This window comes from Azonexus hydrophilus, assembly GCF_905120355.1.
Lineage (GTDB): Bacteria > Pseudomonadota > Gammaproteobacteria > Burkholderiales > Rhodocyclaceae > Azonexus.
This window is the reverse complement of the sequence record NZ_CAJHOB010000019.1, coordinates 1-48,596: the sequence shown is the minus strand read 5'-3', so window position 1 is coordinate 48,596 and position 48,596 is coordinate 1. Positions and strand designations below refer to the sequence as shown.

Below are 48,596 nucleotides of genomic sequence, written 5' to 3'. Positions count from 1 at the left end.
CGGTGCCGGCGGGTGTAGGCAGCTTCACGGTGAGCTACCCGACGATCGACGACACCGCTATTGAAGGGAATGAAACCCTGATTTTGACCGTTGGTGGTGTGAGCGGTACGGGCACGATCATCGACAACGATTTCAATACGCCGCCGACCATTACCGATGCGACTGCTGTTGTTTCCGAAGAGGGGCTGGCGCATGGCCTGCCTGATAACAATGGAGTTTCCGATAGCACCAATCAGAAACAGGTGGTTGGGAAGTTGGCAGTTGCCGATGCGCAAGGTGATCAGCTGGTCGTGACCCTGACGGCGCCGGTTGCAGCGTTGACCTCTGGGGGACAGGCGGTCACATGGTCTGGCAATGGTAGCCAGACCTTGATCGGTACGGTGGGGAATGAGGAGGCGATTCGCGTCACGATTGATCACGAGGGTAACTATCAGGTCACGCTCAGCAAGCCGCTGGATCATCCCGTCAAGAACGCAGAGGATGTGCTCGACTTCGACATCGGGGTGCAGGTCAGCGATGGTCAGAGCCTGACGCAGGGCAAGCTGACGGTCGTCGTGGAAGACGACATGCCCCTGCGGGTCGATAGCGTCAGCAACATCGTGGTCGACGTACCGCAGATCATGATTGGTGGTTTGCAGGCTGGTTGGGTCAATCCGGTGTTCGAGTCCGGCACGGGGCAGGTTGTACAGAGCAATACCGACAGCGATGCATACACAGACAAGCTGATGTGGGGTACCTCTGCCAGTGGGAATGGGCAGTCGGGTTACAGCTTGGTGGATAACGCAGCGTTCTCAGGCAATGGCATGGTGGTGACGCCGGGCAGTGTGTTCAAACTGGCCGAATTCACCCATCACAACTGGCCGATCAATGCCAACTCGTCCACTCTGGACAAGGTCACCATGGAAATGAAAATGACCGTGGTGATTGACGGGGTGGTGACGCCGATTACCTTCCAGGTACAGCTGGACCACACCGAAACGCCCAATACCAACGGTTCGCAGGATCCGGCATCGCGCGATATCGTGACCTTGCCGACCCAGGATGTCACGGTGCAGATCAATGGGCAGCACTATGTCTTCAGACTGGAGGGCTTCAAGGACAAGAGCGGCAATATCGTCAATGCCATCTATACCGACGAAGAGGCAAATAACGTCTTCGATATTTATGGCAGCGTGCGCTCCACCGATTCCCTGCCCAGCATCACCGGCACCGTGCCGATTGAGGCCGGTGCAGACGGTCTGGGTTCTTTCGCCTGGGGCGATCTCAGTAGCCAGTACGGCACCATGGTTGCGAAGGCGGATGGTAGCTACGAATTTGTGCTTAACCGCGAAACGCGCGATAGCCTGCAGCCAGGCCAGGTGATCAAGCAAACCTTCACCTACACGGTGACCGACAAGGATGGTGATACGGTGCACAACACCCTGACCATCGATATCGGTACCCCACAGGTGATCAACCCGGGCTGGACCATCACGGCGACGGTTTCTGAAGAAGGCCTGCCGGGTGGTGTGCCGGATAGCACGGGTGTGTCGGACACAACCGATGCGGCAACCACATCCGGTGCGCTGGCGATTCCGGGGATTGAGGGTGCCTTGTCGGTTACCTTGGGGACGCCAACGGTGCAATTGACTTCGGGCGGTGTGCCGGTGACCTGGTCGAGCAATGGCACGAATACCCTGATCGGTTTGGCGAACGGCGCAGAGGTCATCCGGGTCACGGTGGATAGCCAGGGCCAATACCAGGTGGTGTTGAGCAAGCCGATCGACCATCCCGTGAAGAATGTCGAAGATGTGCTCAAGTTCGATGTCAGCCTCAAGATCAGCAATGGGTCTGCTGTGAGTTACGGCACGCTGACCGTGGCGGTCGAGGACGACGCACCCAAGGCCGTGCCGGAATTACAGACGGTGCAGGTTGCGCAGCAGGACACCAACGTCATGCTGATGCTCGATGTGTCTCGCAGCATGGCCGGTACCCGCTTGCAGGTCATGAAGGAGTCGGTCATCACCATGCTCGACCAGTACGATGCGCTGGGCGATGTGATGGTGCGGGTCGTGACCTTCTCCAGTTCGGCATCGGCGTACCAGAGCAACTGGGTGTCGGTTGCCGAGGCCAAGGCCTACGTCAATGGTTTGACTGCTCCGGGGACTTCGACCAATTACGATGCTGCGCTGCAGACTGCAATGAAGGCCTTTGCGGATGCGGGGAAAATTGCGGGTGGCAAGAATGTGTCCTATTTCCTGACTGACGGCGCACCCAATGCGGGGACGGATTGGTCGGAAATCTCCGGCTACCAGACGACTGCGGGCATCCAGGCAAATGAAGAGGCCCTGTGGAAGGGCTTCCTCGAGAGCAATCAGATCAATTCTTTTGCTTATGGCATGGGAACCGGCGCAACGACAGGTCAGATGAATCCAGTCGCCTACGATGGCGTCGGCAAGGTTGATACCAGCAGCGTGGTCGTGGCCGATATTGCCGAGCTGCCACCGATCCTGCGCGATTCGGTCGGTGTCAACTTCGGCGGCAACATGCTTAACGGCACCCTGGGCAGTGGTTCAGGTATCGGCGCCGATGGCGGACGCATCGATTCGGTTGAAATCAATGGCACAGCCTATGGATTCGGTGGCACGGTGAGCGGGACGGCGCGTGGCACCTACAACGCGGCCACCAATGAGTGGACGATCAGTACCTTGCGCAATGGCAACGTCAGTGCGGGTGGCAAGATCGTCATCGATATGGATGATGGTAGCTACACCTATACCCCGCCCATTACCACTAGCCCGTTCGTCGAAAACATCGGATTCACCTTGCGCGACACTGATGGCGATACGGCGTCGTCGACACTGGCCATTAGCGTCAAGCCCGCAACCTTGCAGCTTGAGAGCACGGCCCAGACGATCACCGGCATCAATCTCGGACTGGGCGGGGAGTACTTCGGTTATAACGACAACCGTACCGGGGTGGCCGGCGATGACACGACCAAGTATTCCGGTGCCACCCGTATTCATGCGGACGACCGGAATGGTGGCAATCTGACGACGCTGAATCAGATTGAAACGATCATCGAGGGGCGCAACGGCGATGGTACGCTGATCGGGAGTGCACGTTCTTCGAGTGCTACCGCGACGGACGCGGCTTTCTCGGCCAACAAGCTGGAATTCGGTTTCAACAGCGTCGGGGGTACGAGCACACTGTTCTCCAACGATCTGGGCCAGAACCGGGTGATTCAGGCGGGCGGCACAACGATTAGCGCTCAAGCCGGTAGCGGCTCGGGTGACAACAACCTGCAGCGCTTCCTGCAAGGCACCACCGCCACCAACGCCGACAGTCTGCAAGTGACTGGTGGTCTGGGCGACACCTCCGATGCGATCATCCGCATGGTCGGCTACATCTCCATTCCGGCGGGCGGCAGCTACGACTTCCGGATCACCGCCGATGATGGCTACCGTGTGCTGATCGGTGGCGAAGAGATTGCGCGGCGCGATGCCATCCAGTCCACGACCACGCATAGCTTTAGCGGCAGGGTCATCGACGAGGGGCTGCAGAGCATCGAAGTGCTTTACTGGGACCAAGGCGGGCACGCTTCCCTGCGTATCGAGGTCAAGGCCAGCGGGGCGGCAGATTCCGCCTACAAGGTGCTCGGCGTCGATGAGTTCGCACTGTTCTCGCCGGAAGACTATGCCAAGCTTGGCCTGGAGCAACTGGCTGCACATCAGGATATCGTCGAGTCGGCGACCAATGGGGTCTACCAGATCCGCAGCGGCGCCATCCATGACGGCGATAACCAGGATGAGCAGATCATCGGTAGTGCCGGGCGTGACATCATCAATGGGGGGGGCGGAAATGACACCATTGATGGCGCGGCAGGCTCCGATACCTTGCGTGGTGGTGCGGGCGACGATCTCCTGACCGGTGGCCTGGGTTCAGACACCTTCGTCTGGGCCTTCGGTGACCAAGGCACAGCAGCTGCGCCAGCACGCGACACGATCAGCGATTTCAATATCGCACCCAAGGCGGCCGGCGGCGATGTGCTCGACCTGCGCGATCTACTGGTCGGTGAGCAGCACGCCAACGGCACCGGCAACCTGACGGACTACCTGCATTTCAGCAAGTCTGGCAGCAATACCGTGATCGACATCAAGCCGACTGGCAATGGTGATGTGCTGCAGCAGATCACCCTCTCGGGTGTTGATCTGACCGCCAACAGCACGCTGAACGATCAGGCAATCATTCAGGATCTGCTGACCAAGGGCAAGCTGATTACCGATTGATCCTCGCGATCAAGGGCAAAACGGGGTGGATGTTGATCCACCCCGTTTTTTCTGGTGACAATGATGTCAGCCGAGTGCCCGGCGCATTTTTTCCAGGTCGGGAATATCGATGTTGCGGCCATTGACGACGATCAGTCCATCCGTGACCAGTTCATGCAGGATGCGCGAGAAGTGTTCCTGGGTCAGGTTGAGGCGCGAGGCGATGACACCCTTGGTGGTGGTCAGCGACACGGTGCCCGAACGCGCTCCGGCTTCGTGCGGTGGTACTTCGCGCAGGAGGTAGCTCATGATGCGTTCCTTGCCGGAGTGCAGTGAGTTGGCCTCCATGTCGTGCATGGCCTGGTGCAGGCGCATGGCCATGCTGGCGAGCATCTTGCGGGCGAGTTTGGGGTCGTTGTCGAGTTCTTCGTACAGCGCCGTCTTGGAAATGTGCAGCATTTGCGCATCCGACAGCGCTTGGGCGAACACGATGTAGGGGGTGTCCATGAACATGATCGCTTCACCGAAGGACTGCCCGGCGGTGATGATCTCGACCACTTTTTCATTGCCCTGGGAGGACGTGAAGGCCAGCTTGATCTGACCGGAAAGGAGCAGATGAAAGCCCAGGCAGGGGTCACCCTTGTGAAACAGGATGTCGCCCTTGGCGACGCGCAATTCCCGGGTGCCGCGCGCAATGCGCTCGATTTCTTCCGGCAGCATGCTGGAGAACAGGGGCAGGCGTCCGAGTAGGGCGGGGATGTCCAGGTTGGAAAGTGCGGGCATGGCTGTCGATGGATGGTAGGTGGAGGAAGCCGGAGTGTCGCCCGGGGATGCCGGTTTTGCAAGAACGTAGCGGGGCGTGGCGTAAACGCAAACTGGCGGTCGTAACCGCCAGTCTGTCTGTGCTGCGCTGGCGTTTACACGCAGGCGCCGTCTTCGGTGGCGCCTTCGGCGACGGGTTTCTTCGCCTTGATGAACTGCTCGCGCGAAACACCCAGCCACATGACCAGCGGGGCAGCGACCAGCACCGAGGAGTAGATGCCGAAGCAGATGCCGATGGTCAGGGCGAGTGAAAAGTTATGCAGGGTTTCACCGCCGAAGATGAACATCGACAGCACCATGACCTGGGTCGAGCCGTGGGTGATGATGGTGCGGCTGATGGTGCTGGTGATGGCGTGGTCGAGCACCTGCGGGGTGGAGCTGAGGCCGCGGATCTTCTTGAAGGTTTCACGTACCCGGTCAAAGACGACCACCGATTCATTCACTGAGTAGCCGAGCACCGCCAGCACCGCCGCCAGCACCGAGAGGGAGAATTCCCACTGGAAGGCGGCAAAGAAGCCGAGAATGATGATGACGTCGTGCATGTTGGCGATGATGGCCGAGACCGCAAAGCGCCATTCGAAGCGGAAGGCAAGATAGATGATGATGCCGATGATCACCACAAACAGTGCCATGGCACCGTTTTCGGCCAGTTCGCGGCCGACCTGTGGGCCGACATATTCCACCCGCTGCAGGCTGGCGCCAGGGGCGCCGCTGGCTAGTGCCTGCATGACGCCTTCGCCCTGCTTGGCGCTGTCTTCCCCCTCGCGCAGCGGCAGGCGGATCATGACATCCTGCGAGGAGCCGAAATTCTGCACCGAGTAATCGGCAAAGCCGCTGCTGCCCAGCGTGCTGCGGATTTTCTCCAGATCGGCACTCTGCTCGTACTTGACTTCGATCAGCGTGCCGCCGGTGAATTCGACCGACAGATGCAGGCCTTTGGTGACCAGGAAAAACACCGCCAGAACGAAGGTGAGCAACGAAATGACGTTGAACACCAGCGCATGGCGCATGAAGGGGATGTCTTTTTTGATGCGGAAAAATTCCATGGCGCGAGCTCCTCGTTAGCCTTGTTTCTTGCCGCTGACGGTGGCAAGGCCTTCTTTCCAGACGGTGCCGACAGCGATTTTGGTCAGCTTTTTCTGCCGGCCGTAGATCAGGTTGATCAGGGCGCGGGAGATGACCACGGCGGAGAAGATCGAGGTCAGGATGCCCAGACAATGCACCACGGCAAAACCACGCACCGGCCCGGAACCGAAGATGAGCAGGGCCAGACCGGCAATCATGGTGGTGACGTTGGAGTCGAGAATGGTGGCAAAGGCGCGCTCGTAGCCTTCGGCAATGGCTGCTTGCGGCGGCAGGCCGGCACGTAATTCTTCGCGGATGCGCTCGTTGATCAGCACGTTGGCGTCGATGGCCATGCCCAGGGTGAGGGCGATGGCGGCGATGCCGGGCAGAGTCAGCGTGGCTTGCAGCAGCGACAGCAAGGCCACTAGCAGCAGCAGGTTGGAGGCCAGGGCGATGACCGAAATCAGGCCGACCACCTCGTAGTAGAGGATCATGAATACGGCGATGGCAACGAAGCCCCACAGGGTGGCCTGGAAGCCGCGCGAGATGTTCTCGGCGCCGAGCGACGGGCCGATGGTGCGCTCTTCGACAATTTCCATCGGTGCGGCGAGCGAGCCGGCGCGCAGCAGCAGCGCCACGTCGTTGGCTTCGGCCGTGGTCATGCGGCCGGAGATCTGCACCCGGCCGCCACCGATTTCGGTGCGGATGACCGGCGCAGTCACGACTTCACCCTTGCCTTTTTCAATCAGCAGGATGGCCATGCGCTTGCCCACGTTGTCGCGGGTGATGTCCTTGAAGATGCGGGCGCCGGCAGAATCGAGCGTCAGGTGTACGGCGGCTTCGTTGGTCTGGCTGTCGAAACCCGGCTGGGCGTCTGTGAGGCGGTCGCCGGTGAGGACAACCTGCTTCTTGACCAACAGCGGCGAGCCGCCGCGTTCGGTGTAGAGCTCGGTGCCGAAAGGCACATTGCCTGCCAATCCGGCCTCCAGGGCACCGGGGCCGTCGTCGACCATGCGGATTTCCAGGGTCGCGGTGCGGCCGAGAATGTCCTTGGCCTTGGCCGTATCCTGCACGCCGGGCAACTGGACGACGATGCGGTCGGCGCCTTGCTGCTGGATCACCGGCTCGGCGACGCCGAGTTCGTTGATCCGGTTGTGCAGGGTGTTGATGTTCTGCTTGATGGCGAACTCGCCGATGCGTTTCAGCGCTTCTGGCTTGAGGCTGGCGATCAGACGCAGATCGTCGCCCTGGCCGACTTCTGCCAGTGCCAGGTCGTCGTGGCTGCTGGCCAGGATTTTCTGGCCGGCAGCACGGGTTTCGGCGTCACGGAAACGGATCACGATCCGTTCGCCGTCGCGGCTGATCCCGGCGTGGCGCACATTCTTGTCACGTAGCAGGCTGCGCAGGTCGGCGGCGGTCGAGTCGAGACGTTTGGTGATGGCGCCCGGCATGTCGACTTGCAGGAGGAAGTGCACGCCGCCGCGCAGATCGAGGCCGAGGTACATCGGCAGGGCACGCAGCGAGGTCAGCCATTGCGGCGATGCGGAGAGCAGATTGAGCGCGATGACGTACTGCGGATCGGTGGGGTCCGGGTTGAAGGCGCGTTCCAGCACGTCCTTGGCCTTCAGTTGGGTGTCGGTATCCTTGAAGCGTGCCTTGACGCCGACCGTGTCGAGCTGGATGCCGTCATGGGTGATGCTGGCGGCCTGTAGGGCACTTTCGACCCGCGCCCGGGTGCCTTCATCGATCTTGAGCGTGACCTTGGCGCTGGAGACCTGTACCGCCGGCGATTCGCCGTAGAAATTGGGCAGGGTATAGATGAAGCCGAAGACCAGGGCAACAGCGACGAGGATGTATTTCCAGAGGGGATAACGGTTCATTGTGGGCGGGGCCAGTGAAGAACGGAGAGTGGAACGGCGCTCCGGGGCGCCGCTCGGCTATTCGTTCTCGACTTACACGCCCTTGAGCGAACCCTTGGGCAGCACGATGACGACGGAGGGCTTCTGCACCACGACTTCGACGCCTTCGGCAATTTCGACGTGCACGTAGGCTTCGCCTACCTTGGTCACACGTCCGGTGAGACCGCCGCCGGTGACGACTTCATCGCCTTTCTGCAGGGCGGCGAGCAGTGCCTTGTGTTCCTTGGCCTTCTTCATCTGCGGGCGGATCATCAGGAACCACAGCACGCCAAACATCAGGATCATCGGCAGCAGTTGCATGAAGCCGCCGCTTGCGTCGGCAGCGCCCGCAGTCTGGGCGTAGGCAAGACTAATCATCAATGTTTCTCCAGATAAAAATTTTTGAAGCGGACGATTCTATCATTGCCCGCTGCATCGGTCCGTAGCAAAGCGGCTGGTCCAGGACTGGAACTGCCCGTTTTCGATGGCGGTACGCATTTCGGCCATGAGGGTCTGATAAAAGTGCAGGTTGTGGATGGTGTTCAGCATGCCGCCAAGGATTTCACCGTTGCGGAACAGGTGGTGCAGATAGCTGCGTGTGAATTGGCGACAGGTGTAGCAGGAGCACGACGGATCGAGCGGGCCGGTGTCGGCGCGGTAGCGGGCGTTCTTGATCTTGACGTCGCCAAAGCGGGTGAAGAGATGGCCATTGCGGGCATTGCGTGTGGGCATTACGCAGTCGAACATGTCCATGCCCTGGCTGACGGCGAAGACCAGATCTTCCGGCGTGCCGACGCCCATCAGGTAGCGTGGTTTGTGTACCGGCAGGCGCGGTGCGGTATGGGCCAGTACGCGGGCCATGTCTGCCTTGGGTTCGCCGACCGACAGGCCGCCGATGGCCATGCCGTCGAAGCCGATGTCGCACAGGCCGGCAATCGATTCGTCGCGCAGGTCTTCGTACATGCCGCCCTGAACGATGCCGAATAGCGCATTGGTGTTTTCGAGCTTGTCGTGTTCGTCACGCGAGCGTCTGGCCCAGCGCATCGACAGGCGCATCGACTTGGCGGCTTCGTCGTGGCTGGCCGGGTAGGGTGTGCATTCGTCGAAGATCATGACGATGTCGGAATTGAGCGTCTTCTGGATCTGCATCGAGATTTCCGGCGACAGAAAGAGCTTGGCACCGTCGTGCGGCGAGCTGAACTTGACGCCTTCTTCGCTGATCTTGCGCAGGGCGCCGAGCGAGAAGACCTGGAAGCCGCCGGAATCGGTGAGCAGGGGTTTCTGCCACTGCATGAAGTCGTGCAGTCCGTGGTGTGCAGCGATCACTTCCAGGCCCGGGCGCAGCCAGAGATGGAAGGTGTTGCCCAGGCAGATTTGCGCCCCGATGTCGTGCAAGGCTTGTGGCGTCATGGCTTTGACCGTGCCATAGGTGCCGACCGGCATGAAGACAGGAGTTTGCACCTGTCCGTGCGCAAGTGTCACGGTGCCGCGGCGTGCCGTGCCGTCGGTGTGCAGAAGTTCAAATTGCATCGGATTTCTCGAGAAGCATGGCATCGCCATAACTGAAGAAGCGGTACCGCTCTGCCACTGCGTGGGCGTAGGCGGCGCGGATGCTGGCGTGGCCGGCAAAGGCGGAAACCAGCATCAGCAGCGTCGATTTTGGGAGGTGAAAATTGGTGAGCAGGCGGTCGACCACCTTGAAGCGGTAACCCGGCGTGATGAAGATGTCGGTGTCACCGCTGCCGGCGAGCAGTGTGCCATCGGCCTGCGCCGCTGATTCCAGTGCCCGCAGGCTGGTGGTGCCCACCGCGATGACCCGTCCGCCGCGGGCGCGGGTGGTGGCGACGGCGGCAGCGGTGGTTGTCGGAATCTCGTAACGCTCACTGTGCATGCGGTGTTCGGCGATGTTGTGCACGCGCACCGGGCGATAGGTGCCGGCGCCGACGTGCAGGGTGACGAAGGCGCTGGCAACGCCTTGCTGGGCGAGGCTTGCCAGCATGTCCTGACTGAAGTGCAGGCCAGCAGTGGGAGCAGCGACCGCCCCCGGGGCGCGGGCATACACTGTCTGGTAGCGCGTTTCGTCACCGGCATCGGCCGGGTGTTCGATGTAGGGCGGCAAGGGCAGCTGGCCCCAGGTTTCGGCGACTTCCCAGAAATTGTCCTGATCAATCAGGTCGAGTACGAACAGGTCGTTATCGCTACCGGCACGGCAGCTCATCACGACATCGAAGGCGTCGGCTAGACGCAGGCGGGTGCCGGTTTTTGGGGCTTTGCTGGCGCGGATCTGACACAGGGCCTGACGGTTGTTGAGGATGCGTTCGAGCATGACTTCGACCCGGCCCCCGCTTTCCTTGTTGCCGAAGAAGCGCGCCTTGATGACGCGGGTGTCGTTGAAAACAAGCAGGTCGCCCGCCCGGACGAGGCTTGGCAAGTCAGTGAATTGGCGGTCGTCGAGTACACAGCCAGCGGTGCCGGAGCGCACGGTGAGAAGACGGCTGCCGCCACGCTGCGGGGCAGGGTGCTGGGCAATGAGTTCGGGAGGAAGAAAGAAGTCGAAATCGTCGACGGTCAGCGACGTCATGGCTGCAAGGGCCTACGCATGGGCAGGGGTTTAAGTCCGGGAAGAGCGCCATGATACGGGAAACTGAAATTGTCTGTTGCCGCGACTGGAACTATGATGTGGTCCTGTCGTATGACATTTCATATTTATTGCCCAGGATTGTCGTGTCGTTTTTTCGCCTTCTGACGCTGTTGTGCGCGTTTCTTCTTTCCGGGCTGCCAGGGCGGCCAGTACTGGCAGCCGACTTGGGTGTGCAGACTGGGCGCACGCTCGCCGGCATCATCGGTTATGCGCGCTGGCCGGTGGAGCCGAGCTATTTCCGCCTGTGTACTGCTGGTTATTTGGCCTATCTGCCGGGGAATGGGGCCAGCCTTGCGCCGCTGCTCGATCGCAAGCTGCTGATCCGCGATGTCACCGATCTGTCTGCGGGCTGGGAAAATGGCTGTGACATCATCTACATGGGGGCGTTGCCGCTGGCGTTGCAGCGCCAGGTGATCAAGATGGCGAGCGGTCGGCCGCTCCTGAGTGTGACGGAAGGCGACCTGGAATGTACCGCGGGCAGCATGTTCTGCCTGCATGCAGCCGATGGTGAGATTGGCTTGCTGGCGAATCTCGATGCGATTTCACGCGGTAGCGTGCGCATCAGCCCGAAAGTGCTGCAACTGGTTCGCCGTCGGCAGGAAACCTCGTCGGAAAAGAGCAGCCCCGGTGCCCGGGCGCAGCCTCGCCAGGTGGCGCCATGAGTTCGCCTGCGTTACCTATGCTGCGGACGCGGCCGCTGCAGGAGGTCCTGCACGTTGCCAACATGCGGGTGGCCTTGCTGGCGGTGACGCTGGCCAGCCTCTTTCTGTTCGTTCTCGGCCTGTTCATGCTGCGCTTCTACATGCTCGACAATCTTCACTTGTCGGCCCGCTCGGTGGCTTACACCGTTGGAGCAGCCGTGGTGTTTGGTGATGCTGACGCGGCCGCCGAGGATTTGCGTTCGATTACGGCCAACCGTTCCTTGGCAGCTGCGTACGTGCTTGATCATGCCGGCAAGGTCATTGCGCATTGGGAGGAGCTGGACGATAGCTTATGGTATGTCGGTGAGCGCTTGCTTGCGGGCCTGTTCATTGATCAGCCTGCGGTGGCGGAAATACGGCATGGCGGCAGACTGGTCGGCTCGGTACGGCTGCATGGCGCCGGGCATGATCTGCTGCGCTTCATTCTGGTGGCTATTGCCTGTGGCATTTTCGCGCTCGGGACGAGCATCTGGGTCGCTTCGCGCCTGTCGCGGCGGGACAGTTCGCAAATTGTCCGTCCTTTGCGCAGATTGGCCGAGGTGACTGCACGGGCGCGGCGCGAGCATCGTTTCGATGCCCAGCTTGAACCGGCACGGATCAGTGAGGTGCAGCGCTTGTCCGAGGACGTGGCCGCGCTGTTCCGGGAGCTCACCCCCTGTGGCAGGGAAAAATGCGCGATCATGCGGAGCAGTTGGCCTATCAGGCGAACCATGATGCGCTTACCGGCTTGTGCAACCGCGCCTGTTTTGAAGCGCAGGCAACTGAAGTCATCAGTTTGCTGACGGGGCATGGGACGGGTATGGCGGCACTTTTTTTCATTGATGTCGATTATTTCAAGTCGATCAATGACACCCATGGTCATGAGGTAGGTGATGTCGTACTGCACGCCATCGCCCGGCGTTTGCGTGCCCGGGTGCGGGAAGACGATTTGCTGGCGCGCCTGGGCGGCGATGAATTTGCCGCATTGCTTTACCCCTTGGATGATCCAACGCAGGCCGAGCGGATTGCGCAGAGCATGATGGATGGCATGCGGCAGCCGATTGGTTTGCCGGAGGGTGCGACTTTGCAGGCATCGCTCAGTGTGGGCGTGGCTTTTTTGCCGGTTGCGCCGAATGACACCCTGGCGGGCTGGGTGAAGTATGCCGATCAGGCCATGTATGCCGCCAAGCGCGCAGGTCGTGGCCGGTATGTCGTGTTTTCCGGAGCAACAGAGAATGGGGGAGAAAAAGATGAGTAAGCTCAACGTACTGCTGGGCCTGGTGCTGCTGTGTCTGGCAGCCTGTCAGTCGGTGCCGGGAAAAGTGGGTAATCTCACCGAGCAGCAGGTGGCGGCCCTGAAGGAGGTGGGGTTCGTGCAGGACGCCGATGACTGGGTGTTCAGCGCTTCCGACAAACTGCTCTTCGGCAGCAACGAAGCAGAATTGACGGAAGAGGCAAAGCAGACGGTGTATCGCATCACGCACCAGTTGATGCAGGCGGGGATCACGGCAGTGCGTGTCGATGGGCATACCGATGCCACTGGTTCGCGCAGCCAGAATCAGCAGCTGTCGCAACGGCGAGCGGAAGCTGTGGCCGAGCGGATGCGGGCGGCGGGCATGAAGCCCGATCAGATCCGGGTGCGTGGTTTGGGGAGCGAGTTTCCTGTCGCGGATAATCGCAGCGAGAGCGGCAAGGCGCAAAATCGCCGGGTGGTGCTGGTCATCGGGGGCTGAAGCGCTAGCTGGCGGCTGACCGGGCGGTGTATTCCTGTTATGATTTACCGCTAATCAAAACTCGCTTTCATATTGCGAAACGGAGATGCCATGGACCCCCGACAATTGCGCGAAGCCGCTCTGCACTACCACCGTCATCCCAAGCCGGGAAAAATTGCGGTCACGCCCATCAAACAGCTGACCAATCAGTATGACCTGTCCATGGCGTACTCTCCGGGGGTGGCGTTTGCCTGCGAGGAAATCGTCAATGATCCCGCTGCGGTCAGTCAGCTGACGGCGCGCGCCAATCTCGTCGGAGTCATCACCAATGGCACGGCGGTGCTGGGCCTGGGGGCAATCGGGCCGCTGGCGGCGAAGCCGGTGATGGAAGGCAAGGGGGTCTTGTTCAAGAAATTTGCCAACATCGATGTGTTCGATCTGGAGATTGAACAGCGCGATCCGGACAAGCTGATCGAAGCCATCGCCTCGCTGGAGCCAACGTTCGGCGGTATCAATCTGGAAGACATCAAGGCGCCCGAGTGCTTCTACATCGAGCAGAAGCTGCGCGAGCGGATGAAGATTCCGGTCTTCCACGACGACCAGCATGGAACGGCAATCGTTGTCGGCGCAGCCATCCTCAACGGCCTGCACCTGATCGGCAAGGATCTGTCCAAAGTGAAGATTGTGGCTTCCGGCGCGGGGGCGGCGGCACTCGCCTGCCTTGACCTGCTGGTGCTGCTGGGAGCGCCGGTGGAAAACATCTGGGTCACCGACATTCATGGTCTGGTCTATCAAGGCCGGGTGGAAGAAATGGATGAGATCAAGGCGCGCTATGCCAAGGCCAGCGAGATGCGCAGCCTGGGCGAAGTCATCGCCGGTGCTGACGTGTTTCTCGGGTTGTCTGCCGGTGGTGTGCTGAAGCCCGAGATGGTGCAAAAGATGGCGGCGCGGCCGCTGATCATGGCACTGGCCAATCCACGGCCGGAAATCCTGCCGGAAGAAGTGAAGGCGGTGCGTGACGACGCAATTATCTGCACCGGGCGTTCCGATTACCCGAATCAGGTGAACAACGTTCTGTGCTTCCCTTATATTTTCCGTGGCGCGCTCGATGTCGGTGCAACGACGATTACCGGCGAGATGAAAATGGCCTCGGTCAAGGCGATTGCCGAACTGGCCCGCGCCGAACAGCCGGACATGGCGGCCTCCGTTTATGGTGAACGGATTTCCGGTTTTGGTCCGGAATACCTGATTCCCAAGCCATTTGATCCCCGCCTGATTGTCAAGATTGCGCCAGCCGTTGCCAAAGCAGCCATGGATTCCGGCGTGGCCACGCGCCCGATCACCGATTGGGATGCTTACCTGCAAAGCTTGAATGAATTCGTTTACCACTCCGGCCTCATCATGAAGCCGGTTTTTGCCCAGGCCCGGATGTCGCCCAAGCGCATCGTCTTTGCCGAAGGCGAGGACGAGCGGGTGTTGCGCGCGGTGCAGGTTATCCGCGACGAGGGGATCGCCCAGCCGATCCTGATCGGGCGGCATGCCGAAATAGCTCGCCGGATCGAGATGGCCGGTCTGCGCATTCGCGAAGGTGTCGATTTTGAAGTGGTGCATTCGGAAAACTGCGAGTTTTTCGATGCCCATTACGAAGAGTTCTGGACGACTTACCACCGCCTCATGGAACGCAAAGGGGTATCGCCTGATTTTGCCCGCCGTGAAGTGCGTCGCCGCAACACGCTCTATGGCTCGCTGATGGTGCGTCTCGGCTATGCGGATGGTCTGGTTTGTGGCACATTCGGGCGGCACGAAACACACCGTGAATACGTGCAGAATGTCATCGGCACCAGCGCAGCGGTGGATCATTTCTACGCAATGAATCTGCTGATGCTGCCAGGGCGCACCGTCTTCATCGGCGATACCTACATCAACTATGACCCCACCGCCGATGAGTTGGCTGACATGACCTTGATGGCGGCGGAAAAAATTCGCAATTTCGGCATCACGCCAAAAGTGGCGCTGCTTTCGCACTCCACCTTTGGGACCGCCAATACACCGACCGCAGCAAAAATGCGGGCGACGCTGGCGGCCCTCAGCGCCCGCGCGCCAGAGCTGGAAGTGGAAGGCGAGATGCATGGGGATGCGGCGTTGGACGAAGAAATTCGCCAGGCGGCCTTTCCCAATTCCCGCCTGAAAGGCCAGGCCAACCTGCTGGTGATGCCGACGCTCGACGCCGCCAATATCTCATTCAACCTTTTGAAGGTGGCTGCTGGCGATAACCTCACCGTGGGCCCCATCCTGCTCGGTGCAGCGCAGCCGGTGAACATCCTGACCCCGACGGCGACGGTCCGGCGCATCGTCAACATGACGGCCCTGACGGTGGTGGATGCCGGCTAAGTGCTGGAATTTCTGAGAAAAGACATCAATAAATGTTTCTATCGCCATGGTTTGATTGAAATATCTGCGTCAAAGAGTAAACTTCGTTAAAATTTGGCGCAGATTTCAGGAGCACACCATGCGGCGAACAATTCTGGCCTTCCTGGCCGCCTGTACCATGATGGCAAGCCCGTTGCCTGCGTTTTCCGCCAAAAATGAGGCGGCAGTAAAAAAAGGTGCGGTGAAGCCGGCTGCCAAGAAAACGGCTGGCAAAAAACAGGCGGTGAAGCCGGCGACAAAATCGGCCAAGTCCTCTTCGGGCAAGAAGAAAACAGCAAACCGGACAACAACCAAGAAAAAGGTTGCGCAAAAATCGGCCAATCCGGTGCGCCACGTCGCGGTGAGTGATGATCCGGCCCATCTGGCCATTCAGTCCTCGGCCGCGCTGGTGCTTGATCAAACGACGGGCAAGGCGCTGGTCGAAAAACAGCCGGATGCGGTGCTGCCGATTGCTTCGATTTCGAAATTGATGACGGCCATGGTCGTTCTTGATGCCGGACTCGATTTGAATGAAATCATCAGCATCAGCCACGACGATATTGATGATCTGAAGGGCACCCGTTCGCGTTTGCCGGTGGGCACGACCATGACCCGGGAAACCGCCATGCTGTTGGCCTTGATGTCGTCGGAAAATCGCGCAGCCAATGCACTGGGGCGGCATTATCCGGGTGGTTTGCCGGCTTTTGTTGCGGCCATGAATCGCAAGGCACGTTCGCTGGGCATGTTTGACAGTCGCTTTGAAGAGCCGACCGGTCTGTCGAGCAACAATGTCTCGACGGCGCACGATCTGGCGCGCATGGTGACGGCTGCTGCACGTTATCCCGAAATCCGCATGTTCTCGACCACGGCTGAAGCCAAGGTGGAACTGAATGGCCGCATTCAGAATTTCGGCAATACCAATGCCTTGGTTCGCAGCGAGAACTGGCAGATCGGCGTGTCAAAGACGGGCTATATTTCCGAAGCGGGTCGCTGTTTGGTCATGCAGGCCTGGGTTGCGGACAAGCCGGTGGTCATTGTTCTACTCGACTCGCAGGGTAAGATGACGCGGGTGGGCGACGCCAATCGCATCAAACGCTGGATGGAAAGTGCCTCGCTGACGAAGGGGGCTCGCCCCGTCTGAGCGCGGGGGCATCGACAGGTTTACGGGCTGCTGCGGCAGCCCGTTTTACTTGCTGTGGCCGCGGAAGCCCAGCGCTTGCGACACGGCATTGGCCGTGAGTTTTACCTCGGTCGCCCAGGTCGGGTCGTGGCGATCGGTTGGGGCCGAAACGGACAGGGCGGCGACGATGTTGCCTTCTTCGTCATGAATCGGCGCGGCGACGCATCTGAGGCCAAGCTCGGCTTCTTCGTCGTCGTAAGCGATGCCGTGCCGGCGTATCTTGTCCAGCGCCTTTTCCAGCGCATCAAGCTGAGTCAGGGAGTGCGGCGTCTTCCCGGGCAGGCCGGTGCGACGGGCATATTCACGGACCTTGGGCAAGCCGTCGGCGGCCAGGAATAGTTTGCCGAGCGATGTCAGATGCAGGGGGGCACGCCCGCCGACCAGGTACACCACGCGCACCAGCGAACGGCCGGAGGAGGTGCGTTCGAGGTAGACGATTTCATCTTCGTGACGGATGCCCAGATTGATCGATTCGCCGATCTTTTCGTGCAAAGTCTGCATGAAAGGGAGTGCGACATCGCGCAGGTTGATGCGCGATTTGACGATGCTGCCCAACTCCAGCAGGCGGATGCCCAGGCGGTAGGCGCCGGCATCCTGACGCTCGACGAAGCGCGCCTGACACATGGCGGCGAGGATGCGGTGGGCCGTCGAGGGGTGCAGGTCGGTGGCGCTGGCCAGTTGTTTCAGGCTGGCGGTGTCGGGTACGGCGGCGAGTGCATCGAGCAACGACATCATGCGTTCGATCACCTGGATCGAGCCGGCTGATTTGCTGCCCTTGTTCGCGCTTGCTACGGGTTTCACTGGGGTTGCCTTGGCGTGGGCTGACAAGTGGGCTGACAACAGGATTCCTTTATGCGGGGACTTTGAGTAGCATAGTCGGTTGCGCAACTTTGTGCGCTGCAATATTACCACAGGCCGAACTTGCCTCCGCTGCCTGAAAGGCTGGCTGGAAGGGCTGTCAGGCATACAGGACAAGACAATGGAACTCGCACACGACGGCCCGCTGGCCATTCCCCTCTGGATCAACGGACGTGCCTGTCTGACCGTGGGCAACCAGTTGTTTGATGTGGTCAACCCTGTTACCGGTGTGGCGCAGCATCGGGTTCCACTGTGCGGCGCCGAGGAATCAGCCCAGGCGCTTGCCGCGGCCCGAGATGCGGCGGCGATCTGGACAGGGCTGGGGCTGAGCGGCCGGCAGGACAAGCTGGCCCAGCTGGCGACCGCACTGGAAGGCTACAGCGGGCATTTTGCCAAATTGCTGATGGCAGATCGTGGTGTGGCGCAGGCAGATGCCGAAGCTGAAGTTGTGGCGGCGGTACAGGTGCTGCGCGCCGACAAGTTGGGGCAATCCGGGGTTCTTGGCCTGGTCGTTGGTGCCGAGCGGCCGCTCCTTGCTGCCGCCAAAGTGGCGCCGGCGCTGCTGGCGGGGGCGACCGTGGTCATCAAGCCCAGCCCGAAAGCACCGTCTGCTGCCTTTGCCTTGTGTGAACTGGCCAGCCGCTGCGAGTTTCCTGCCGGTGTGCTCAATGTTCTGCATGGTGATGGCCCCGCCATTGAAGGCTTGTGTACGGCGGGTGCCGATGCGCTGCTGTTCGCGGGAGAGGAAGTTTTGCGGGGGCCCGTGGCCGAATTGGCCGCTCGTCATGCGACACATTTCGTTGTTCTGAACTGAAATGGCCGCGCATGAATTCGTGGTCAGCGGTGAATACATCCAGCTTGACCAGTTATTGAAGGTGCTGGGGCTGTGTGCTTCCGGCGGGGCTGCGCATGCGGCGGTGGAAGCTGGGCTGATCCGTGTCGATGGTGTGGTGGAAACCCGCAAGCGGGCCAAGCTGCGCCCAGGTCAGCAGGTGGCATTTGCTGGCACGCAAATCATGTTGCGTGCCTGACGCGTAGACAAAAAAAGGCGGGCGACCAGCGCCCGCCCAAGCGGAGTCTGCCCTGTTTGGCGTCAGGGCAGGAGGAAAGAGGCTTTCTCCCGCAGGGTGATCTCCGGGTTCTGTTCGGAGGTAATGGTGAAATGGATCGGATTCGAGCCACGCTTGCCGGCATCGGGCGGTGCTGCCACCACGACGTTGAAGGAGGTTAGGCCGGCGGCATCAGCATCAACTTCGCTGGCGCCGGCAATGCGTGCGCCGTTCAGGCCGTCCACCGTGATCTTGTAGCGTTGCGCCTCTTCTGAAGTGTTCATGATCTGCAGCATGAATACATTTTCAATGCTGCCATCATCGGCTTCGCGGGTCAGTACGGAACGGTCACGGATGACATCGACCTTGAGCGGAATACGATGCGCCAGGAAATAGCCGGCGACCAGCGTGATCAGGATGAGGATGGCTGTATAGACCAAGATACGCGGCCGGATGATGTGTGACAGCACGCTCTTGTGATCGAGCTTGTGTTGCATCGCATTCTCGGTGGAGTAGCGGATCAGGCCACGGGGCAGACCCACCTTGTCCATGACCTGGTCGCAGACGTCGATGCAGGCGGCGCAGCCAATGCATTCGTACTGCAAGCCGTTGCGGATGTCGATGCCGGTCGGGCAGACGACGACACATTGTTCGCAGGCCACGCAGTCGCCGAGCGCGCTCGCATCGGTGTTTTTCTTGCGCACACCGCGCGGTTCGCCGCGCTCCGGGTCGTAGGTGATGATGAGGGTGTCCGGGTCGAACATGACGCTTTGGAAGCGGGCATACGGACACATGTATTTGCACACCTGTTCGCGCATGAAGCCGGCGAAGAGGAAGGTGAAGCCACCGTAGAGGAAGATCCACACGGTTTCCCAGGGGCCGAGGTTGTTGCTGAGTACGTTGTCGATCAACTCGTGCATGGGGGTGAAATAACCCACCAGAGTGAATCCCGTCCATAGCGCCAGTGCCCCCCAGAGGAGGAATTTGCTGGCGCGCAGGCGGAATTTGCGTGCGTTCATCGGGGCATTGTCGAGTTTCAGACGGGCATTGCGGTCGCCTTCGATCCAGTTTTCAATCCACATGAACAGTTGGGTGTATACCGTCTGCGGACAGGCATAGCCGCAGAACAGGCGGCCGGCGACTGCTGTGACCAGGAACAGCGCGTAGGCTGAAATGATGAGCAGGATGGCGAGGTAGATCACATCCTGTGGCCAGAAGACCAGGCCGAAGATATAGAACTTGCGCTCGACCAGGTGAAAGAGGATGGCCTGGCGGTCATTCCACATCAGCCAGGGGGTGCCATAGAAAATGAGCTGGGTGATGATGACCAGGGCGACGCGCCAGTTGTCAAAGAATCCACGCACACGCTTGGCGTGAATTTTCTTGCGCTTTTCGTAGAAAGAAACTTCTGCGGCTTGCCTGGGGTTTTTATGTTCTGCGTTCATTTCCATTCCGTTGAAGATGCATGCTGGAACCCGAGTGCACCGTCCATCCCGTCGCATGAAGCAAGCCTGCGGGGCAAACCAAGGGGGAATGCAGCGGGTTGGGTGGCGCCGCCGGCTGACTGAATCAGGGGAACTCTGTCAGCTGTGGGAGGCGTTTCCCGGGTTCCGTTGAAGTAATAACAATTAGCGTGCCAGCTTTTGTTTTTATATTTTTTCGAATTGAATCATTGGCTTGTCTTCTATTTGCAGGGGTGTTGTTGGCTTGTTTTGTGTAACGTGACAGAATTGGCGCGTTTATTTGGCTGGGGTGACAACTTTGACATCGCACTTTCTTGCGGAACTCATTTCATTTCTCGATGGATTGCCCGAGCCGCGCATCGTGATGAATGCCGATTACCGCATAATTGCTGCCAATGCGGCGTATGTGCGCGAGTTTGGCGGTGGGCGGCAAATCAGCGGCCGGGCCTGTTATGAGGTGTCGCATCGCTTCAATGTGCCGTGCGATCTGGCGGGGGAATCCTGCCCGCTCAAAATGAGCCTGGAAGCAGGGGAGCCACAGCGTGTGCTGCACCTGCACCACACGCCGACCGGGGAAGAGCACGTCATCGTCGAAACCTCACCGGTACGCGATGAAAGTGGTGCGATTGCCTATTTTGTCGAAACCATGCGCATCGTTCGTCAAGCCAGTAGCCAGGCGGCGGCGCGGGGGCTGGTGGGGCGCTCGCCGGCATTCGTGGCGATGCTGGACAAGATGATGCGGGTGGCGCCAGCGGATGCGGCGGTCTTGCTGCTCGGGGAGACCGGGACAGGCAAGGAGCTGGTGGCGACTGCCATTCACGAAGCCAGTTCGCGTGCCGATGGTCCGTTTGTCGCGGTGGACTGCGCCGGCATGACGGAAACCCTGTTTGAAGCTGAGCTGTTTGGGTATGAGAAAGGCGCTTTTACGGGGGCCAGTCACCGCAAGCAGGGGCTGGTCGAGGCGGCATCCGGTGGCACCCTGTTTCTCGATGAAATTGGCGAGTTGCCGCTGAATCTGCAAGTCAAGTTGCTGCGTCTGCTGGAAACCGGGACTTACCGGCGGGTGGGTGGAGTGGACTGGTTGCCGGTGGATTTTCGCCTGATTTCAGCAACACACCGGGATCTGGCGGCGATGGTGGAAGCCGAGACGTTCCGCCGTGATCTGTATTTCCGCATCAATACCTTCCCCATTCATACGCCAGCGCTGCATGAACGCAGCAGCGACATTCCGTTGCTGGCAAATTCGCTGCTCGGGCGGGTCGATCGCAAGAAAAATCGGGCATTCAGTCCGGCGGCGCTTGTCTGGCTGACGCAGCAGCGTTTTCGCGGCAACATCCGCGAGTTGCGGAATCTGATTGAGCGAGCTTCGCTGCTGGCGGACGGCAACAGCATTGAGCTTGAGCATCTGACGGCCATGGCCGATACCCTGCCTGCCGCAGCGCCTTGCCTGCCCGGTAACGGCTTTGCCCTGGATCGCCTCGTTTCCCTGGATGAAGTGGAAAACCGCTATCTGGCCTGGGTACGTCGGCAGCATCAGGGTGACATGGACAGCCTGGCACGCCAGCTGGGGGTCAGTACGCGAACGCTTTACCGCAAGCTGGAAAAACTCGACTGACCGGGGAGCAGTGTCTTGCGACCGGCAGGGCGCCCCCTTGGTCTGGTCGAGTCTGCCCACCGCATTCAGCCGCGCGGGTGGTGCTGGGCATGCAGGCTTTTCAGACGTTCGCGGGCGACGTGGGTGTAGATCTGGGTGGTGGAAATGTCGGCATGGCCGAGCAGCAGTTGCACGACACGCAGGTCGGCACCGTGGTTGAGCAGGTGGGTGGCGAAGGCATGGCGCAGCACATGCGGCGAAAGTGTGTCTGCCGCAATGTCGGCGGTGGCTGCATAGCGTTTGATGAGGTGCCAGAACGCATGGCGGGTCATGGCGGCGCCCCGCTGGGTGATGAACAGGTCGTCGCTCTGCCGTGCGCCAAGAATGGCGGGACGCGCTTCCGTGAGATAACGGCTGATCCAGTCGATGGCCTGTTCGCCTAGCGGCACCAGCCGTTCCTTGTTGCCTTTGCCCAGTGCGCGCAGGACGCCATCGGTGAGGCTGAGCGAGAAAAGTTGCAGGCTGACCAGTTCGGATACGCGCAGCCCGGTGGCATACAGGGTCTCCAGCATGGCGCGGTCACGCAGGCCAAGCGCCGTGGACAGGTCGGGGGCGGCAAGCAGACGCTCCACCTGACGTTCGGCCAGGGTTTTGGGCAAGCGGCTGGCGCGGGCAGGATTGACCAGTTTCAGGCTGGGGTCCAGCGCCAGGCGGCCACGGGCGACCTGCCAGCGGTAAAAGCGGCGCAGGCTAGCGAGATAGCGGGCCTGCGAACTGGCACGGGTTTCCTGCGCCAGGACGCCGATAAAGCGAGCCAGTGTTTCGTTGCGGGCATCAAGCAAGGTTTCCAGATGCTGCGTCTGCAGCCAGGCGGCCAGGCGGGAAAGGTCGGAACGGTAGCTGTCGAGCGTAGCTTTGGCTAGACCGTCTTCCAGCCATAAGGCATCGCAGAAGCGGTCGATTTCATCCTGGTCGGCGTTACGCAGGGAGGTGGCCTTCATGCGTCAGCAACCAGTGTTTGACGGCAAGCAGGAATCCACCGCGGGCATTGGCAAAGCCCCCCAGCCCGCCACCGGTGGCAATCACCCGGTGACAGGGAACCACGACCGGATAAGGGTTGGCGCCACAGGCCTGGCCTACCGCCCGGGGGGCGTTGGTCAGGGTTTTGGCCAGCTGTCCGTAAGTTGCCACCTGCCCACACGGAATGGCGGCAATCTGTGCCCACACCCGGCGCTGGAAGTGAGTGCCGGCAGGCTGCAACGGCAGCTTGAAGGTGCTGCGCGGGTCGGCAAGATAGGCCTGTAGCTGGCGCACCACTTCGGCGGCCAGTGGTGTTTCCGGGGCCTGCGACGGGCAGGGTTCAAGGAAATCGACGGCTGTGACGGCGGCCTCTGCGGCGCATACCCCCAGGCAGAAACCGGGGGCGGCGACGATGGCGTGGTACGACCCGGGCATGGTGCGCCGCTAAAACGCTGCCAGGCCGGTCTGTGCCCGGCCTAGGATGAGGGCGTGCACGTCGTGCGTCCCTTCGTAGGTATTGACGACCTCCAGATTGACGACGTGACGAATCACCCCGTAATCGTCGCAGATGCCGTTGCCTCCCAGCATGTCACGGGCGGTGCGGGCAACCTCCAGCGCCTTGCCGCAGGCGTTGCGTTTCATCAGCGAGATCAGCTCCGGGGTGGCGCTGCCATCGTCGAGCATGCGTCCCAGGCGCAGTGCGCCTTGCAGGTTGAGCGCAATTTCCGTCTGCATGTCGGCCAGTTTTTTCTGGATCAGCTGGTTGGCTGCGAGTGGCCGGTTGAATTGCTGCCGCTCCAGCGTGTATTGGCGGGCGGTATGCCAGCAGGACTCAGCGGCACCGGTCGCGCCCCAGGCAATGCCGTAGCGGGCAGAGTTGAGGCAGGTGAAGGGGCCTTTCAGGCCGGCGACTTCAAGGCGATTCTCGCTGGGGACGAATACATTCTCCATCACGATGTCGCCGCTGATCGACGCACGTAGTCCGACCTTGCCGTTGATGAGCGGGGTCGACAGCCCGGGCATGCCTTTTTCCAGGATGAAGCCGCGCAGAATGTTTTCATCATCCTTGGCCCAGACAATCAAAACATCAGCAATGGGCGCGTTGCTGATCCAGCGCTTGACGCCGGAGAGTTGCCAGCCGCCGGCGACTGCCTTGGCCCGGGCAGTGGCGCTGCCAGGGTCGGAGCCGGAGTCCGGTTCGGTGAGGCCAAAGCAGCCTATCCACTCGCCTTTGCCCAGTTTCTTCAGATATTTTTCTTTTTGTGCCGGGGTGCCGAATTCGTAAATCGGCACCATGGTCAGGGAGGATTGCACCGATACCAGGGTACGCCAGGCCGAGTCGACATACTCCACTTCGCGGGCAATCAGACCGTAGGAGACGTAGTTGAGCCCCGCGCCGCCGTACTGCGGTGGCAGTGTGGCACCGAGCAGGCCCATCTCGCCGAGCAGACGATAAATGGCCGGATCAGTCGTTTCCTCGCGAAAGGCCGTACGGGTCCGTGGTGCCAGTTCCTTTTGCGCAAATTCCCGCGCGGCATTGCGGACCTGCCGCTCTTCCGCACTGAGCTGACGTTCGAGCAGGAACGGATCGCTCCAGTCAAAATCTCCCATACTCTCTTCTCCGTTTTATCTAGCGACCGAACAGGCGTCTGAACCAGCCGGTTTTTTTGTTTTCTTCCGCCCGGGCCCTGGCGCCTGGCGCCATGCTGGCACGCACGGACTCGACATAGTCGGCGTCGTCGCGCTTGATGTGATTGACCAGCCAGCGTGCCAGGGTGGCGTGCAGTTCTTCGGCGACGTCATCGCCCAGATCCATGCGCTCCTGGTATTCCGATACTTTGCGCGCGAAGAGTTCATGGACTTTCTTGTGCGGTTTGCAGTAGGCGTACCCCGCCTCTTCCTGCAGGCTTTCTTCGAAGGCGAAATGCGACAGGGTGTAGTCGACACAGTCGTACACGATCTGTTTGACGGCTTCCTTGTCGCCCGCATTCTTGGCGACTTCGAGATGATTGATGAAATCGACGATGCGGCGATGCTGCTGGTCGATGAGGGGGATGCCCGTATCGAGATCGGCGGTCCAGCTGATTGGCATGCTCTTTTCTCCTGCAGTGTGTGTAGGGTTAGGCGCGAACGTGGCCGTCGCCGAGGACGATCCACTTCTGGCTGGTCAGTCCTTCCAGGCCGACCGGGCCGCGAGCGTGAATCTTGTCGGTGGAGATGCCAATCTCTGCACCCAGGCCATATTCAAAACCATCGGCGAAGCGGGTTGAGGCATTGATCATCACCGATGAAGAATCGACCTCGCGCAGGAAACGCATGGCGCTGGGGTGATGCTCGGTCACGATGGCTTCCGAATGGTGTGATGAATACTGGTTGATGTGGGCGATGGCCTCGTCCAGTCCGGCCACGATCTTGACGGAAATGATGGGGGCCAGATATTCGGTGAGGAAGTCTTCTTCCGTGGCCGGCACGGCATTCTCGATCAGGGCGCAGGTTTCGGCGCAGCCGCGGATTTCGACGCCTTTTTCCGTCAGCATGGCGGCGAGTGCGGGCAGTTGTTTGGCGGCGACCGGGCGGGCAACAAGCAGCGACTCGGCGGTGTTGCAGGTGCCGTAGCGCTGGGTTTTGGCGTTTTCGAGAATCTTCAGGGCCTTGGCCGGGTCGGCAGCGCTGTCGATGTAAATATGGCAGTTGCCGTCCAGGTGCTGGATCATCGGGACGCGGGCTTCGGCCAGCAGGCGTGCAATCAGGCCCTTGCCTCCGCGTGGAACGATGACGTCGACGAATTCGCGCAGGGTGATCAGCTCGCCGACGGCGGCACGGTCAGTGGTGTCGACGACCTGAACCGCTTCCGCCGGCAGATCGGCGGCGGCAAGCGATTCCTGGATCAGGCGGGCGATGGCGCGATTGCAGTGAATGGCCTCCGAGCCACCGCGCAGGATGGCGGCGTTGCCTGACTTGAGGCATAGCGCTGCGGCATCGGCGGTGACGTTGGGGCGAGCTTCGTAGATGATGCCGATCACGCCCAGCGGGACCCGCATCTTGCCCACCTGAATGCCCGAGGGGCGATATTTCATGTCGCTGATTTCGCCGATGGGGTCGGGCAGGCGCGCGACCTGTTCGACGCCTTCGGCCATTTGCTCAACGCCTTTTTCGGAGAGGGTGAGACGGTCCAGCAGGGCAGTTTCCAGGCCGTTGGCACGGGCTGCGGCCAGGTCTTCGGCATTGGCAGCGAGCAGCGTGGCGCGTTCGCGGCGGATGGCGTCAGCCAGGTGTTGCAGGGCGGCATTCTTCTCCGCGGTGCTTGCCGCGGCCAGGCGGCGTGACGCCTGGCGGGCCTGCTGGCCCAGCGTGCGCATGTAATCCTGAATAGTCATGATCGGCATCAAATTTTGCAAAAGGGCATTATAGCCAGACATCGACGGGGAACTTCGTGTGAAAACCAAACTCTTAGCCCCCATAATGACAGGGGTTTTTGTCGAGGGCGACATGAGTGAGAAAGCGGCTGGAAAAATGGCTGACAAGTTGATACTCCCCACCGAGGTCAAGGTCTGTGCGACCTGCAGCTACTGGGATGGCGAACGCCAGGTGGATGAGGAAATGAAACTGGTCGTGGTCGATTGCGAATGCGAAGGCGAGTGCCTGGTGCAGGAAGCTGCGCGCGCCGGCCTGCGCCCGGCCAAACATGCGGACGAATGTTTGTGGGAAAACCTGGAACCGGATACGTAAGTGCTGTGAGTGCTTGCTGAGGTATGACTCAGTGGCCGCTGCGTGCTGTCCCGCGCTGGGCGCAAAGGCCGGTGCCCAGGCGCTGGAAAGCTTCCCACGGATCACCACGGCCGATGCCCTTGATCAGCCGGTCGATGTCGCCAGCGCGGCGCAGCGCATTTTCCAGGGTCCGGCGCGACAGGCGCTGGACGGCCTTTTTCAGTCCCAGCTGGCGGGCGCCCCAGGCTTTTGCTTCCTTCAGCAACAGTTCGAGCGGTCGTCCGGCATCCAGTCCCTGACGCAGCGTGGCCAGCGTGCGGATTTCCTCGCTCATCGCCCATAGCACCAGGGGTGGCGCTTCACCTTCCTGGCGCAGGCCTTCCAGGGTACGGCTGAGGCGTCCGATATCGCCGGCGAGCAGCGCTTCGCGCAGACTGTCGATGCTGTAACGGGCAACGTTGAGGACGGCGTCGCGAATCTGCGTCAGGCTGAGCTTTCCGGCGGGGTACAGCAACCCCAGTTTCTGGATTTCCTGGTGTGCTGCCAGCAGATTGCCTTCCACCCGTTCGGCGATGAATTTCAGGCCGTCCAGTTCGGCGCTTTGCTGCTGGCGGCGCAGGCGCCCGGCAATCCAGTTCGGTAGCTCGGCCAGCGGTGGCGCGTTCAGTTTGAGTGCGACGCCAGCTTGCTGCAGGGCGGTGTACCAGGCCGCCTTCTCTTCCCGCCAGTCCAGTTCCGGCAAGGTGACGAGCAGCAGGTTGTCGGGTGACAGGCGCTTGCACCACTCCTGTAGTGCAGCACTGCCTTCTTTGCCCGGTTTGCCGTTGGGGATGCGCAGATCAATCAGTTTGCGGTCACCGAAGAGCGAGAGATTGCCGCCGGCAGCCAGCAGCTGCCCCCAGTCGAAGCCGGGTAGCACAGTCAGCACTTCACGTTCGCTGTAACCGGCGCAGCGGGCGCTTTGCCGGATGGCATCGGCGGCTTCCAGCACCAGGAGCGGTTCATCTCCGTGCAGGAGATAGAGCGCGGCCAAGCCGCGTTCCAGATGGGCCGGCAGTTGTTCGGCTTTGAGCAGCATCAGTCGTCGTCTTCGACGCTGGGGTCTTTCGGCTTGATGCGGCTCAGACGGCGCATGATCTGGTTGACCAGGTCGTTGGTCATGTCGCGCCAGAGCAGGTTTTCTTCCATGCTTTTGGACAGGACCTGCGAATCATCGTAGGTCATGTCGCGGTTCATGGAGATCTCCTGCGGCGCGACAATTTCCCGGCCCTGCGCATCGACCAGGCGGAAACGGTAGCGCATCTGCAGGCGGTATTCGCGTACCCGGCCGCGGGCGTCGATACTGAGAATGCTCTTGTCGCGGCTGTCGGAAAGTTGCTGGAAGGTGACCGTGGCGGTCTTGGCGTCGTCGCTCACCGTCGTGTTGGTGCTGCCGCGCAGATAACGCTCCAGCCACACCCGTACTTCCGCGGTTTCCGGCAGGGCGATGTACATCGAGGCATAGGGCAGATCGCTGCCGGCCGAGCCCCGCAGATGGAAGCCGCAGGCCGCCAGGGTGGCGGTCAGCAGGACGATGAGCAGCGAACGTACAGCCATGGCATTTTCCTCAGACGACGATATTGACCAGGCGGCCTGGTACCACGACTACTTTCTTGGCTGCCTTGCCTTCCATGAACTTGCTGGCGGCTTCACAGGCCAGGGCCAGTGCTTCGATGCTGGCCTTGTCAGCCGTGGCGGCGACCCGGATGCTGCCGCGCAGCTTGCCGTTGACCTGCACCATCAGTTCGATCTCGTCCTGCTTCAAAGCGGCGGGGTCGGGTTGCGGGAATGCTGCTTGCACCGCATCGGCGCCCGGCTTGAGGGCGCTGTAGAGGGCTTGCCCGATATGCGGCACGATGGGGAACAGCGCCAGCACGGCGCTTTCCAGCACCTCCTGGGCCAGGGCGCGGCCGGCGGCATCAGCGAGCTCGGTCTTGTCGTAGGCGTTGAGCAGTTCCATCACGGCGGCAATGGCGGTGTTGAACTGCTTGCGCCGGCCATAGTCGTCAGCCACCTTGCCCAGAGTCTGGTGCAGCTTGCGGCGCAGATCGAGTTGCCCTGCGTTCAGGCCGTCGCCGCTGGTTGAGGCTGCCGTGATGCCGGTTTGTACGTGAGTGTGCACCAGCTTCCATAGCCGGCGCAGGAAGCGGAAGGCGCCTTCGACGCCAGCATCGGACCATTCCAGCGACTGGTCCGGGGGCGAAGCGAACATGATGAACAGGCGCGCCGTATCGGCGCCGTATTGGTCGATCAGGGCCTGCGGATCGACGCCGTTGTTCTTCGACTTTGACATCTTCTCGGTGCCGCCGATGACCACCGGCTGGCCGTCGGCGCGCAAGGTGGCGCCGGTTGGGCGACCCTTCTCGTCGGTGACGACATCGACGTCGGCCGGGTTGATCCATTGCTTCTTGCCACCGTCGAGTTCGCGGTAGAAGGTCGGCGCAACGACCATGCCCTGCGTCAGCAGGTTGGCGAACGGTTCGCCGAGGTCGCCGATCAGGCCGACATCGCGCATCAGCTTGGTGAAGAAACGCGAGTACAGGAGGTGCAGGATGGCGTGCTCGATGCCGCCGATGTACTGGTCGATGCCGCCCTTGCACCAGTAGGCGACGCGCTCGTCGACCATCGCCGTGGCGTTGTCCGGGCAGGCGTAGCGCAGGAAGTACCAGGACGACTCGAAGAAGGTGTCCATGGTGTCGGTTTCACGGCGGGCATCGCCACCGCACTTCGGACACTTGCACTCGTAGAACTCGGGCATCTTGGCCAGAGGCGAACCGGCGCCGGTGATCTCGACGTTTTCCGGCAACACGACGGGCAACTGGTCATCCGGCACCGGCACGTCGCCACAGGTCTTGCAGTGGATGATCGGGATCGGGCAACCCCAGTAACGCTGCCGGCTGATGCCCCAGTCGCGCAGGCGGAACTGGGTCTTCTTTTCGCCGAGGTTTTTGGCGGCGAGGTCGGCGGCGATGGCGTCGACGGCGGCTTCGTAACCGAGGCCGTCGTACTTGCCGGAATTGACCAGCTTGCCCTTGATCTTGTCGGCGTACCACTCGGCCCATTGCTGGTTGCTGAAGCTTTCGCCGTCGACGGCGACGACCTGCTTGATCGGCAAGTTGTATTTCAGGGCAAAGGCGAAATCGCGCTCGTCGTGCGCCGGCACGGCCATCACGGCGCCGTCGCCGTAGCTCATCAGCACGTAGTTGCCGACCCAAACTTCAACTTTTTCGCCGGTCAGCGGGTGGCTGACGTAGATGCCGGTCGGCATGCCCTTCTTTTCCATCGTCGCAATGTCGGCTTCGGCAACGCCGCCCTTCTTGCATTCCTCGATGAAGGCGGCCAGTTCCGGATTGTTGGCGGCGGCGCGGGTGGCCAGCGGGTGTTCGGCGGCGACGGCGACGAAGGTGACGCCCATGATGGTGTCGGCGCGGGTGGTGAATACCCACAGCTTCTCTTCAGGATTTTCTGCGAGCGGGAAGGCGAAACGGACGCCGGTGCTCTTGCCGATCCAGTTCTTCTGCATCAGCCGCACCTGTTCCGGCCAGCCCGGGAGGTTGTCGAGCTCAGACAGCAGTTCCTCGGCATAGGCGGTGATCTTCATGTAGTACATGGGGATCTCGCGCTTCTCGATCAGTGCGCCAGAGCGCCAGCCGCGGCCGTCGATGACCTGTTCGTTGGCGAGCACGGTGTGGTCGACCGGGTCCCAGTTCACGGTGCCGAGCTTCTTGTACACCAGGCCCTTTTCGTAGAGGCGGGTGAACAGCCACTGCTCCCAGCGGTAGTACTCGGGCGTGCAGGTGGCGAATTCGCGCTGCCAGTCGATGGCAAAACCCAGCGCCTTGAGCTGGGTTTTCATGTAATCGATATTGGAATAGGTCCAGCCCGCCGGCGGCACGTTGTTCTGCAGCGCGGCGTTTTCGGCCGGCATGCCGAAGGCGTCCCAGCCCATCGGTTGCAGCACGTTGTAGCCCTGCATCTTGTGGAAGCGCGAGAGCACGTCGCCGATGGTGTAGTTGCGCACGTGGCCCATGTGCAGCTTGCCCGACGGATAGGGGAACATCGACAGGCAGTAGTACTTGGGTTTGGCGTTTTGGCCACTGAGGTCTTCGATGGCGCGGGCGGCGCCGCTGTTGTCCCAGTGCTGCTGCGCGGCGCGTTCGATATCGGCGGGGGTGTATTTTTCCTGCATGGTGGGCATGGCTGAAAGCTGCGTCAAATAAACGGCAGATTATAGCGGTTGCCCGCACCACCGGCGCCGCTTCTGCGGCATGGGCCGTTTTATGGGGTGTGCGACCAGTATTTGAGCAGGTTCGGGAGTTGCTGTTCCAGCAGTGCACGTTGGCCGGCGATCCAGGTGTGGGCCAGCGGCGAATCGTGCTTCCGGGCCCGCAGCAGTTGCCGGGCGACGACCAGATCGTTGTACTGCCCGAGTTCTTGCAGCAAGGTTTTCACGAGTGCCCGGTCTGCGGGTTTGGCCGGGGCGGAGGCTGCGGGCGTCACAGGCTCGGCGATTGGCGTGGCGAGCAGGTCGCGGCTGAACTGCAGCGCCTTCAGGCGGCGGCGCAAGCGGTGCAAGGCACGCGGAGCGTTGGCTGGTGTTTGCGCCGCCAGTGTCTGGCTTTCATGCCGCCATTCCTGCCAGCGTTGCCAGCTGAAATGGCACAGGTCGGTCGTTTCCGGCAGGTTGAGGGCATGCGTGGCGGCAGTGAAATCGAGCAGCAGCCGACCATAGGCGGCACTGTTGCAGTGCTGGCGGATTTCTTTGCGGCCGGCGGCGGCTTCCTGTTGGGCCAGTTTGCGCAGTGCGCGCAGCTCGGGATGGTGGGGGAGGGCGCGGAGCATGGGTGGTAGTGTGTCGTGCAGGAAGACATCCCAGTCCCGGGTATGCCCCAGCAGTCGCGACAGTTTTCGCCAGCGCGGTGCAAATTGCGCGCTGTAGTCGGCCGGTAGAAGGGGCGAGAAAAAAGCCAGGGCACTACGCAGGCGGCGCAGGGCAAGGCGTGACTGGTGCAGATACTCCGGATCCTTGTGCTGGAGCAGGCCGCTTTCGTTGCGCTGCAGATGTTCCACTTGTGCCAGCAGCAGCTGGCGCAGGGCGTGCCCGGGGGCGTCGGTGGTGTTCAGTTGTGGTGGCGGGGCAAGCGTCGGGGCTGCAGGAGCCGCGAGATAACACTGGTAGCCGCGCTCGGCTTTGCTTGGCAAGGCCGGTATCAGGGCTAACCGGCGTTGCAGGGTATGGCAGAGGGTGAATAAGTGCTCCATGCTGCCGGAGAGTAATTCAAGCTCGATTTCGCATATTTTTTCTGCGTTTTTTGTTCCGTGTTTATCACCAGGGGTGCCGGCGCGGATGTGGCCCAGGTCAATGGCGACCTCAATGCGCGCATCGCCTTCGTTCACGATCCAGGTCTGCCGTTCGAAATCGGTGCTGAATATCGGGCGCAGCGTCGGCCGTATCTGGTCGAGAAACTGGCGCAATTGCGGATCGCTCACCAGGGAAAAATCAAAGACCCCGGGCGTCGCGGCTTCTTCCCACTCCTGGCGGATGGAGAGTCCGCCGCTGGCGGGGGCGGATGATTTGACGGTGAGCAGGGTGCTGCCGTTTTTCTGCCGCAGGCGCACGGCGATGCGCCGCTGATGCAGAGCAAGTTCGGCATTGTCGTAATAGGTGTTGCGCAGCAGCTGCGTGCGGGCCGCATTGCGTGGCAGGCGTGGGTGGGCGTACAGCTGCGGCAGATCACGACGGGCGAAGCGCAGCTTGAGTTCGATTTCCTGGGACATGGCGGCGAAAACAGGGGTCAGTTGCGTGACACGGCAGGGCCGGTGGCACCGTCGAAGCCCAGTGCGGGCAGGGTGGCGAGCTCTTCGGCACTGTTTACGCCTTCGGCAATGACGGTCAGGCCGATGCCATGCGCGATGTTGCACAGGCCTTTGAGGAAGGCCTGGTTGCCGTTGTCACCGTGAATGTTGCGGATGAAACTGCCGTCCACCTTGAGGTAATCGAGGCCGATGTCGTGCAGACGGCCGATCTGGCTGAATTGCCGGCCGAAATGCTCGATGCCCAGGCGGCAACCGAGAGGGCGCAACGCCAGTGAAAAGGCCAGGAAAGCGTCAAAATACTGGAAGGCGCCGCTTTCTGCGACTTCCAGCCAGAGTTTGCCCGCCAGCTCGCGCCGCTGTTGCAGGAGGCTGAGCAGGCGGGGCGTGAAGTCCGGCACGATCAGGGAGGCGCCGGCCAGGTTGACTGCCACTGCCGGCAGGCCGGAGGCGAGACGATCGAGTGCCAGCTTGACGGCGGCGAGGTCGAGTTCGCTGGTCATGGACAGGCGCGAGGCGACCGGCATGAAGCTGCCGGCATTGATCCAGTCGCCGCTTTCTTCTGCCTGCAGGCGAAGCGGGCATTCGAGGTGGAGCAGGAGGCCGTTGCTGTCCGCGACGGGAAATTCGATCAGGCGCAGGCGCTGATCCTTGAGGGCGTCGGTCAGGATGCTGCGCCAGTCGGCTTGTGTGCTGGCGCTACAGTGGCTTTGCTCGGCAACGTGCTGTGCCGCCAGCGGACCCTGCAATTCGGCGGCAGCCAGGGCCGCGTCGACGCGCGCCAGCAGTTGCGGTACGGGTTCGTTGTGCTGATAGACGCTGCTGCCCAAGTGGCCGATGGCGTTTTCGGGTAGCAGCTGGGCTGCAACCAGGCTCTGCAGTGCCGCCAGCAGTTGCTGGCAGGCGGGTTGGGGATCGTTCTGGCCAGGCAACAGCAGACTGAAATCCGCGCCGTTGAGGCGCGCTGCTTCGGCGCCGGGATTTTTTTCAGCCAGTTCGCGCAGCGCTGCACCGGTGCGGCGCAAGACTTCATCGGCCGTTTCCCGCCCGGCACAGCGATTGATGCCGGCGAGGTCGGCCAGACGCAACATGATCAGACTGCCGCGGGTGGGCGCATCTTCGTCATTCAAGGCAATGGCGAGACGGTTCATGAAATAGGCGCGATTGGCCAGGCCGGTCAAGGGGTCGAGCGTAGCTTCGCGGCGGACCTGCTCAAGGCGGCTGGCTTCTTCCTCAAACATGGCCTTGACCCGCCCGACCATCACGTTCATCGCACGGGCGAGGCTTTTCAACTCGGGTGTCGCGGGTTCCTCGATGCGGATGAAACGTCGCTCGCTGATGGCCCTGGCCTGTCCGACCACTGCGTCAAGCGGGCGTTTGATGCGGCGCAGGATCTGCATGCCGAGGAAACCTGCCAGCACGCCTCCCAGGCTGAACCACATGAGCAGCCGCCAGCCGCCCTGCCATAACTCGCGATAGGCAAAACGGTTGTGACTGACCAGTTCGACCGTGCCGAACTGGGTCCAGCCGGTGGAGATCTGGGCGCTCCCGGGGCGCGAGGCAATCGGGAACAGGCGGGCAAACCAGGCTGGCACGTCGTCGCTGACGGCGGGAGATGTTTTCTTAATCAGGGTCAGACCTTCCGGATCGCGGACCTGGATGCGTGCGTACTGGCCGCTGTCGAACAACGCGGCCACTTGCAGTTCGAGGGTCACCGGGTCTTTTTCCATCTGCGACATGGAGAGCGCCAGTGAGGCGGCGTTGTCGTTGTTCTTGATCGCCAGTTGTTCTTCCAGATACTGACGGGCGGTCATCATGCTGACGGCAAAACTGCCGACAAAGGCGATCAGGGTGCTGACGATGACGGCGAGCCAGAGTTGTCGAAACAGGGACATGCGTGTTACCTCACTGGAAACCTTCGCTACGGGCGCGGATAAGTAAGTCTTGCCAACGGGACAGGTTGCTCTGGCTGCTCTGGTTGCCGGTGCCACGCCACAGCCCTGCGCTGTTGAAGCTGAATACAGGGGAAAGGTCGCTGCGCCGCGAGGCGGGCAGGATTTGTTTGTTCAAGTTGTCCAGGACCAATGGGTCGGCATTGGGTTGAGGGTAATACGCCAGGACCATATGCGCTTGTTGTTGCAGCATGCCGTCCACGCCGCGCAGCTTGGCGCGGACGTACACCAGGCGCAGCTTGTTTACCGGAACGCCGAGGGCCAGCAGGGAAAAGTATTTGGCGATGGTGAAGTCTTCGCAATCACCGCGTCCTTGCGCCATGCTTTCGAGTGGTGTGGCCCAGTAATCGCTTTGCCCCCAGACCGAGAAATCGTCATCGAAGGCCAGGCGCTGATTGAAGAAATCATTGACCCGGCGGATACGTTCACTTTCCGGGGCGCCCTGGATGCGCCCCAGCAGCAGCTGCCAGTCGTTGAAAATGGCTTCGCCCGCCCCGCTGAAGCGCGTCTGCAACTCCTGCTGCAGACGCTGAAAATCCAGACCTAGTGCGAGGTTTTGCCCCAGCCAGAAGAGCAGCGCACAAGCCGCAAGAACCAACCGGGGGGTCATTGCCGGGGCTTATCCAGCCAGAGCCGGGTTGAGGGTGTATGTGCCAGTCAGGCTAGCCTGGGCCAGGATGTGTCCGGAGAGCGCGGCCAGCACTTCCGGTCCGCCGAAACGGCCTTCGAGCGGCAGACGTTCGATATCCAGGGCGTAGAGGGTGAATACATAGTGGTGCACGATTTCATCGTTCCAGGGCGGGCAGGGGCCGTCGTAACCGTAATAATCGCCCTTCATGTCATGGTCGCCGGCGAACCAGTCGGTGTAATTATTGACGCCCTGGCGGGCGCCGTGCGGTGCTTGCGGCCCGTTCTTGCCGCGCGGGGTGACTTCGCGGCTGAATTCGCCTTCGGCGATGGCAGTGATGCTGGCGGGCAGATCGATCAGCACCCAATGGTAGAAATCGACCCGTGGTAGCGAGGCTGGCACGACGCGGTCGGGCTGGTTGACATCGTCGCCCTGGCTGGGAACGTCCCGGTCGTGGCAAATGAGCACGAAGGAGCGGGTGCCGGCAGGAGCATCCTGCCAGCGCAGTTCGGGATTGAGGTTGCGCCCCAGGCAGACATGGCGGGTCGGGTCGGGCAGGCAAAAAGCGAAATCGGCGGGAATGGTCTGGCCGTCGTTAAAGCGTGGGCAGCTCAGTTGCATTGTTGTGGTCTCCTCTCAGGTGGCGGCTTGCCGCCGGAAGTCGCGCAGGCGGAAGCCGCACAGCCATAGTGTAGCGAAATACACCGCCCCGCCAAGGCCCACCAGTGCGGAAAGATGCAAAATGCGTTGGCCCAGGCCGGTGGTCAGCCAGTACGCATCCGGGCCGCTGGCAAACCACAGTGCTGCACCCATGGCGGCAAGGGCGACGCCCAGGCGCAGATAAAAACCCAGCCAGCCGGCCTGCGGTTGGTAAATACCACTGCGGCGCAGACCACGATAGAGCAGTCCTGCGTTGAGACAGGCCGCCAGACCAATCGACAAGGCCAGGCCTGCGTGTGCGATCCAGCCGATGAAGGCGAGATTCATGAGCTGGGTGGCTGCCAGCGAAATCAAGGCAATCTTTACCGGGGTGCGAATGTTCTGACGGGCGTAAAAGCCAGGGGCCAGTACCTTGACCAGAATCAGTCCGGTCAGGCCGACGGCGTAAGCCATGAGCGCCAGGCGGGTCTGGCTGACGTCGGTGGCAGTAAATGCGCCGTGAAAGAACAGCGTGCTGATCAATGGAACCGCAAGTAGTGCCAGTGCCAGCGCTGCCGGCGCCGCCAATAGGAAACACAGACGCAAGCCCCAGTCGAGCAGGCGGGAATAATCAGCCTGATCTTCCCGGGCGAAAGCACGGGACAGGGAAGGCAGCAGGATCGTACCCAGGGCGGCGCCCAGCATGCCGGACGGGAATTCCATCAGGCGGTCGGCGTAATACAGCCAGGACACGCTGCCACTTTGCAGAAAAGAGGCAAAAACCGTGTTGATCAGCAGGCTGATCTGCGACACCGAAACCCCCAGCAAGGCGGGTAGCATCAGCGTGGCAACTCGCCGCACGCCAGGATTGGCCCAGGCTGCCCGTACATTCAGTGTGGGGCGCGGCAGCAAGGCCAGGCGTTTCAATGCCGGCAGCTGAATCAGGAGTTGCAGCACCCCGCCAATGAACACCGCCCAGGCCAAAGCCAGCACAGGAGGATCGAAATAGGGAGCAGCCAGCAGCGCCATGGCGATGAAAGACAGGTTGAGCAGCACCGGTGTGAACGCAGGCAGGGCAAAGCGGCTCCAGGTGTTGAGCACACCGCCGGCCAGTGCTACCAGCGACATGAACAGGATGTAGGGGAAGGTGATGCGGGTGAGGGTGACGGTAAGCTCAAACTTGCTGGCCTCGGCCTCGAATCCGGGCGCAGAAATCCAGACCAGCAAGGGCGCGCCGATGATGCCCAGAGCAGTGATTGCAAACAGCGCCAGCGATAGCAGGCTGGTGACATGATCGATCAGGGTGCGCGTATCCTCGATGCTGCGCTGGTTCTTGTATTCCCCCAGAATGGGTACGAATGCCTGCGAAAAAGCGCCTTCGGCAAACATCCGGCGCAGCAGGTTGGGAAGCTTGAAGGCAACAAAAAAAGCATCCGTTGCCAAGCCCGCACCAAAGGTCCGGGCAATCACGAAATCGCGGACAAACCCGAGAATGCGGGAGAGTAAGGTCATGCCACTGACCGTGGCGAGGACGCGTAATAGGTTCATGTCGATCGACTGGGCTGAAAATCCGGTGCGCTGCTTGCTTGAAGGCGAGCACAAAGTTTATAATTCTACGCTTGTTGCCCAGCTAGCCAGCCTGTGGCTGCGACAAGAAGCTGGAAACGTGCCGTTGTAGCTCAGTTGGTAGAGCAACTGATTCGTAATCGGAGCGTTGCTCTAGACAGTCTGGACTACAAGGCAAGCAATACAAGGCTTCGGGAGTGCCAGCGGCGTAGCCGCAGTGACGAACGAACACGGTTTGAACAAGTTTCGGTTTTTGCCGGCATAGCTCAGTTGGTAGAGCAGCGCATTCGTAATGCGAAGGTCGGGGGTTCGACTCCTCTTGCCGGCACCACTTGAAGTAGGAAGGGCAGCTCACGCGAGCTGCCCTTTTTGCTATGGAGGCTCGGCAGCGATGGCAGACAACGGGAACGGTAGCGCGACTCTAGACCCGCAGCTCACGGGCAACGTGGGGCTGTACTACTGCTGCTACCGCCTGTCCCTGCTCGGGTGGAATGTCATGCCGACCGCGCGCAACGCCCGCGGCGTCGACATCATCGCCTATAGCCGCGACGCCTCCCGCTTCGTCGGCGTCCAGGTCAAGGCGCTGAGCAAGCGCAACCCCGTTCCGCTCGGCACGAGCCTCGACAAAATCATGGGCGACTTCTGGGTCATCGTGAACAAGGTCGCCACGCCCACACCATCCGCTTTCATCCTTCTGCCGTCCGAGGTGCGCGAGCGCGCCCACCGGGGCGAGAAGGACGGCCGGGTGTCCTTCTGGCTGCAACCGACCGACTACGAGCAGGACCCGTTCCGCGAGGCTTGGGAGCGCATCGGCCACGGCGGCGTCTGAGAAGGTCTCGCGTCAGCGGCGATTTCTCGTCTTCTTGTCCCTCGGGAACAGTCCTCGGTCCCGCTTCTCCAGATATTCGCCAAAAAGTTCCAGCGGCGGGACACCAAGCGCTTCGGCGAATTCCACCAACTCCACGGCGTCGATCCGACGTTCACCACGCTCGCACTTGGACACGAAGGTCTGGGTGTTTTCAAGGCGCTCGGCCAATTCGACCTGCGACACGCCCACGCGCTTACGGGCCGCCTTGAGGACGGACAGCAAGAGCTGATAGTCGGTGTTGTGGGTCGATTGGGACATCGTGCAGTGACTCGAAGATCAGTGCACGCTAAAGTCCGTGTTGGATTAGTCCAAAATCGACTATTTATTGATAGGAGGATGCATGAAGCGAACAGCGATTCTTTTACTGGCGGTGGTAGTTCTGGCCTGGGTCGGGTCGAAGATGGTTCCACAATCTGAACCCACCTCAGCGGCAGCGCCATCGGCGCAGGCAGCGAAAGCACCACCGCCACCCGAGAGCCCCCTCTCCGCCGCAGAGAAGAAGGCCCAGCAGGAAAAGTGGTTCGGAGCAGAAACGATCGTGGCTGCCCAGCGGGCAGTGAGGGCCTCGCTAAAAGATCCGGATTCGGCGCAGTTCAAGGATGTCTACGCGAACTACACCGAGGAATTCCAGGTGGTCGCCTGCGGCCGGGTCAACTCCAAGAACAGCCTCGGTGGGTACACAGGCTTCAAGCGCTTCGTGTCAAATGGCAAGAGTGCCATCATCGAGGGACGAGACAACGTTGCCGACGCATGGGCTGGGGCATGCCTGTAGCACGCCTCCACGGGCTTAAACGTCCTTTCTAGCTACCCACTGCGTGTGCTCACGAGAGAAGGCATTCTCAGCGTCACCCACAAACAGCGAGAACTTCTCGGGGGTATCAGGGAGCAGGGATTGCTCCTTGATGAGGCCAATCTCGTGGGAGGCAAGCGCATAAGAGGCGGCCAACTCCGAGAACCTCTTGGCCTGCATCCAGCTCAAGACACTGGCCGCCATCGCAACGAACACGTCCGTGGGCCAAAAGGGCTGGTCCACGTAGACCATGCGCAGCACCGCGCAGACTACTGCGATAGTGTTCACACCGATCAGCGCCCAGAAGAAGTGCCGCGACATCCGTCGATTGAACGCGGCCTTCTTCGCATACCAAGTGAGCTGGTCTTTGATTCGGCAGTCCGCGTAGGTTGCTTTGCGCTCTTCCAGCGTGCGGGCGCGCATCTGCTCCATCACCGGCGTGAACTGCTGGCCATCGAGGTGTTCAGTCAGCGACTGGCACACCTCACGGTTCTGCTCGACGATCTGCTTGAGCGTCTGACGAAAGTCGTTGCGGGCGCTCGTATCATCCCCTTGGAACGGCTCTGCTCGGCAGACGTAGCGCCAGGTGATGGTCTTGATCGATTCGGCCACGGCCCTGCCTGCGTACCAGAATCGGTCAGGGCGCATGGCAAACAGGTATATCGAGCAGCCCAACGCACCCAGCAGGGCGAGAAGTTGGGCTGCTGCGACCGACCAATGGGGAATGCTGACGATCGACAGGATCGCAGCAACAACCAGCATCACGAGATGGACGCGCAACGCTCGAAAGAAGTGCTGCTGTGACTTCAGGGACAGGTCATCGGCAGATCGATAGAGTGCGGGGAAGTCTTGCTCCTGCATGCAGCCTGACCCCGTCACTTGTATCCAAGCCGCTGGTAAACCTCGTCCTTATAGTGCCAGTTGCCCTTCGCTTCCATCTTCCAGTTCGCGAGAGCATGCGCAACGATTTTCGGAGAGAACGGAACGAAGATGGCGCCGATGTCCTTGATGATGGGCGGGCACGTAGCATCGACCATCTGACGCGAGCCGTCGAGATTGATTCCGATGATCCGGCAGCCCTTTTCCCGAGCCACCTCCATCTCCCAGCGTACGTACTTGTGCTTGCTGCGAGTGTCTTGACCGATGAGGACTGCAAACGTGCCGGCCATGTCGATGCGCTCGCGACACTTGCGTTTGATGTACGCCTCGTCCTCAGAGTTGATTTCTTGCCCAAGCTGGCAATTGGCGAAGTTGAAATCGATGTGCTCGTTTTCTTTCCAAGCGAGCATCAAGCGGTAGTAGTGAATGTCGGTGCTGCTGAAGCCTACAAAGGTTCTCGGAAGTCCCATTCCCCTATCTCCCTGCGATGGATGATTAATTCGGCATATGTGGGGGACATTATCCGTATTTCAAGGCATTCTCGCTCGATGAGTTCGGCTGCACGGTCTCAACAGGCGGCCCGTGTCGCGTCCGGATGCCTCGGTCTAGGCGCTGAGCTACGCCGAGCCGAATCGGCGTCCTGGACTCACCGGGGCGATGGGCAAAGTGTTGGTATCGACGAGCGACTATCTCGGGCATTATTTGATTCGTCGGCGCCAACAGTCGGCGCTCGGCCTTCGGCGGCCCAAACAGCCGAGACCCGCCCCCGCAGACTGAGGGGAGCGCGCGGGTCCATCTCTGCGACGCACAGCAGGCAGTCCCCATGCAGCAGGTCGCTGCTTGGGGAACTCCAACTGGAGCCGCTGAGATGGCATACGAACCGAAGAAACTCACCCCCGCAGAGCTGGCCGAGCTCCACGCACTCCCCGACGAATCGCTGCTGACCGCCCAAGAGGCTGCCGCCTTCCTGCGCCTCAAGTACGGCACCCTCGCGTGGTATCGCTGCCAGGGCGGCGGCCCCGCGTTCGTCCGCGTCGGGCCGAAGCTGATCCGCTACCGCCTGGGCGACCTGCGCGAATACGCGAAGGGCCAGCCGATGGGCGAAGGCGTCCAGCGCGCGGCCATGGCGATGCTCGCAGCCCGCACCGCCAAAGCGGAGGGCTGACCATGTCCGCAAAAGAAAACGCCCGCGGGCAAGGCGGGCGCAAGGAGTCCTACAGGAGGGAGATGGAGCATGTACAAGCTCACGAGAGCAATCATGCCCCGGCCCAAGCTGGTCTTACGCCATCGTTCGAGGCAGCACGCGCCTACCGCCAAGCCCGCCTGGAGCTGATCCCGCTGAGGGCGCGCGACAAGGTGCCCGCAGACCGTCGCTGGCAGGCCCGCGAGTATGACGACGCGCAGACCCTGGAGCGCGCCCAGCGCGGCGGTCTCAACCTGGGCGTCCGCCTGCCCGCCGACGTGGTCGTGGTGGACGTCGATCCGCGCAACTTTCCCGAGGGCCACGACAGCCTGGCCGAGCTCGCGGCCGCCGTCGGCCTCGACCTCGCGTCGGCTCCCCACGTCATCACCGGCAACCTGGACCAGCCCGGCCACCACTACTACTTCCGCAAGCCCAAGGGCGCGGTCCTGCTGGACAGCGTGGAGGGCTTCGAGGGCGTGGAGTTCAAGTCGCTCGGCCGCCAGGTCGTCGCGGCCGGGTCGGTGCACCCGACGGGCGGGCGCTACGAGTGGGCGCCCGACTCGCCGCCTCTGCCCGAGATGCCCGACCTGCCGCCGAAACTCCTGGAGATGGCGCGCCGCCCCGAGCGCAACACGGCATCGGACGCGGGCGAGATAAGCCCCGAGCAGCTCGCGCGGTCGCTGGAGCACCTCGACCCGACCGAGTTCCGGGACCACGACAAGTGGCGCGAGCTGATGATGGCCTGCCACCACGCGACCGACGGCGAAGGGCGCCAGGAGTTCATCGACTGGAGCACCTCGGACCCGGCATACGCGGACCACGAGTGGCTGGTCGGTCGCCGCTGGGACTCCCTGCACTCCGACCGGGACGACGCAGTCACCATCGCCACCTTGCGCAAGCACCTGATCGAGGCGGGCGCCGACGTGGAGCCCTCGGACCCCGAGGACGACTTCGACGTGTGGGAGGAGGACGCCGAGCCCGCCCAGCCGCAACGTCGCAGGAAGTTCATCACCATGGACGAGTTGGAGGCGCTTCCGCCGCCGAAGTGGCTGATCCCCGGCGTGCTCACCGAGGGTAGTCTTGCGGCGATCTACGGCGCCCCCGAGTCGGGCAAGTCGTTCCTCGCGGTGGACATGTCCATGGCCGTCGCGGGCGGCATGAGCTGGCACGGCCGTACCGTCGAGCGGGGCGCGGTTCTCTACATCGCGGCCGAGGGTGCGCCGGGTCTGGGCAAGCGGGTTCGCGCCTGGAAGGTCGAGCACCGGGCGCAGGGGCGGGAGTTCTCGTTCTGGCTGGACAGGGACGAGCTCAACCTCGCGGCTGAGAAGGACGGCGGCGTGCGCGCCTTCGTGCGGGAGGTCGTCGAGGCGCTCGGCCCGCTCAAGCTGGTCATCATCGATACCCTGAACCAAACGGCGGCAGGCGCCGACGAGAACTCGGCGAAGGACATGGGGCGCTACATCTCCAGCATGAAGCGGCTGAGGGATGAGACGGGGGCGACCGTGGTGGTCGTGCACCACTCGGGCAAGGACCTGAGCAAGGGGATGCGCGGCAGCACCGCCCTGCTCGGAGCGATGGACACCACGATCGAGGTGGAGCGCTCGACCGACGGTCGCTCGCTGGTCGCAGCGGTCAAGAAGCAGAAGGACGCCGAGCGCGAGGTGCCGATGCGCTTCAACCTGGAGAAGGTGGCCGAATCCCTGGTCCTGCGGGCGACCGTGATGGCCGACGCGGCGGGGGAGTTTGACGGCAGGGCGGACCTGACCTTGGAGCTGGCACGCCAGATCGCCGCAGAGCGCGGGGGACGCGTCGCGCTGAAGGAGCTGGCAGAGATTCTCTGCCAGCGGGACGGCGTGTCGGACAAGACGGCGCGGCGCAGGATCGAGGACGCGGTCCCGAAGGGGCGGGACAACGCGAGGGCCTCGGGCGACGGCGGAGTCGTGTGGCAGGAGCCCGCGAACGCTAGCAACCCGAAGCTGGGAATCGACGTCAGGACGGAGGGGTGAGCGCGGCAAGTCGATTGTCACGGGGCACCGAGAATCGAGCTCGATTGTCACGCCCAGTGACAATCAGATTGTCATCGATAGTCGCGTTCGATTGTCACGGCGACAATCTAAGCAGAACAAGGACTTGGGACAAGTTCGGCCACCCGATTGTCAGCTCGATTGTCACTGGCTGGATTGATTGTCACGACGGTCGTCAGTCTATAGACGACGACCGTGACAATCGCGGTGACTATCAAGAACGACGATCGAACAAGGAGGGAAGCGGTGGCCGAAAGCGCCCGACCCTGGCCGTTATGGCCCTCGCGCGCGAGGTGGAACGGAGGCCGACCGGACCCGCTGATCGTTGATTCGCGGGTCGATGCCTCCTAACTGGTTGATCCGCAAGGCGGAACGATGGCGTCCTGCGCACGCCTGACACGACACGATCACGCCGTAAGCCATTTTTTCGGAGACCGGCGATGATCCCCAACAGCTTCACGCCCGAGCGGCGGGAGGTGTTCTTCCAGGTGCTGGAGGACACCTGCTCGCCGAAGCAGGCAGCCGCCGCGGCAGGCATCAGCCGCAATACGGCCTTCTATCACAAGGCCAACGATCACGAGTTCCGCAGCCGCTGGGATAAGGCGGTCGAGGTCGCGCTCGATGCCCTCCTGGACGAGGCGTACCGGCGCGCGGCCCTCGGGTACGACGAGCCTGTCATCCACCAGGGCCGCGTCGCGACCGTGGCCGACCCGGAGACAGGCGAGGAGCGCCCGCTAACCGTCCGCAAGCACAGCGACCGCCTGCTGGAGGTGCTGCTCAAGTTCCGCTACGGCGAACAGATGGCCGACAGGCTCAAGGTCAAGGTCGAGGACACGGGCCTGGACGCCGACGCGCTGCTCAGGATGCCGAGCGAGGAGCGCAAGGCGCTGACCGAGCTCCTGGCGAAGTACAAGAGCAACCGCCGCGAGGAGGACGACGATGAGTGAGAAGCTGACCGTGGCCGAGGCCCTGGCCCGCGCCGAGATGATCGACCGCAGCCTGGACGCCTGGCAGGGGACCGCCCCGCAGGGCATCGAGGAAATGGGAGGGCGTGACGCCCTCGCCGACCGCTGCGAGATGGCCTGCTTCGGCCCCGTGCCGCGCCTGGACCATGACGAGTGGGAGCGCCTGAGCCTGGAGTACGAGGACAGGCGCGCCCACGGAAGCATCAACCGTGGCGAGCGGTAACGGGTACGCGGTCGGCGTCGAGGTGGATGGGGTGCGATACCCCAGCGCCCGCGCCGCCGACCTCGCCCTGGGCCTCCCGCCCAACACAGTCTGCCACCGCGCGCACAGTCGCAACTACCCGACCTACCGCTGGCTGGGCGAGACGCCCGGCAGGCGCCCGGTCAGGCGGCCCGAGGACTGCGCCGTCGGCAGGCCGCTGGCCGAGCCCGAGCGCTGGAACTACGACGGAGGCGCGCGACGCGCTCCCGTGATGGACCCGAACTTCGACCCGCCCCGGCTGGTGCGGCGCGTCGGCTGGCTCCGCTGCATGGCCTGCGGCCGCCCGCACTTCTCCGAGGACGTGGCCCGCGTCCGCCTGTGCTGCACCTGCGGCGGCCTTGGCGGGCTGCCCATCGGCGCCGATCCCGACGGGGACCTCTGATTGGTTGTCGGGACGCCGACGACCGCAAGCCCCTGATCCGCAAGCCGCTGTGATGGCGGCAGCGACACTGGAACACGGCGTGGCAAACGTTGGCTCGCTCCGGGCCGCCCGCACGACACATTGACAGCATCCGGTCGCGCATTGGCGCGTGACCACCCCGAAGGCTCGGGGATGCGCTCGTGGAGGCGACCGGAGGAGACCAACCTCACAGGAGCCAGAAGCCATGACCATCCTCGCAGACGCACCCCTCCTCACGCCCGCCCAGATCGGCGAGCTCGCATCCTCCCTCGACGGCCTGCACGGCCGCGTCCTCAAGGTCATCGACCGCCTGCAGAAGGACGTCGAAGCCCGCAAGAAGGACATCGCCAGCCGCTGGAAGAGTGCCCCCGGCGTCTCGGCTGGCGACCTCGCCCGCTTCGCGCAGAACGAGACCGTGGCCGCCGTCCGCCAGATCAAGGACAACAGCAAGGCCGAGCTCGACAAGATGCTCAAGGAGGCTGGCCCCGCCCACGCCCGCCTGATCGCCCAGCGCCCGTTCTACGACAGTCCCGTCAAGGTGCTGAGCCGCGCCGCCCTCGGCGACACCCGCCGCACCGAGTACCTGAACCAGCTCGCCTACGCCGGCCCCGCCGAGCTCGGCCACATGGCCCAGGTCGCGGTCGCCACCCAGAACGTGCCGCTGGCCGCCGCCGTTCTCTCCCTGCTCGACCGCATGCCCAGCAAGGACCGCCCGGTCGGGCCCGCCGAGCTGGCCCACGCCATGCGCCTGGACGACTTCCTCAAGGTGCAGGAGTACATCAAGCTGGGTGACGTGCGCCTTCAAGGGATTCTCGTCGCCATCCGCACCTGGACCGCCGGCAAGTCCAACCCGCTCGACACCGTGCAGCTCGCCATGCGGGAGCGCGGCATCGACCGCGACCTGATCGGGGGCGGCGATGAATAAGCAGCCCGCCTACGAGGCCAGCCACCCGGTGGCCGTCGCCCTCGGCGGCATGGTCCGCGCCCTGCGCAGCGGCGCAGACCTACTCGAAGCCCTGGCCGAGCAGGCCCGCCGCGTGGGCGTGGCCCCGTACTCGCCCGAGTTCGACGAGGCCGCCGCACTGGCGGGCATGCCCTACAGCCGCGCGTGGGATGCCTACCTCGACCGCGAGACCTGGGCGCAGGCCGAGCGCCAGCCCCTCGCGCACATCCACTGATTGTTTGGTGCCTGCGGCCGGGGTCGGAACAGAGGCCGAGGTGCCCCGGCCGTGCTTCGGAGGGTCGTCCCACAAGGACGGCCCTTCTTTTTCATGCAGTTGCGCGGCGTCGCGCGCCGATCGACAGTCGGAGGGCAACTTTTTGAGGGGGCCCCCGCTCCCGGAACCCCACGAAAGCGACCTAATGCTCCTACGGACCAACCAAATAGGAGAGCACCATGGAACTGCAACAGATGAGCACCAAGTCCCTGCTGGCCCTGCACAACGCCATCGCCGGCGTGCCGGCAGGACCCAAGACCTTCGCGACCAAGGCCAAGCTGATCGCGCGGATCGAGCAGATCGCGGCAGCCGGAAGCATCGACCTCGCGTCGTTCGGGCAAGGCACCGAGCCCGAGGTGACCGAGCATCGCGCACAGCCGCAGGCCGAGGCCGCCGAGACGACCGAGGCCCCGACAGAAACCGAGAAGAAGCCCAGCGGCAAGGGCATCGGCCGCCTCGCCCGCGAGTTCCTGATGGACCCGGCAGGCTACCCCCACGCGCTGATCGCCGAGATGGTCAATGCGCAGATCGAGGGCGCGCAGGCCACGGCCAAGTCAGTCAGGTGGTACGCCCACGACATGCGCAAGAAGGGCATCGAGGTCCCGCCCCGGCAGAAGGTGCACGCCGCCGAGATGAACGAGGAGGAGTCGGCCGAGTGGCTGGCGACCGTGGTCGTGGTCGAGCCCGCACGCACCGATGAGGGCTGAACGTTGCCCGGACGTGTCATTAAAAAGGGCCACCTCGACGGTGGCCCTTTCGTTTCATCGCCTTGGGCGCGACGGCGCCCCGATAGAGGATCAGGCAGCGCTCGGCCGCTTGAAAAGCGACAAGGCAAACTGGAAGCGGCTGGACAGGTGCTCGATGGATTTCCCGAAGTCCTGACCGAGCTTGAACAGCAGGGCGTCGTGCAGATTGTCCCGTGCGCGTCCGATCAAGTCCTCGGCCTGCTGTGCGGGGTCGCTGCGCAGAGCCACGCTGCCGAAACCGCCTGCGTAGTCGGTCAAAGCGTCCAGGAGCCAATCGTTCCCGTAATGGGTCCGCAGCGCGACGTAAGCCTCAAGAGACGGGAAGGGGCAACCCTGGCCCAGCACCAAGTCGCTGGGCTTGGCGTTGAGCGGGTCGTCGTAGGACTCGAATACGGCAGGAGAGCCGACCAGTTCCTCGCACGCCTGGAAAAGATCGTCGGGATCGGTGATGCCCTGCTCGTTCATGATCTTCTCTGCCGCCAAGGCGCGGATACCCGACGCGAATTCAAGCTCCTTACCCAGCAGGACCAGATGCTCACGGATGGCTTCGATAGTGTTGATGGCGTTCATGCTCATTTCTCCAAAAAGTAGGTTGGTGAGACGCTCGGTCGAGGTGGCCTACCTCGGCGAGCGCCTCGTTCAAGTAGCGCGCTGGAGAGGAGTTTCATGCGCCGATCAAGTGCGCGTCCACCAACGTTTGCATCGGCGCGTGCGCGCTACGCTAGGACCAATTCGTTGATTGACGCGGCGTCCGCAGGCGTGGTTGCGAGGCGGGGCGGCCACTGTCCTTCAGTCCATTCGAGGCCAAGGGCGTCGAGCACGTAGGCGCTGGCCTTCTCCTGGTAGCCGCGCAGGTGGTCCAGCGTCGGGTTCAGGTAGCCCATCGTCACGTTGCCCGCGGCGTGGTTCAGCAGGAACTTCAGCTCGGCAATGGGGACGCCCGCCTGCAATGCCAGCGTGGCGTAGGTGTGCCGCAGGGCGTGCCCCGTCAGGCCGTCCAACTCGTGCTGCGCCACCTCGGCGACATGCCCTGACTTCGAGTCGGCGGGGAACAGCCACGGGCTCTTGCGGTGGAGCTTCGGGTTCTCGGCTAGGCGGTGGCCGAGCAGGTCGGCGAGTGGCCCCGACAGCGGCAGGTCGAATGCTCGCGCTGCTCCACCCTTGGGCTTGGGTACGTGCAGGCGACGCGCGCCTAGGTCCAGCTCTGACGCCCGCGCCTCGCAGGCCGAGGTGCGCCGCATCCCCGTCAGGATCATGAACAGGTGCAGGTCGCGCCGCACAGGGTGGAGTCCGAGCACTGCCTTGCCCCACGCCCGCAGGCGCTCGGCCTCGACGTCCACCTTGCGCCGCCGCAGGCCGTGGTAGTCCACGTTCGTGGTCGGGTTCGACGGCAGGTCGGGGTGCTCCCGCAGGCCGCGGTTGTAGACGGCGCGCAGAACGCGGAACACGTTGTCGGCCGAGGGCGCGCCGTGCTTCTCGGTGATCTTGCGGTGGCGCTCGCGCACGCCCGCGCGGTCCGCGCCGAGCTCGGCCAGAGGCTTGTCGAGCCAGTCGGCGAGGTACTGCTCGCAGTTGTAGCGGTAGTCCTCCTTGGTCCTCGGCGACAGGGGCTTGGCCGCCAGGTGCAGGTCGAGCGCGTCGCGCAGTGTGATGCCCCGCGCCCTGGCCTTGCGCCGCTCCTCGTTCGGGTTGGCCCCGCCGCGCATATCGACCAGCGTCTTGCGGGCGGCGTCGCGCGCCTGCTTGGCGTCCATCGCCGGGTGGTCGCCCAGCTTCGTGCGGACCTGCTTGCCGTTGACGAGGGACTGGACGTAGAAGCTGCGCTTCGTGGGCGTGACGATCAGGTAGAACCCGCGCATCTCGCTGTCGGCGTAGAGGACGGACTTGCCCCGCTCGGGGGCTGGTGCCCTCTCGACGAGGGCTTGGGTTATCTTCGACTTCATGTGCTGGCTCCGAGTTACGGGGCCACGGCACGAACACAGTTTTGCACCAAACAGTGCTGTGTTCAGACGTGCCGTCTTTGCCCCTGTAGAGCCATTAAGTCGTGGATTTCCCTTATTGTAAGCGCCCCTGGGCCATCTAATTTCAAATCATGGCAAAGCTCGCGCGCGCCGATTCGTAATCAGTAGGTCGAGTGTTCGATTCACTTCAACGGCACCAACATATTCAAGCACTTAGGCCAATCTTTCGGGGTTGGCCTTTTTGCATTTGTGGGGTCGTGCTCGGAGCAAGTCAAGATAGTTGTCGCCTGATTCATGCGGCGAACCGTGTTTTATTT

At 62.2% G+C, this 48,596-nt stretch carries 47 protein-coding genes and 2 tRNA genes; 23 read left to right on the top strand and 26 right to left on the bottom strand.

Annotation, left to right across the window (positions count from 1 at the left end):
- Positions 1-29 precede the first annotated feature (29 nt).
- Positions 30-4,268, top strand: a complete 4,239-nt coding sequence (locus JYJ39_RS12960) for a choice-of-anchor K domain-containing protein (protein ID WP_205204865.1) — start codon at positions 30-32, stop codon at positions 4,266-4,268.
- 66 nt (positions 4,269-4,334) lie between these two features.
- Here JYJ39_RS12960 and JYJ39_RS12955 read toward each other — a convergent pair whose 3' ends face one another.
- The 6 genes from JYJ39_RS12955 to queA all read right to left on the bottom strand — a co-directional run bounded on the left by JYJ39_RS12955 (position 4,335) and on the right by queA (position 10,613).
- Positions 4,335-5,030: a Crp/Fnr family transcriptional regulator gene (locus tag JYJ39_RS12955; RefSeq protein WP_205204864.1), complete on the bottom strand. Its 696-nt coding sequence runs from the start codon at positions 5,028-5,030 to the stop codon at positions 4,335-4,337.
- Positions 5,031-5,164: 134 nt separating this feature from the next.
- The gene (gene secF / locus JYJ39_RS12950) at positions 5,165-6,115 is read right to left on the bottom strand and encodes a protein translocase subunit SecF (RefSeq protein ID WP_205204863.1); all 951 of its coding nucleotides are present in this window, start codon (positions 6,113-6,115) and stop codon (positions 5,165-5,167) included.
- A 15-nt stretch (positions 6,116-6,130) separates the two neighbouring features.
- On the bottom strand, positions 6,131-8,014 hold the full coding sequence (gene secD / locus JYJ39_RS12945) for a protein translocase subunit SecD (protein WP_205204862.1): 1,884 nt from the start codon (positions 8,012-8,014) through the stop codon (positions 6,131-6,133).
- Positions 8,015-8,086: 72 nt separating this feature from the next.
- Positions 8,087-8,413 (bottom strand): preprotein translocase subunit YajC, encoded by a 327-nt coding sequence (gene yajC, locus JYJ39_RS12940; protein ID WP_205204861.1) that lies wholly within the window; start codon positions 8,411-8,413, stop codon positions 8,087-8,089.
- A 39-nt stretch (positions 8,414-8,452) separates the two neighbouring features.
- Positions 8,453-9,562: a tRNA guanosine(34) transglycosylase Tgt gene (tgt, locus tag JYJ39_RS12935; protein ID WP_205204860.1), complete on the bottom strand. Its 1,110-nt coding sequence runs from the start codon at positions 9,560-9,562 to the stop codon at positions 8,453-8,455.
- Positions 9,552-10,613, bottom strand: coding sequence for a tRNA preQ1(34) S-adenosylmethionine ribosyltransferase-isomerase QueA (queA, locus tag JYJ39_RS12930; protein ID WP_205204858.1), 1,062 nt, complete (start codon positions 10,611-10,613; stop codon positions 9,552-9,554). The genes tgt and queA overlap by 11 nt, the downstream gene beginning before the upstream one ends.
- A gap of 143 nt (positions 10,614-10,756) precedes the next feature.
- Between queA and JYJ39_RS12925 the strand changes: the two genes are divergently transcribed.
- The 6 genes from JYJ39_RS12925 (at position 10,757) to pbpG (ending at position 16,615) form a co-directional block, all read left to right on the top strand.
- A complete protein-coding gene (locus JYJ39_RS12925; RefSeq protein ID WP_205204857.1) occupies positions 10,757-11,335 on the top strand; it encodes a YfiR family protein in 579 nt (192 codons plus the stop codon).
- Positions 11,332-12,156 (top strand): CHASE sensor domain-containing protein, encoded by an 825-nt coding sequence (locus JYJ39_RS12920; RefSeq protein ID WP_205204856.1) that lies wholly within the window; start codon positions 11,332-11,334, stop codon positions 12,154-12,156. Before JYJ39_RS12925 ends, JYJ39_RS12920 begins: the two co-directional genes overlap by 4 nt.
- Positions 12,045-12,611, top strand: coding sequence for a GGDEF domain-containing protein (locus JYJ39_RS12915; protein ID WP_205204855.1), 567 nt, complete (start codon positions 12,045-12,047; stop codon positions 12,609-12,611). The genes JYJ39_RS12920 and JYJ39_RS12915 overlap by 112 nt, the downstream gene beginning before the upstream one ends.
- Complete coding sequence (locus JYJ39_RS12910) at positions 12,604-13,086, top strand: OmpA family protein (RefSeq protein ID WP_205204854.1); 483 nt, start codon at positions 12,604-12,606, stop codon at positions 13,084-13,086. Before JYJ39_RS12915 ends, JYJ39_RS12910 begins: the two co-directional genes overlap by 8 nt.
- Before the next feature lie 90 nt (positions 13,087-13,176).
- Positions 13,177-15,456 (top strand): NADP-dependent malic enzyme, encoded by a 2,280-nt coding sequence (locus JYJ39_RS12905; protein ID WP_205204853.1) that lies wholly within the window; start codon positions 13,177-13,179, stop codon positions 15,454-15,456.
- Positions 15,457-15,574: 118 nt separating this feature from the next.
- A complete protein-coding gene (pbpG, locus tag JYJ39_RS12900; RefSeq protein WP_205204852.1) occupies positions 15,575-16,615 on the top strand; it encodes a D-alanyl-D-alanine endopeptidase in 1,041 nt (346 codons plus the stop codon).
- Between the two features lie 45 nt (positions 16,616-16,660).
- On the opposite strand, the gene JYJ39_RS12895 is transcribed toward pbpG, so the two are convergent.
- Positions 16,661-17,389, bottom strand: a complete 729-nt coding sequence (locus JYJ39_RS12895) for an IclR family transcriptional regulator (RefSeq protein ID WP_205204872.1) — start codon at positions 17,387-17,389, stop codon at positions 16,661-16,663.
- A gap of 244 nt (positions 17,390-17,633) precedes the next feature.
- Between JYJ39_RS12895 and JYJ39_RS12890 the strand changes: the two genes are divergently transcribed.
- Together JYJ39_RS12890 and JYJ39_RS12885 are read left to right on the top strand one after the other, a co-directional pair.
- Positions 17,634-18,326: an aldehyde dehydrogenase family protein gene (locus JYJ39_RS12890; RefSeq protein WP_205204850.1), complete on the top strand. Its 693-nt coding sequence runs from the start codon at positions 17,634-17,636 to the stop codon at positions 18,324-18,326.
- A 1-nt stretch (position 18,327) separates the two neighbouring features.
- Entirely contained in the window at positions 18,328-18,543 is a 216-nt protein-coding gene (locus tag JYJ39_RS12885; protein WP_205204848.1) for an RNA-binding S4 domain-containing protein, read from the top strand.
- 62 nt (positions 18,544-18,605) lie between these two features.
- Here the strand turns inward: JYJ39_RS12885 and ccoG are convergent, their stop codons facing one another.
- Positions 18,606-20,012, bottom strand: coding sequence for a cytochrome c oxidase accessory protein CcoG (gene ccoG, locus JYJ39_RS12880; protein WP_430622480.1), 1,407 nt, complete (start codon positions 20,010-20,012; stop codon positions 18,606-18,608).
- Positions 20,013-20,322: 310 nt separating this feature from the next.
- On the opposite strand from ccoG, the gene JYJ39_RS12875 reads away from it, so the two are divergent.
- Positions 20,323-21,639, top strand: coding sequence for a sigma-54 interaction domain-containing protein (locus tag JYJ39_RS12875; protein ID WP_240189659.1), 1,317 nt, complete (start codon positions 20,323-20,325; stop codon positions 21,637-21,639).
- Between the two features lie 65 nt (positions 21,640-21,704).
- Here the strand turns inward: JYJ39_RS12875 and xerD are convergent, their stop codons facing one another.
- From xerD to JYJ39_RS12850, 5 genes are read right to left on the bottom strand one after another with little or no spacing between them, the layout of a single operon-like run.
- A complete protein-coding gene (gene xerD / locus JYJ39_RS12870; protein WP_205204844.1) occupies positions 21,705-22,619 on the bottom strand; it encodes a site-specific tyrosine recombinase XerD in 915 nt (304 codons plus the stop codon).
- Positions 22,597-23,073, bottom strand: coding sequence for a methylated-DNA--[protein]-cysteine S-methyltransferase (locus tag JYJ39_RS12865; RefSeq protein ID WP_205204842.1), 477 nt, complete (start codon positions 23,071-23,073; stop codon positions 22,597-22,599). The genes xerD and JYJ39_RS12865 overlap by 23 nt, the downstream gene beginning before the upstream one ends.
- 9 nt (positions 23,074-23,082) lie before the next feature.
- Positions 23,083-24,249 carry an acyl-CoA dehydrogenase gene (locus JYJ39_RS12860; RefSeq protein ID WP_205204840.1) on the bottom strand — a complete coding sequence of 389 codons (1,167 nt, stop codon included), beginning with the start codon at positions 24,247-24,249 and terminating at the stop codon, positions 23,083-23,085.
- A gap of 19 nt (positions 24,250-24,268) precedes the next feature.
- Complete coding sequence (locus JYJ39_RS12855; RefSeq protein ID WP_205204838.1) at positions 24,269-24,730, bottom strand: bacteriohemerythrin; 462 nt, start codon at positions 24,728-24,730, stop codon at positions 24,269-24,271.
- Positions 24,731-24,758: 28 nt separating this feature from the next.
- On the bottom strand, positions 24,759-26,015 hold the full coding sequence (locus JYJ39_RS12850) for a glutamate-5-semialdehyde dehydrogenase (RefSeq protein WP_205204868.1): 1,257 nt from the start codon (positions 26,013-26,015) through the stop codon (positions 24,759-24,761).
- Positions 26,016-26,127: 112 nt separating this feature from the next.
- Here JYJ39_RS12850 and JYJ39_RS12845 point away from each other — a divergent pair, with 112 nt between their 5' ends.
- On the top strand, positions 26,128-26,367 hold the full coding sequence (locus JYJ39_RS12845) for a hypothetical protein (RefSeq protein WP_240189658.1): 240 nt from the start codon (positions 26,128-26,130) through the stop codon (positions 26,365-26,367).
- A gap of 28 nt (positions 26,368-26,395) precedes the next feature.
- Here the strand turns inward: JYJ39_RS12845 and holA are convergent, their stop codons facing one another.
- The 8 genes from holA to murJ form a co-directional block, all read right to left on the bottom strand.
- On the bottom strand, positions 26,396-27,424 hold the full coding sequence (holA, locus tag JYJ39_RS12840; RefSeq protein WP_205204837.1) for a DNA polymerase III subunit delta: 1,029 nt from the start codon (positions 27,422-27,424) through the stop codon (positions 26,396-26,398).
- Positions 27,424-27,942 (bottom strand): LPS assembly lipoprotein LptE, encoded by a 519-nt coding sequence (gene lptE / locus JYJ39_RS12835; protein WP_205204836.1) that lies wholly within the window; start codon positions 27,940-27,942, stop codon positions 27,424-27,426. Before lptE ends, holA begins: the two co-directional genes overlap by 1 nt.
- 10 nt (positions 27,943-27,952) lie before the next feature.
- Positions 27,953-30,574, bottom strand: a complete 2,622-nt coding sequence (gene leuS / locus JYJ39_RS12830) for a leucine--tRNA ligase (RefSeq protein ID WP_205204866.1) — start codon at positions 30,572-30,574, stop codon at positions 27,953-27,955.
- A gap of 89 nt (positions 30,575-30,663) precedes the next feature.
- Positions 30,664-32,163 (bottom strand): CYTH and CHAD domain-containing protein, encoded by a 1,500-nt coding sequence (locus tag JYJ39_RS12825; protein ID WP_205204835.1) that lies wholly within the window; start codon positions 32,161-32,163, stop codon positions 30,664-30,666.
- A 17-nt stretch (positions 32,164-32,180) separates the two neighbouring features.
- Positions 32,181-34,094, bottom strand: a complete 1,914-nt coding sequence (locus JYJ39_RS12820) for a bifunctional diguanylate cyclase/phosphodiesterase (RefSeq protein WP_205204834.1) — start codon at positions 34,092-34,094, stop codon at positions 32,181-32,183.
- A 10-nt stretch (positions 34,095-34,104) separates the two neighbouring features.
- Positions 34,105-34,761, bottom strand: a complete 657-nt coding sequence (locus JYJ39_RS12815; RefSeq protein WP_205204833.1) for a transglutaminase-like cysteine peptidase — start codon at positions 34,759-34,761, stop codon at positions 34,105-34,107.
- Between the two features lie 9 nt (positions 34,762-34,770).
- Positions 34,771-35,400 carry a YbhB/YbcL family Raf kinase inhibitor-like protein gene (locus JYJ39_RS12810; protein ID WP_205204832.1) on the bottom strand — a complete coding sequence of 210 codons (630 nt, stop codon included), beginning with the start codon at positions 35,398-35,400 and terminating at the stop codon, positions 34,771-34,773.
- Positions 35,401-35,415: 15 nt separating this feature from the next.
- Positions 35,416-36,966 carry a murein biosynthesis integral membrane protein MurJ gene (murJ, locus tag JYJ39_RS12805; RefSeq protein WP_205204831.1) on the bottom strand — a complete coding sequence of 517 codons (1,551 nt, stop codon included), beginning with the start codon at positions 36,964-36,966 and terminating at the stop codon, positions 35,416-35,418.
- A gap of 120 nt (positions 36,967-37,086) precedes the next feature.
- Here murJ and JYJ39_RS12800 point away from each other — a divergent pair.
- The 3 genes from JYJ39_RS12800 (at position 37,087) to JYJ39_RS12790 (ending at position 37,813) form a co-directional block, all read left to right on the top strand.
- Positions 37,087-37,193 (top strand) — tRNA-Thr (locus JYJ39_RS12800).
- 46 nt (positions 37,194-37,239) lie between these two features.
- Positions 37,240-37,315: transfer RNA gene (locus JYJ39_RS12795), tRNA-Thr, on the top strand.
- A 60-nt stretch (positions 37,316-37,375) separates the two neighbouring features.
- A complete protein-coding gene (locus JYJ39_RS12790) occupies positions 37,376-37,813 on the top strand; it encodes a hypothetical protein (protein WP_109039401.1) in 438 nt (145 codons plus the stop codon).
- Positions 37,814-37,825: 12 nt separating this feature from the next.
- Here JYJ39_RS12790 and JYJ39_RS12785 read toward each other — a convergent pair whose 3' ends face one another.
- The gene (locus tag JYJ39_RS12785; protein ID WP_109039400.1) at positions 37,826-38,110 is read right to left on the bottom strand and encodes a helix-turn-helix domain-containing protein; all 285 of its coding nucleotides are present in this window, start codon (positions 38,108-38,110) and stop codon (positions 37,826-37,828) included.
- Between the two features lie 82 nt (positions 38,111-38,192).
- Between JYJ39_RS12785 and JYJ39_RS12780 the strand changes: the two genes are divergently transcribed.
- Positions 38,193-38,624: a hypothetical protein gene (locus tag JYJ39_RS12780; protein ID WP_109039399.1), complete on the top strand. Its 432-nt coding sequence runs from the start codon at positions 38,193-38,195 to the stop codon at positions 38,622-38,624.
- Positions 38,625-38,639: 15 nt separating this feature from the next.
- Here JYJ39_RS12780 and JYJ39_RS12775 read toward each other — a convergent pair whose 3' ends face one another.
- Positions 38,640-39,503 (bottom strand): DUF4231 domain-containing protein, encoded by an 864-nt coding sequence (locus JYJ39_RS12775; protein ID WP_109039398.1) that lies wholly within the window; start codon positions 39,501-39,503, stop codon positions 38,640-38,642.
- A gap of 14 nt (positions 39,504-39,517) precedes the next feature.
- On the bottom strand, positions 39,518-39,991 hold the full coding sequence (locus tag JYJ39_RS12770) for a TIR domain-containing protein (RefSeq protein ID WP_109039397.1): 474 nt from the start codon (positions 39,989-39,991) through the stop codon (positions 39,518-39,520).
- 398 nt (positions 39,992-40,389) lie between these two features.
- On the opposite strand from JYJ39_RS12770, the gene JYJ39_RS12765 reads away from it, so the two are divergent.
- The 8 genes from JYJ39_RS12765 (at position 40,390) to JYJ39_RS12730 (ending at position 46,279) form a co-directional block, all read left to right on the top strand.
- A complete protein-coding gene (locus tag JYJ39_RS12765) occupies positions 40,390-40,686 on the top strand; it encodes a helix-turn-helix transcriptional regulator (protein WP_109039396.1) in 297 nt (98 codons plus the stop codon).
- Positions 40,687-40,688: 2 nt separating this feature from the next.
- On the top strand, positions 40,689-42,710 hold the full coding sequence (locus JYJ39_RS12760; RefSeq protein WP_201262273.1) for an AAA family ATPase: 2,022 nt from the start codon (positions 40,689-40,691) through the stop codon (positions 42,708-42,710).
- 458 nt (positions 42,711-43,168) lie between these two features.
- Positions 43,169-43,675, top strand: a complete 507-nt coding sequence (locus tag JYJ39_RS12755) for a hypothetical protein (RefSeq protein ID WP_109039395.1) — start codon at positions 43,169-43,171, stop codon at positions 43,673-43,675.
- Positions 43,668-43,916, top strand: a complete 249-nt coding sequence (locus tag JYJ39_RS12750; RefSeq protein WP_109039394.1) for a hypothetical protein — start codon at positions 43,668-43,670, stop codon at positions 43,914-43,916. Before JYJ39_RS12755 ends, JYJ39_RS12750 begins: the two co-directional genes overlap by 8 nt.
- Positions 43,903-44,337, top strand: coding sequence for a hypothetical protein (locus JYJ39_RS12745; RefSeq protein ID WP_109039393.1), 435 nt, complete (start codon positions 43,903-43,905; stop codon positions 44,335-44,337). Before JYJ39_RS12750 ends, JYJ39_RS12745 begins: the two co-directional genes overlap by 14 nt.
- A gap of 223 nt (positions 44,338-44,560) precedes the next feature.
- Complete coding sequence (locus tag JYJ39_RS12740; protein ID WP_109039392.1) at positions 44,561-45,280, top strand: hypothetical protein; 720 nt, start codon at positions 44,561-44,563, stop codon at positions 45,278-45,280.
- Entirely contained in the window at positions 45,273-45,533 is a 261-nt protein-coding gene (locus tag JYJ39_RS12735; RefSeq protein WP_109039391.1) for a hypothetical protein, read from the top strand. The genes JYJ39_RS12740 and JYJ39_RS12735 overlap by 8 nt, the downstream gene beginning before the upstream one ends.
- A gap of 218 nt (positions 45,534-45,751) precedes the next feature.
- Positions 45,752-46,279 (top strand): hypothetical protein, encoded by a 528-nt coding sequence (locus tag JYJ39_RS12730; RefSeq protein WP_109039390.1) that lies wholly within the window; start codon positions 45,752-45,754, stop codon positions 46,277-46,279.
- A gap of 90 nt (positions 46,280-46,369) precedes the next feature.
- Here JYJ39_RS12730 and JYJ39_RS12725 read toward each other — a convergent pair whose 3' ends face one another.
- Positions 46,370-46,888, bottom strand: a complete 519-nt coding sequence (locus JYJ39_RS12725) for a hypothetical protein (RefSeq protein WP_133247241.1) — start codon at positions 46,886-46,888, stop codon at positions 46,370-46,372.
- Between the two features lie 146 nt (positions 46,889-47,034).
- The gene (locus JYJ39_RS12720) at positions 47,035-48,261 is read right to left on the bottom strand and encodes a tyrosine-type recombinase/integrase (protein WP_109039388.1); all 1,227 of its coding nucleotides are present in this window, start codon (positions 48,259-48,261) and stop codon (positions 47,035-47,037) included.
- Between the last annotated feature and the right edge of the window lie 335 nt (positions 48,262-48,596).

Bases quoted from the DNA above. Each gene is read 5' to 3' on its own strand.
- JYJ39_RS12955 (WP_205204864.1), bottom strand. From the start codon at position 5,030: ATGCCCGCACTTTCCAACCTGGACATCCCCGCCCTACTCGGACGCCTG.
- secF (WP_205204863.1), bottom strand. From the start codon at position 6,115: ATGGAATTTTTCCGCATCAAAAAAGACATCCCCTTCATGCGCCATGCG.
- secD (WP_205204862.1), bottom strand. From the start codon at position 8,014: ATGAACCGTTATCCCCTCTGGAAATACATCCTCGTCGCTGTTGCCCTG.
- tgt (WP_205204860.1), bottom strand. From the start codon at position 9,562: ATGCAATTTGAACTTCTGCACACCGACGGCACGGCACGCCGCGGCACC.
- queA (WP_205204858.1), bottom strand. From the start codon at position 10,613: ATGACGTCGCTGACCGTCGACGATTTCGACTTCTTTCTTCCTCCCGAA.
- JYJ39_RS12920 (WP_205204856.1), top strand. From the start codon at position 11,332: ATGAGTTCGCCTGCGTTACCTATGCTGCGGACGCGGCCGCTGCAGGAG.
- JYJ39_RS12915 (WP_205204855.1), top strand. From the start codon at position 12,045: ATGCGCGATCATGCGGAGCAGTTGGCCTATCAGGCGAACCATGATGCG.
- JYJ39_RS12910 (WP_205204854.1), top strand. From the start codon at position 12,604: ATGAGTAAGCTCAACGTACTGCTGGGCCTGGTGCTGCTGTGTCTGGCA.
- JYJ39_RS12905 (WP_205204853.1), top strand. From the start codon at position 13,177: ATGGACCCCCGACAATTGCGCGAAGCCGCTCTGCACTACCACCGTCAT.
- pbpG (WP_205204852.1), top strand. From the start codon at position 15,575: ATGCGGCGAACAATTCTGGCCTTCCTGGCCGCCTGTACCATGATGGCA.
- JYJ39_RS12895 (WP_205204872.1), bottom strand. From the start codon at position 17,389: ATGATGTCGTTGCTCGATGCACTCGCCGCCGTACCCGACACCGCCAGC.
- JYJ39_RS12890 (WP_205204850.1), top strand. From the start codon at position 17,634: ATGGAACTCGCACACGACGGCCCGCTGGCCATTCCCCTCTGGATCAAC.
- JYJ39_RS12885 (WP_205204848.1), top strand. From the start codon at position 18,328: ATGGCCGCGCATGAATTCGTGGTCAGCGGTGAATACATCCAGCTTGAC.
- ccoG (WP_430622480.1), bottom strand. From the start codon at position 20,012: ATGGAAATGAACGCAGAACATAAAAACCCCAGGCAAGCCGCAGAAGTT.
- xerD (WP_205204844.1), bottom strand. From the start codon at position 22,619: ATGAAGGCCACCTCCCTGCGTAACGCCGACCAGGATGAAATCGACCGC.
- JYJ39_RS12865 (WP_205204842.1), bottom strand. From the start codon at position 23,073: ATGCCCGGGTCGTACCACGCCATCGTCGCCGCCCCCGGTTTCTGCCTG.
- JYJ39_RS12860 (WP_205204840.1), bottom strand. From the start codon at position 24,249: ATGGGAGATTTTGACTGGAGCGATCCGTTCCTGCTCGAACGTCAGCTC.
- JYJ39_RS12855 (WP_205204838.1), bottom strand. From the start codon at position 24,730: ATGCCAATCAGCTGGACCGCCGATCTCGATACGGGCATCCCCCTCATC.
- JYJ39_RS12850 (WP_205204868.1), bottom strand. From the start codon at position 26,015: ATGACTATTCAGGATTACATGCGCACGCTGGGCCAGCAGGCCCGCCAG.
- JYJ39_RS12845 (WP_240189658.1), top strand. From the start codon at position 26,128: ATGAGTGAGAAAGCGGCTGGAAAAATGGCTGACAAGTTGATACTCCCC.
- holA (WP_205204837.1), bottom strand. From the start codon at position 27,424: ATGCTGCTCAAAGCCGAACAACTGCCGGCCCATCTGGAACGCGGCTTG.
- lptE (WP_205204836.1), bottom strand. From the start codon at position 27,942: ATGGCTGTACGTTCGCTGCTCATCGTCCTGCTGACCGCCACCCTGGCG.
- leuS (WP_205204866.1), bottom strand. From the start codon at position 30,574: ATGCAGGAAAAATACACCCCCGCCGATATCGAACGCGCCGCGCAGCAG.
- JYJ39_RS12825 (WP_205204835.1), bottom strand. From the start codon at position 32,163: ATGTCCCAGGAAATCGAACTCAAGCTGCGCTTCGCCCGTCGTGATCTG.
- JYJ39_RS12820 (WP_205204834.1), bottom strand. From the start codon at position 34,094: ATGTCCCTGTTTCGACAACTCTGGCTCGCCGTCATCGTCAGCACCCTG.
- JYJ39_RS12815 (WP_205204833.1), bottom strand. From the start codon at position 34,761: ATGACCCCCCGGTTGGTTCTTGCGGCTTGTGCGCTGCTCTTCTGGCTG.
- JYJ39_RS12810 (WP_205204832.1), bottom strand. From the start codon at position 35,400: ATGCAACTGAGCTGCCCACGCTTTAACGACGGCCAGACCATTCCCGCC.
- murJ (WP_205204831.1), bottom strand. From the start codon at position 36,966: ATGAACCTATTACGCGTCCTCGCCACGGTCAGTGGCATGACCTTACTC.
- JYJ39_RS12790 (WP_109039401.1), top strand. From the start codon at position 37,376: ATGGCAGACAACGGGAACGGTAGCGCGACTCTAGACCCGCAGCTCACG.
- JYJ39_RS12785 (WP_109039400.1), bottom strand. From the start codon at position 38,110: ATGTCCCAATCGACCCACAACACCGACTATCAGCTCTTGCTGTCCGTC.
- JYJ39_RS12780 (WP_109039399.1), top strand. From the start codon at position 38,193: ATGAAGCGAACAGCGATTCTTTTACTGGCGGTGGTAGTTCTGGCCTGG.
- JYJ39_RS12775 (WP_109039398.1), bottom strand. From the start codon at position 39,503: ATGCAGGAGCAAGACTTCCCCGCACTCTATCGATCTGCCGATGACCTG.
- JYJ39_RS12770 (WP_109039397.1), bottom strand. From the start codon at position 39,991: ATGGGACTTCCGAGAACCTTTGTAGGCTTCAGCAGCACCGACATTCAC.
- JYJ39_RS12765 (WP_109039396.1), top strand. From the start codon at position 40,390: ATGGCATACGAACCGAAGAAACTCACCCCCGCAGAGCTGGCCGAGCTC.
- JYJ39_RS12760 (WP_201262273.1), top strand. From the start codon at position 40,689: ATGTCCGCAAAAGAAAACGCCCGCGGGCAAGGCGGGCGCAAGGAGTCC.
- JYJ39_RS12755 (WP_109039395.1), top strand. From the start codon at position 43,169: ATGATCCCCAACAGCTTCACGCCCGAGCGGCGGGAGGTGTTCTTCCAG.
- JYJ39_RS12750 (WP_109039394.1), top strand. From the start codon at position 43,668: ATGAGTGAGAAGCTGACCGTGGCCGAGGCCCTGGCCCGCGCCGAGATG.
- JYJ39_RS12740 (WP_109039392.1), top strand. From the start codon at position 44,561: ATGACCATCCTCGCAGACGCACCCCTCCTCACGCCCGCCCAGATCGGC.
- JYJ39_RS12735 (WP_109039391.1), top strand. From the start codon at position 45,273: ATGAATAAGCAGCCCGCCTACGAGGCCAGCCACCCGGTGGCCGTCGCC.
- JYJ39_RS12730 (WP_109039390.1), top strand. From the start codon at position 45,752: ATGGAACTGCAACAGATGAGCACCAAGTCCCTGCTGGCCCTGCACAAC.
- JYJ39_RS12725 (WP_133247241.1), bottom strand. From the start codon at position 46,888: ATGAACGCCATCAACACTATCGAAGCCATCCGTGAGCATCTGGTCCTG.
- JYJ39_RS12720 (WP_109039388.1), bottom strand. From the start codon at position 48,261: ATGAAGTCGAAGATAACCCAAGCCCTCGTCGAGAGGGCACCAGCCCCC.